Raw genomic sequence first — 40,714 nt, forward strand, 5'->3', positions numbered from 1 at the left:
ACAAGCCCGACCAGCAGGCAAAGCACCGTGGTCAATTGCAGCGTTCCGTCCGGAGCCAGCCAGCGCACCCAGTCGCGGTCAGGCAACCTGACCGCGAAATTCTGCTCGGGTCGCCCGACCAGATGCAGCAGCGGCACCAGAAGCAGGATCGAGATGCCTTCGGTCAGGCTTCCCAGGATCAGGAACAGCAATGCCGTGAAGGTCCTGCGCCCGCCGATCCGGGCCATGGCGGCGCCGAAGCCGGCGACATCGCGGTAAAACGAAAAGCGCAGGATCTGCGATGCGGACATGTCAGTCACCGCGGCCCTTTGTCGGCCGCCAGATCGTTTTCGATCAGGGCGACGGCTTCGCCGATACGGTCGAGCCCGGTGGGCACTTCGAGGCGACAGACGCCGACCTGGCTGGCCAGGGCGGCGCATTGGCGAAGATGTGTCGTGGCAAAATCGCCGACCAGGGCTGGACGGCCGAAACGCGTCACATAGGAAAATTTGATGATTGCCGGCAGGGCGCCGATGCCTGGCAGCGGCGTGATCGCTGCCTTATCGCTGCGCTCGAGGATATAGATCCGGGTCGCCGGCACCGCGTCTGCCGCAAATCCGGCGTGCAGGCGATGCTGCATCTTGTCGATCGCCGCATGCACCTGCGGGCGTATTTCTGCCTGGCGGATGGGAAACGCGGCGGCGGCATCGGCGGCGAGCTTCAACTGCGGAAAACCCGGAACGATCATCGGCCGGTCCGTGAGATCGAGCGCCACGACATCGTCGGTCAGCAATCGATGCCCGGCACGAATCATCGCGCTCGCCGTCGTCGATTTGCCGGCGCCCTTGTCGCCCATGAAGACAGCGCTCTTGCCGCCGACCGCAATGGCGCTGGCGTGCAGGATGAGCAGGCCGCGCTGATGCAAAAGCAGCGCCATGACCGGGCCGAGCAGCGGAAACGCCAGCAGCGCGTCGTCGACATCGGGCGCCGGCTCCACCTCGATGCGGCAGGCATCGGTGATCAGGAAGGCGCCGACCGTCCGCCAGGCCAGATATTGCTGACGCGCCTCGAAGCGGAAAGCAGTTCCGGTCTCGGGCGAGGGTTTTGGCAAGTCGATCGGGCCGACTGCAATCACCACATCGACCGCCGCCGGCGCGCTCGGCTCCAGCTCGGGCAATTCGACCTGCGAGCTGATCGTCAGGCCATAAGCCCTGTAGAAGTGTTGCGCGCGAGCCTTGGGATGGCCGGCATCGCGGATCGAATCGGTGAGTGGCATGTTGGCCGGTGTCATGCATGGCTCCCGCGCTGTTGCACCTGCCTTAGCCACAGCGACAACGCGATCGAACGCCAGACATACTGGACATCGGGCAGGGTGGCTTCGTCCGGTTGCCGCGCGATGCGGCCGTAGGCGGCGGTCACTTCGGGCAAATTGACATAGGGCGCGATCAGCGCCGCATCCGCTACCAGCACCTTGTCGAGGAGATCACGGTGATTGCTGAGCATGCCTTTGACCAGGTTCGAGGTGAAATCGATCTTGTCGCGCCGCCACTGCACCACCGGGGGCAGGATACCTTCCATGGCGCGGCGCAGCACCGAGCGGCCAAAGCCCCGGTTCAGCTTTTCCGCGCCGGGCAGCGCCAGGCAGAACTCGACCAGCGGCTTGTCCCAGAAGGGGTAGCGCGGCTCGACGCCGAAATTGGCGGCGGCCTTGTCGAGAACCTCGAAGGCGTGCGGCACCATGCCGTTCGACAGCAGCCAGCGATGGGTCAAGGTCTCGCTGGCGCTGACCGCGGGCGACATGTAGCCGGCCCGGCGAAAGCGCTCGACGAGGTCCGTGCGCATCGCCAGATCCGGATTGATCAGCCCGCGCCAGCTGGTCGCTGAGCGCCCGGCGGGATGGCGCCGCAGCTTGTTGATTGCGCGGTTCGCGAACCGCTTGATTTTCGCGACGCGCCAGGCAGGCCCGTAGAGGGTCAGGAACTTGTAGTAAAGGCCGAGCATGCCGTCGCCATAAGTGTTGGAAGCGCTGCGCAGCTCGCGCCACAGCTCCATCCATTTGCCGGCATCGGCGAGTTCGTGCAGATGGCCGTGGCCCTGCGAAACCACCTCGTCGCCGCCATGGCCGTCCAGCAGCACCCTCATGCCCTTGGCGCCGGCGGTCCTGTAGATGTCGCGGGTCAGCGACAGGCCGGGCGCAAGAAACGTTTCTTCCTGCTCCTCCAGAATGTGTTCGAATTCGGCGAAGGGCGCATAGTTGCCGACGGAAATCAAAGTGCCGTCGACCTTCTCCTGTCCAAGCACTGCCTCGATGAAAGGCCGCTCGTCCATCGGCGAACCCTTTTCGAACACCAGCGAGAAGGTCGGCAGCCTCGGCTTTCGCTGCGCGGCATTCTGCAGGCCCGCCACGCAGGCGATCGACGAGGAATCGAGCCCTCCGCTCAGCATTGCGCCGACCGCAGGCGTGCCGCGCATACGGTTGCGGACCGATTGCGAAAACAGATGCCGGAATTCCTCGGCCGTATCCGATCGCATCGGCCTTGGCGAGGGTTCGATCTGCCAGTAGCGGCGCAGCACCACCTGGTTGCCGGTCACTGTCAGACTGTGGCGCGCCGGCAGGCGGAAGATATCGGCATAGGCTGTCGACTGCGGATCGTCGGGCAGCCCGGCCAGGAATCCCGAAATCTGGTGTTCGCTGATGCGCATGTCGACGCCGCCGGCATCGAGGATCGGCCCGATCTCCGAGGCAAAGACGAAGCGCCGGTCGCTCGAATGATAGTAGAACGGTTTGACGCCGAAATGGTCGCGCACGCAAAACAGCTGCCGGCGCTCGCCATCCCAGATGGCAAAGGCGAAGTCGCCTTGCAGATGCTCGGGGCAGGCTTCGCCCCAGCGCAGATAGGCGCGCATCAACAGCACGGCGTCGGCAACCGAACTGTCCCTGATGCCAAGCCTGGCCAGCAATTCGTCGCGATTGTCCAGCCGGCAGTCCGCGGTGATCGCGAGCTTGCCGCCGGCCATGGTCAGCGGGCCGGGGCCGGCTTCATCGGTGGTGTTGAGCCAGGCGTGGCCAAGAACGACGCCCTCGTCCATCCACCACGAACTGCCGTCAGGCGCGCGATGTTGCATGCGGGTAAGCATGCGCTGGATGTCGGCCGCGGCGGCCTGCCTGCCTCCCTGCCTAAGCAGAATTCCGGCGACGCCGCTCATCGCTCACTGGCCGTGGTCGACGAGATGGTTAAACCTGCCAAGCGAGCCGCCGAGCACGATATGGTCGCCGCTGACCAGCCAGGCATGCGCCTTCAACTCGGTGCCGGTGTCGCGCTCGATGCCGATGCGGATTTTTGAGGCGTTGCCCTGGCGAGCAAGCAAATACTGGCCGGAAAGCGCTTGGGTCAGACAGCTTGCGCCAGGCACCAGGCGGGCAGCCGCAGCCACGCCCCAGGCGACACGCCTGAGATCGCCGATGTCGGCAGGTTCGCGCGCGTCGAGCCGGGTCACCATGCGGCGCACTTTGTTGTAGGAAAGCAGCGTCAGCCCCAGCCGCACCGCCACGACCACCGCAAGGCAGTGGGCGAGAAAGAGCATCTCCGGCCCGCTCAGTGAGAAAGCTCTAGACAAGTTCCTCATCATGGAGCCTCGCAAGCCCGGCGTCCGCCAAGCCCTTCAACAATCCATCGACATCGGCCTTGCAGCGTTCCGGATCGACATTGTAGCGATCCAGCACGGCGCTGCGGATTTCGGAAATCGGCCGCGGCTCCTGGATCAGCTCCCAGATATAGGCGCCGACGCTGTTCAGGCTGTAATAGATGTTGGACCTCATATCGAGCAGCGCCAGGCCGTTGCCGAATTCGCAGGCCACGGCATCCTTGCTCGCGCTCATCCGATCATGGTCCGTGGGGTTCCAGTCCATCCTAAACCTCGCTCACAACCAACGCTTCGACAATTCCGGACAAAGACGCGAGAGCCGGGGTTTGACCCCCGACTCTCCTTAGTGCGCTCTGTTTGCAGAGTCCGGACTTTGTCACCCCAACGAGAGAATACTCAGGAGAAGGTGAGTTCGCCGACCGGCGTATGTGCCGGAAACGAGGCGTCGAGTGCCGTAGTACCGCTACCGCCTTGCGTGATGGTCTCGATCGAGCCGTGGACCGTCAGGCTAGGGGTTTCGTACTCATGCTTTTCAACATTCTGTTCCAATTTACTCTCCACTTGTGGACTGGAAGCGGCCTGTCGATTGCCGGCAGCGAGCTATTGCTGCACCGCAATAGCTGCATGGCAGCATTTATGAGTCAAGCCTGATTTACCAGCCGTTAATCAATTCTCGGTTGCGACTCCCTTCAATGGTGATCAAAGCGCTTTGCATTTTCACATCCAGGAGAATTCAGCAGAGTGTCCGAGGCCATGAACTAAGTATCTGATTTAGTTACGTTAAATTTTCCTTCGAATGCTCCTCACTTGGGCGCTGGCGCATTCCCACAAAATTGTTGCTGACGTACCCGCCACAAGCCCCGATCAGGCGGCGCCTTGCATCTCGTTGTAGGACTGTGTTGCGAAACGTTCAGGTTGCAGGAAAATTGGCGCCAAAGGAAAAACTGGACGCGGCGCATGAATTTGGCGATGCTTTGCTTCGCACTTGCAATATAACGCGCCTGGCGAATTTTTGCGGAGATGCTGCAGCAGATGGCCTTGCAGGAAGGGACCTTCGAAAGGTTGCGCGCCGCTGGCTGCGCCGACGAAGTGGCCTATGTGCAGGCTTGCCTGCGGCTGTTCTTCGCCTCCAGGGCGAGCCCCAGCGCCGCGCCTGCACCGGCCATCTCCGTTGCCGATGTTTGCGATATCGCCAGGCTGAACAAGGTCGCCACCTTCATGCTGAAGGCGCTGTCGCGCCCACCGGCGGGCGAGACGCCGCCGGGATTGCTCGAGTGGCTCGACACTTATCGCCGGCGCACGATTGCGATGAACTCGTCCGGCATCATGGATTCGATGGCCATCGACAAGGCGCTGCGCGGCAGCGGCATCGATTTCGTCTTCCTGAAGGGCCCCCTCCAGCAGCAACTGCTCTATGGCGACCATTTCATGAAGCCGTCCGGAGATGTCGACATATTGGTGTCGCCGGCCGGCTTCTTTAGAGCTCGCGATGCGCTGCGCTCGATCGGCTACGAGGTCGCCGGCAAGTCCCGCTCCGTCTGGTGGGTGCGCTTTCTGGGCGAGCAGCACATGGTTCGCAGCCAAGGTCGGAAATTGTCCACCGTCGATCTCCATTACCGGCTCCAGCAGCCGGGATCGCCCAGCCCGCGCGATACGGAAGGGTTCCTGCGCCGCAAGCGCGCGCTTGCGATCGCCGGCTCCAGCGTGCCGTTCATCTCGGCCTCCGACACTTTGCTTCTGTCCTGCATCAGTGTCGCAAAGGCGCTGTTCAACCGCGAGCCATGCGCGGGCTATGTCTGCGATATCCGGGCCGCTGCCGGTCGGCTGAGCGAGGCCGAGCAGCAGACTGTGCTCGACTACGCGGCCGAGCAGGGGCTGGCTGACACCCTGCTGCTGGGCCTGCGCGCCGCCGATGTGCTGCTTGGTGGCGCCGGCACGCTGCTGTCGGATCGGGCCACCAGGATCCTGTCACGCATCGGCAATGAAGACCTGTTCCACATGGTCATCGCGCCGTGGCTGTCGTCGCTCAGATGGCCGCAACGGCGCACCGTTTTGTGGGAATTGTGCGGCCGCGAACCTGTCCGCTACCTGACCGAGGCCGGCTGGGCCGCGTCAGCCGACCTCAGCCGGCGGATTTTCGAGCGGGAAAGCCGGTGACGATGAGGGTCGTCATGCAGCAGGCAGATAACGTTCCGTCCCGATCCGCTGGGGATGGATCGGGGGATGGATCTGGGTCCGGCGCCGCGCGCCGGGAGGGCGAGGGACCAATGCGACACTTTATGCAATCGAAAGGCCACCCTATGTCCATGACAGAATCCCGGGTCTGCGTGATCATCGCGGCGCGCAACGCGGCCCGGACCATTCCCGCAGCCATCGCCTCGGCGCTGCGCGAGCCGGAGGTGGCGGAAGTCGTTGTCGTCGACGACGCCTCCACCGACGACACCGCAAAAGTGGCCAGCGCTGCCGACGATGGCAGCGGTCGGCTTTCGGTCATCCGGCTCGACGTCAATCGCGGCCCGTCCTTCGCTCGCAATGCCGCCATTGCCGGGTCGAAATCGCCTTTCATCAGCATTCTCGACGCCGACGATTTCTTCCTTCAGGGACGGTTTCGCCAGCTGTTTGCCAGCGCCGACTGGGATTTCGCCGCCGACAACATCATGCTGATCCGTGACGATACGGCGACCGATGTCTCGAAGATCGTCGCCCCGTCCTTTTCGGCGGACCCGGAATTCCTCGACTTCGAGCGATTCATCGAGGGCAACATCTCCAGACGGCGTGTCCAGCGCGGCGAACTCGGCTTTCTCAAGCCGGTGATATCAAGAGCTTTCCTCGACAGGCATGGGCTGCGTTACGACGAGAACCTGCGTCTCGGCGAAGATTACGAACTCTACGCTCGCGCCTTTGCCCTTGGCGCACGCTTCAAGGTCATCCGTTCCTGCGGCTATGGCGCGATCGTGCGCGCCGATTCGTTGAGCGGGCACCACAAGACACAGGATCTGAAGCGCCTCGCCGATGCGGATCTGGCACTGCTCGAGATCGACAGCCTGCCGGAAGGCTCCAAGGCCCTGCTGCGCAAGCACGAGCGGCATGTGCGTGACAAATACCGGCTGCGCAATTTCCTCGATGTGAAGGCCGAGCGCGGCATGGCGTCTGCCGCCGCCTATGCGCTGGCCAGCCAGTCGAACCTCGTTCCTATCGTTGTCGGCGTGGCCGCCGACAAGCTCGATGCGTTGTTTCGCCACGCCGGTCTGTCCCCGCGGCAGCAGCCGGTGCCGCCCTTGCGCTTCCTCATGGCCGTTACCAACACGGCGGCGCAAAAGTAGGCTCCGCCAAGTCCGGGACGGCGGCCGCAAGGCTGAAAAAATTGCCTTTCTGAAACTCGGAGGTTGCCTACACGCCCCGACGATGGCACTGTATGTTGCGGTGCAGCAATTTTGGAAGGCCAACCGGATGGCTTCAATTTTCGGCTTCAGGTCCAGGGACCCAGCGCGCGACAAGCAGACCGATCTGGCGCGTTTCGACCGTCTGGCAAAGCTGTTGGATCAGATCACGGCCGAGATTGCGGCCGAGAAGACCGGGTTGGAGGCCCGCTACCGGTCGAAGTCCACCAACGCGGCCTTCCTGGTCGAGTCGATGGAGAACGGCTCGGCGTCGGCAAGCAAGCTGTCGGAAGTCGGCGAGCTGACGAAGTCCATCCTGAACTGCGAACAGCGCATCGCCGAGCTGGTGCGCCAGACGAGCCGGATGAAGGAACTGCGTCATTCACTCGACGCGATCGTCGGCGAGGATGGCCAGAGTTCTGATTCGCACCGGGAATATGTCAAACCCGCAGGTCGCTTCGGCTGAACACGGTCACACGAGACACAGAAGAGAAAGTTCGGGGACGGAGGATCGGGATCGGCCCGTTAGCAATGTGGGCCAATCGGTGACTTTGGGTTGGGGCGGAACAGCACAAAGGTGAATTGATATGAACGCAGATCCGAAGACGACGCCCATGGCGGCAATCGATGCCATGACTTCGACGCGGCCAAATCGGCCAATGCGTCTTGTAAACCCAACGCGTCTTCTATCCGTTGGTGCGCTTCTGTTGGCGGCAGCCGCAGCTCTGCTCGGCGCCGCCCACCCCTCCAGCGCCCAGGACGCCTCCCCGGAGATGCAAAGCGCACCGTCCTTCGTCGACGAATTCAAGAGTTTCGATCGTTCGCGCTGGTATGTCTCCGACGGTTGGTCGAACGGCAATCACCAGAACTGCACCTGGTCGAAAAGCCTGGTAAAATTTTCCGACAACATGCTGACGCTCGGCTTCGAAAAGCGCAAACTGAAGGACCGCGAGTTCGCCTGCGCCGAGGTCCAGACCAAGCAGCGCTTCGGCTATGGGACCTATGAAGCACGGATGAAGACCGACACCGGATCCGGTCTCAACGCCGCTTTCTTCACCTATATCGGCCCTGCCGACAAACAGCCCTGGTATGAGATCGACTTCGAGGTGCTGACCAAGGATACATCCAAGGTGCAGGTCAACAGCTACATCGCCGGCAAGCCCAAGAACGAGAAGCTGGCCGAGGTCGAAGGCGGCGCCGACAAGGGCTTCAACGACTATGCCTTTATCTGGGAAAAGGACCGGCTGCGCTGGTACGTCAACGGCAAGCTGGTCCAGGAGGTGACCAATCCCGAGCAATTGCCGACCCACTCGCAGAAGATATTCTTCAGCCTCTGGGGCAGCGACACGCTGAAAAACTGGATGGGCGCCTTTTCCGACCCCGGCCGCCAGGTGACGATGCAGGTGCAGCGCGTCGCCTTCACCGCGCTCGGCCAGCCGTGCCAGTTTCCGGAATCGCTGGCATGCAGTGTAAGCAGCATAAAGTAGATCTGAACCGGCCCGGCTATATAAGGCCAAAGGGCGTGAACAGGAATTAACCCGAATGAATTTGACGGTCTTTGGAATTGGCTATGTCGGTCTCGTGCAGGCCGCGGTGCTGGCGGAGGTCGGGCACCAGGTGGTGTGCGTCGATGTCGATGAAAAGAAGGTCGAGCGGCTCAACCAGGGCCTGGTGCCGATTTTCGAACCGGGACTGGAGGCCCTGGTCAAGGAGAACCACGCCGCCGGCCGCATCAAGTTCACCACCGATGCCGCCGCCGGCGTCAAGCATGGCGAGATCCAGATGATTGCGGTCGGCACGCCACCCGGCGAAGATGGTTCGGCCGACCTCAAATATGTGCTGGCGGTGGCCGAGACCATCGGCCGCGAGATGGACGGTCCCAAGATCGTCGTCGGCAAGTCGACCGTGCCGGTCGGCACCTGCGAAAAGGTGAAGGCCAAAATCGCCGCGACGCTGAAGGCGCGCGGGCGCCAGGACCTGGCTTTCGACGTCGCTTCCAATCCTGAGTTCCTCAAGGAGGGTTCCGCCGTCGCCGACTGCATGAAGCCTGACCGCATCATTGTCGGCACCAACAGCGAGGGTACCGAGGCGGTGATGCGCGAGCTCTACGCGCCGTTCAACCGCAACCACGAGAAGATGATCGTGATGGACGTGCGCAGCGCCGAATTCACGAAGTACGCCGCCAACTGCATGCTGGCGACCAAGATCTCCTTCATGAACGAAATGGCCAATCTGGCCGAGCAGCTCGGCGCCGACATCGAGGAGGTACGCAAGGGCATCGGCTCGGATCCGCGCATCGGCTACCACTTCATCTACCCCGGCCTCGGCTATGGCGGTTCGTGCTTCCCCAAGGATGTCCGCGCGCTGATCAAGACCGCCGAAGGTGTCAAGTTCGACGCCAAGCTGCTGCGCGCCGTGGAGGAGCGCAACAATGCCCAGAAGTCGGTGCTGTTCGACAAGGTGCACCGTTATTTCAAGGGCAGTCTCAAGGGCAAGACCTTCGCGCTCTGGGGCCTCGCCTTCAAGCCCAACACCGACGACATGCGCGAGGCGCCGGCGCGCGTCCTGATGGAGGCGCTGTGGCAGGCCGGCGCCAATGTGCAGGCCTACGATCCCGAGGCGATGCAGGAATGCCAGGCCATCTACGGCCTGCGCGACGATCTGCTTTTGTGCGGCACCAAGGAGGCGGCGTTGCGCGGCGCCGACGCGTTGCTGATCGCCACCGAGTGGAAGAGTTTCCGCGCCCCGTCCTTCGACGCGGTGAAGGATGCCCTGACCACGCCGGTCATCTTCGATGGCCGCAACCTCTATGATCCCAAGGTCATCGCCCGTCACGGCATCGAGTATTTCTCGATCGGCAGGATGGCGGCGTGAAGGCAGGGCGGCACAACGCGGAGCCAGGTTCATGAAAGTTCTGTTTGCAGGCGGCACCGGCTACCCGCCGCAATTCAGCGGGGGCGTCCAGTCGAGCACCCACCACTTGGTCGAGCAATTGCGCGAAAACGGTCACGAGGCATCCGTTCTGGCAGCGCTGTTCGGCGACGGCATGTTCGGCTTCCGGGCGCGCGCCAAGATGAAGCTCCTTCGTCAGCGCGCGGTCATCGACAATTTCCCGGGCTATCCGGTTGTACGGGCGTGGTTCCCCTGGGAAGCGGCCGACTTCGCCGTCAAAAAGTTGAGGCCGGATGTCGCGGTCGTGCAGTGCCACAATTCGGTGCCGATCGGCAGAGAGTTGCAGAGGCTTGGCGTGCCGCTGACTGTCTATCTGAGGAATGTCGAATTCGACGAATTGGCCGGCGATCTGCGTGAGCTCCATTCGGCGGTCTATATCGCCAACTCCGAGTTCACCGCGCGCGCCTACAAGGCAAAATTCGATATCGATTCGACGGTTATTCCGCCGACCATCAATCCCGCGTTCTACAGCACACCGACGACCGGTGAATTTGTCACGCTCATCAATCCATATGAGGAAAAAGGCTTCGATCTTGCGGTGCGCATTGCCGCCGGCTGTCCCGAGATCCCGTTCCTGTTCGTCGAAAGCTGGAAGCTCGACGACGATCATCGAGCCCGGATCGAAGCAACAATCTCTCCCCTCCAGAACGTCAAGCTGGAAAGCCGCACCAGCGACATGAAGACGGTCTACGGCCGCACGAAAATCCTGCTTGCGCCCAGCAAATGGGAAGAAGCCTGGGGCCGGGTGGCCTCGGAAGCGCATTGTAGTGGCATTCCCGTGGTCGGCTCGCGGCGCGGCGGTCTGCCGGAAGCGATCGGCGCCGGCGGCGTGGTACTGGACTACGACGCCCCGCTCGCCGACTGGGTCGCAACGGTCAGGCGGCTGTGGAGCGATGAGGCCGAGTACAAGCGGCTGTCAGCGACAGCACGTCAGTTTTCGGAGCGGCGGCAAATGAACCCCGACAGCCAGTTCGCAACGTTCATGGGCGTTCTCGACCGCGCAAGACGTGTCGGTTTGGAGCGCGCAGCCTAAACGCGTCGTGTTGCAGTTCAGCTGAGACGCTGCACGACCGTGGTCGCGCAAAGTTCCCGTTAGCCAGGTCCAGGCGTCGTGCGCCCGTCCGGATCACTTTTAATTGCTGCAGTGCAATATTTTGTGGCACTGCAGCAATCAACGTGTATTCTGCCTGTCTACATTAGGGCTTGTGCGATATGGACCGCTTGGTCCGAGCAAGCCCCAACTTTATGGGCGGGTCATGCGCGTGGGCTTTATCGTCGGCGAATTCCCTCTGCTTTCGGAAACCTTCGTCGTGGACCAGATGGCTGGGCTGCTGGCGCGGGGCTTTCAGGTCGAAGTGGTCTGCGAAAAGATGCAAGGTGACCACCGAATTGACCGGCAAAGCGAGCCGATGGCGACGCTGCTCGCCAGAACCCGACATTGGTGGCGATGGGCCGCTGTAATCAGCAAATTTGTACAGCGTCTGCCGCCGCGTCTGCGATACAAGGCGTCGACCGTTCTCGACATCGCCTTTGCACGCCGCCTGAACCGCTGCGACGTGATTGTCGCCCACTTCGGACAGAACGGCGAGAGAGCAGCCGCACTGAAGAAATGGAAGGTGCTCAAACCACCGATCATAACCATCTTTCACGGCGCGGACGTGGCGATCCCGGCGCGGCAGGCAGTGCTCGCGACACAATATGCCGGGCTGACCAAGCATGGGACCCTGAACCTGCCCGTCAACGATTACTTCCGCACGATGCTGCTGGAAGCCGGCCTGTCCCAGGCGAGCACGACGGTCCACCATATGGGAATTGACACCCGCGAAATCGGCTATCGCTGGGAATCGTGGGAAGGCACCCAACTGGTCGTGACGACGGTTTGCCGCCTGGTCGAAAAGAAAGGCGTCGAGTTCGCCTTGCGAGCCCTGGCCTCCCTCAAGGCCTCCCAGCCGCAGCTAGACTGGCGTTACGACATTGTTGGCGACGGTCCTCTGCGGATGAATCTGGAGAAGCTGGCCGTAGAGCTGGGCTTGGCTGGTCGCGTAACATTCCTCGGCAGCCTCCCTCACGCAGAGGTGAAAAGACGGCTTCGCATGGCGCATCTCTTTTTGCTGCCAAGTATCACTGCCAGCGACGGGGATATGGAAGGCATTCCGGTCGCGCTCATGGAGGCCATGGCCGCCGGATTGATTGCGGTCAGCACGTATCATTCGGGAATCCCGGAGCTCATCAAGGATGGGGAGACGGGGTTGCTTGCGCCCGAGCGAGATATTTCAGCGCTTGCCGGCAAGCTTGCCTGGGCCGGGGAGCACCCGACCGAATGCGAGCGTATCGCGCTTGCCGCACGCCGCAAGGTCGAGGACGACTTCAACGCAGATGTTCTGAATGAACGTTTTGCGCAGATCGTTACCCAACTGGCCACATCGAGCCCTGCGCATGAACCTGCCGGTCATGTCGGGGTTTCCGAGGGCTTGGCGGATCCTTCATCTGCCGGCTGACACTGCTGCTCTGCGTTTGATCGGCAGACACGCCAAGCCGAGGGAAATCTTGCTACACTGCACCAAAAATGTTGCAGTGCAGCAAGACCTATACTAACGTCCCTGCGGGTGGGCCAACAGCGGTAGAGTTCCATGCTGCATGTCTTGTGCCTCCGGCACCCTGTTTTCGGCCCGGCTTTTGTCAAGGGCACACCGGCTCTCCGCACGAGCGCATCCTGCCGATGAAGATTTGCTTCGTAGTCGACAAGTTCCCCTCATTGTCCGAAACCTTTGTTCTCGACCAGATAGCCGGATGCCTTGAGCGCGGCATGGAAGTCGGCGTCGTCTGCAACGAGACGTCCTTCGGCAGGGACAGCAACATCGATGATCCGCGCTGGCAGGCGCTGCCAGGAAAGGTCGTATGCTGGTGGGGTGGCCTGGGTCGCTATCGCCCGCTGCTCAGGAAGTGGTCCGGCAGGTTCTGGGACAAGCTCTCGACCGCCATCGACATTGCTCATGCGCGAAAACTGCAGGGCGCCGACGTCATCGTTGCCCATTTCGGCAACAACGGCATGCGCGTGGCCCGCGCCATCAAGCGCGGGAGGATTTCCGCTCCCCTGGTGACGATATTTCACGGCCGTGATGTCGGCGAACCGCTGCATGACAATACGCTCGCGCGCTACAAAATTGTGTTCGAAAAGGGCGTTCTTCAACTGCCGGTGAATGCGTTTTTCCGCGATGCCTTGATTGAGGTCGGTGCATCGCCGGAGCAGGTTGTGGTTCACCATATGGGGGTGCGGCCGAGTGACATCGACTATCGGTGGCGTTCATGGGAGCAGGCTACGCTCTCTTTCATCTCGGTCTGCCGCCTGACTGAAAAGAAGGGCATCGAATATGCGCTTCGCGCGCTTGCTGGCCTGCCGCGGCGAGACTGGATCTACTCGGTGATCGGCGGCGGAGAACTTCTCGAGCAGCTGAAGGGGATCGCCGCAGAGCTCGGCATTGCCGGCAGGGTGAATTTTCTTGGGCCCCGGCCGCACAGCGAAGTCAAACAGCGTCTGCGCGATGCGCATGTGTTCCTGCTGCCCAGCGTCGGCGCCCGCGATGGCGATCTGGAAGGCATTCCGGTTTCGCTGATGGAAGCGATGGCCGCCGGCCTGACGGTGGTCAGCACATATCATTCCGGGATCCCTGAACTGATCGATGATCACAAGACGGGTTTTCTCGTGGCTGAGCGGGACGTTGCGGCGCTGACCGGCAAGCTTGCCTGGATCGCCGAGAATCCGAAGCCGTGTGAAGGGATCGCTCTCGCGGCGCGCAAGAAGATCGAGGCGGAGTTCAACTCCGATCTGCTGAACCAACATTTCGTGGAAATCGCCATGCGGCTTGGCGAAACGAGGTCGCTTGCATGAACGCCAATCCGCCCCCCCAGTTCGGTCGTGTCGCCCTGCGCGGCGGGCTGGTAACCATCGGCGCCCAGGGCTTCAAGATGGCGATCCAGTTTCTCTCCGTCATCGTGCTGGCCCGTCTGCTGGTCCCCGAGGATTTCGGTCTGGTGGCTTCCGTCGGGCCGATCGTCGCCTTCGTCGGGCTGCTTCAGAATCTGGGCCTGCAGCAGGCTGTGGTTCAGCGCAAGGACATCAGCAACCAGCAGCTCAACCAGGTGTTCTGGATCAGCGCGCTCGTCGGGCTGGGCAGTGCCGTGGTAGTGGCCGGCCTGGCGCCTGCCATCGCCGCGTTCTATGGCGATCAACGTATGTCCGGCATCACCCTTGGCTCCGCCCTGCCGCTGCTTCTCGGCAGTCTGGCCGCAGTGCCGCTGGCGTTGATGAACCGGCACCTGCAGTTCGGCCAGCTCGCACTGAACGACGTGATAAGCGCCGCCGCCGGACTTCTGGCCGCCGCGATCGCGGCCTATGCGGGGTTGGGCTACTGGTCGCTGGTCATCGGCCCGGCGGTTTCGGCAGCTATCGCCCTGGCTGCCGCCTGGCTGGTGGCGCGTTGGACGCCTTTGCGGCCGGACCTGAAGGTCGATGCCGACATATTGTCGTTCGGCGCCAACCTGACCGGCTTCAACCTCGCCAACTTCTTCTCGCGCAATCTCGACAACATTCTCATCGGAAAATATTCCGGGGCGATCGAACTCGGCTATTACGACCGCGCCTACAAGCTCCTGTTGTTCCCGCTGCAGAACATCAACCAGCCGCTGACACGGGTCATGGTGCCGCTGCTCAGCCGCATCCACGATGACAAGGCCCGCTTTCGCGATATCTATGTGCGCACCAACTGGATGCTGGCGGCCGTTACCATGCCGGGCATCGCGGCGCTGACGCTGACCTCCAATCAGATCGTCGGACTTCTCTTCGGCGCGGGCTGGGCACCGGTCGCACCGATCTTTGCCTGGCTGGGCATCGCCAGCCTGGTCCAGTCCGTTTCAAGCACGACGGGATGGATATTCATCTGTCAGGGCAAAACGAAGACCATGTTCCATTGGGGCATCTATTCGTCGCTGACGACCGTCGCTGCGTTCGTCGTCGGCCTGCACTGGGGCGCCGTCGGCGTTGCCGCGGCCTATGCCATCAGCGGTTACGTGCTGCGCGTTCCCGTGCTGGCGCTACTGGTCCATCGCGTCGGTCCGGTGACCGCCGCCGACTTCCTGCTCATGCAGGGGCTTTTCATCGCCTCGTCCCTGCTTGCCTGGTTCCTGTACCTGTGGTTGCCGGCGTCTCTAACGGGCCAGTCAGACCTGCTCGCGGTCTTTTTGGCGCTTGCCCTCAACTACGGCATCGGTCTCGTTTTCATGCTTGCCGTCCCGCAGTCGCGACGCGCCTTGTTCACCACCCTGTCCAACGCCGCGCGCAATATCCGCTGAGCGGCCGGCGATCAGCGGCGCCAGCAGGTTTGTGGCCGACATTGCCGAAGCATGTTCTTCGAGCACGGCCTGAAGGCTTGTCTTGCGATAGCGGTCGAGATTTCCCGCAAACCGGCCGAGCTTTTCGCGCGCCTCTTCGGGCGTCACGGTGTCGATGTCGAGCAGCACATCGTCGACACCGATTCGCTTGGCCACTTCCTTGGTTTTGAACTCGTAGGCGATCGGCAGCACCGGCGTGCCGACGCAAAGCGACATGATCATCATATGCATGCGCGTCGCGACGACGAAGTCGAAGCCCTTCACCTGCCCCATCAACTGGTCCGGCGTGTGGAACGAAGCGTCCACTGTCACGTGGCTGGCGATCTCAGGATCGAGCTCGGCAACGATGGCCTGTGCGGTCTTGGAATCGTCATGGGCATATTCCGGCACGCCCTGACACGTGGAGACGAAGGTCACCTCCTTGCCAAGGTCCCTGACAAGAATTGTGGCGATCTCGCGGATCGAATCCAGATAGCGGCGCATGCCGCCCTCACCGTCGCTGACGTAGTTCCAGTGGCGGACCGAAATAGCGACGCGGCCCGTCGACGCCGGCGGCTGGCTGGAAGCGAGACGCTTGCCGATCCTGTCGGTATCGGCCAAGGCGAATACGGCATCGGCCACCACGTGGCACTTGCCGAGATCCTTCACCAAGTCCCGGATATGGGTCCGCGACCGTTCGTCGCGCAACAGGATGAGCGGACTGCGGTCAAAGATCGGGCCGAGCTCCTGGCGGTTGTAACTTTTGTCGAACGGACCGAGGGATTGCGTGAAGAAGACCGGATCTTTGCCAAATACGGCATCGAGCCTGAACTGATTGAGGCGTCGTTCGAGATTGTAGTTCTCGACGAGATAGGTTCCCCCTGTGGTGACCACCATGTCCGCGTCGGCGTAGATATCGAGACCGCGCCGGTCGCGATGGCTGAAAAAATTGCCTAGCGCGCTGCTGCCAAACCAGCGCAGGGCCTGGAGAACGAGCCGATTGTAGATCGGCTTGAACCGGTCCCTCAGCCCGCTGCCATTCTTGTATCGGAACAGGGATTCCGACAGCAGCTTATGAAATTCGAGGTCGGGATAATCCGTCTTCGGATAGAGTCGTTCCGCAACCTCGGGCTGGCTGTCGAAGACGGCAAACCGCACGTCGCCTTGCACGATCGTCTTGAGAATGTGGCGGATCGCCAGCAGAATCGCCGCATCCCCGGTATTCAGGCAGACTGTGTTTTCAACGACGATCTTCATGGGATACCTCATTTCGTCAGCAGATTCCGCGGCGGGGCCTGCGGTGCCTAGGACGGGCATGGTGACCGAAAACACCAACGCCAGGACGATCCCGATGCGGCTCGCGTCACAATTCATCGCTGCATCGGGCTGGGTGACCAGTCAGAGCGGCGCTCAAGCCCGACGGAGGGTAACGCATCAATTTTGCAGTGCAACAAAAAACGTGCACTTATGCTACGGCGCACCAAAAATGTTGCGATGCAGCAAAAGCTGGGTTAGCATTCCCGTGGGTGGGCCAACAGCGGTCGAGTTTTCATGCTGCATGTCTTGTACCTTGTGCACGATGTTTCCGACCCGGCGGTGCGCCGGCGGATCATAATGCTCAAGGCAGGCGGCGCGCGGGTCACGTTGGCCGGCTTCCGTCGGACCACAAATGCTGTTCCCGACGTCGAGGGGCTGCAGCCGGTCGACCTCGGCGCGACGCGTGACGGCCGATTCGGCCAGCGTCTGGCGGCGGTCGCCAAGGCGGCGCTGTCGATAGGCTCGAAGCTTGCGGCGATGCCGAAGCCCGACCTCATCATCGCGCGCAATCTGGAAATGCTGGCGCTGGCCAGGCGCGCCAAGGCCGCCTTTCGCGGCGGCGTGCCGATCGTCTACGAATGCCTCGACATCCATCGCCTGGTGCTGCGCAATGACATGCTGGGCAAAGCGCTGCGCACAGCGGAGCGTTATCTCGCCCGCGACGTGAAGCTTCTGGTGACGAGCTCACCGGCCTTCATCGCCAATTATTTCAAGCCGTTCCGGCAGGTCGCCGCACCGGTGGAACTGGTCGAAAACAAATACTTCGAAACCGCGCCGATCGCCTTAGATGACAGGTCAAAGGCCGAAAACCCTGCAGCACCCCCGTGGCGCATCGGCTGGTTCGGCGCGCTGCGCTGCCGCCGCTCGCTGGAGCTGCTGGCCGACTTCACGCGCCGTCAGGGCGGGCGCTTCGAGGTCGTCCTCCGGGGCCGTCCGGCACTCTCGGAATTCCCGGATTTCCACGCTTTTGTCGAGGCCGAACCCTATCTCTCCTTTCGTGGCCCCTACCGCAACCCGGAAGACATGGCCGCGATCTACGGCGAAGTGCATTTTTCCTGGGCGATCGATTTCTTCGAGGAAGGGCAGAATTCGGAATGGCTGCTGCCCAACCGCCTCTATGAGGGCTGCCGCTTCGGCGCCGTACCGATCTCGATGGGCAATACCGAGACCGGGCGCTTTCTCGACCAGCAGGACATTGGCGTCCTGCTTTCCGATGCCACGCCCGAAATCCTGGAAACCGCGCTCGGCCGCATGGACCAGGAGCACTTCGGCAAGGCCAAGGCGCGTGTGCTGGCCCGCAACCCACGAACCTGGAGCTACGACCGCAGCGACTGCCGCGCCTTTGTCGACAGGCTGCGCGGTCTGGCGGCGGTCCCCGGTCCCTTCGTCACCGAAGCGCTGGCTTAGCGATGGCTGATGATGGGAAAAGTGCAGTTCATGGAAAGGCGCCGATGACGCAAACCGAAGCGCTGCCGCCAAGCCTGATCGTCATTCCGTGCCTGAATGAGGCAGCCCATATCGGCGCGTTGCTCGAGCAGCTCAGGCCGGCAGCGCTAAGGCTCGGCGCCCGCATCGTCGTTGCCGATGGCGGCAGCACCGATGGTACTTTGGCCATTGTCGAAGCGGTTGCGGCCAGGGACCCTCAGGTCGTCCTCCTGCACAACCCAAAACGTATCCAGAGCGCGGCGATCAATCTCGCCGTCGCCAGCCTCGGTGACGGCGCCGAATACCTGATCCGCATCGATGCCCACGGCGGCTATCCCGCCGATTATTGCGACCGGCTGGTCGAGGAGGCGCTCGCCACTTCAGCCGATTCGGTCGTCGTCTCGATGCTGACCAGCGGCAGCGGCGCGGTGCAGAAAGCGGTCGCGGCGGCGCAGAATTCCAAGCTCGGCACCGGCGGCTCCAAGCACCGGCACCTCTCGGCCGGCGAATGGGTCGACCACGGCCATCACGCGCTGATCCGGATTTCGGCCTTCACCGCGGTGGGCGGCTATGACGAGACCTTCAGCCACAATGAGGATGCCGAACTCGACTACCGGCTGCGCCAGGCTGGCTACCGCATCTGGATGAGCGGCAAGACCCAGATGGTCTACTATCCGCGCTCTTCGCTGAAAGGCCTGTATTTCCAATATATCGGCTATGGCCGCGGCCGCGCCAAGAATGTGCTCAAGCACCGCATGATCCCGAAAGTTCGGCAGATGATCCCGCTGCTGGTGGCGCCGGTCGTCCTTCTCGCCGCATTTTCCTTTATCCACTGGCTGGCGGCGGTGCCGCTGCTGGTCTGGGCTTCGGTCTGTCTCGGCTACGGCGCTGTGACCGCCATCAGCCAGCGCAATCCCAACAATGTGCTGGCGGGCATTTCGGCGATGGTCATGCATTTCGGCTGGTCGCTCGGGTTTTGGCTGCAACTGCTCGGCTCGCGATCGCAGCGCGGGGCGGCATGATGGTCGCCGACAGCCGCCGAATCGACATCTGCGTCTGCACGTTCCGGCGGCCGGAACTGGCCGACACGCTGCGGTCGCTCGCTGCCATGGATATGCCTGCCGGTTTCGGCATCGGCGTCATCGTCGCCGACAATGACGACGAGCCGACCGCCGAGCCGCTGGTGACCGCGCTGGCGAGCGAATTGAAGCTCGTGGTCCGCTACCGGCACGCCCCGGCGCGCAACATCTCGGTTGCCCGCAACGCCTGTCTTGATGCCAGCACGGCCGATTTTGTCGCCTTCATCGACGACGATGAAACCGCTTCCCGGCAATGGCTGGCCGAACTGATTGCTATCGCGGAGACAAGCGGCGCCGAGGCCGTGCTCGGTCCGGTGCGGGCGCTCTACCGCCCGGATGCGCCGGACTGGATGCGCAAGGGCGATTTTCATTCGACCTTGCCTGTCTGGGTGCAGGGCGAAATCCGCACCGGCTACACCTGCAACGTCCTTTTGAGGATGAGCGCCGACAGCTTGCGCGACCGTCGTTTCAGCCTGGCGCGCGGCCAGAGCGGCGGCGAGGACACCGAATTCTTCGACCGCATGGTCAAGGCCGGCGGTCGCATCGCCTTTGCGCCGGAGGCGTGGGTCGAGGAAGTCGTGCCGCGTTCGCGAGCCGCTTTCGACTGGCTGCGCCGCCGCCGCTTCCGCTTCGGCCAGACGCACGGCCACCTCATCGGCCATGACGCAGGCGTGATAGAGCGTGCGAAGGCTGTCTGCCTTGCCTCGGCCAAGGCCGCCTATTGCTTCGGCATGGCGGCGTTGACCGCGATCAGCCCGGTCCGCCGCAACCGCAGCGTGCTGCGCGGCATCATGCATGTCGGCGTCGTCAGCGGGCTGGTCGGTATCAGCGAAATTCGCCAATACGGCCTCACCTCCGCGCAGCAAGGGGGCAAGCGTGCAGCCTGACGTCTCCTTTGTCATCGCCGCCTACAATGCCGCGGCCACGCTCGACCGGGCGATCGCAAGCGCCATGGCCCAGCGCGGTGTCAGCGTCGAAATCATCGTCGTCGACGACCAGTCGCGCGACAACACGCTCGACGTTGCAAGAGCCTATCCCGAAGATGTCGTCAAAGTGGTTGCGCTGCCGGCAAATCGTGGCCCTGGCGGCGCCAGGAATGCCGGGCTCGAACTGGCTTCCGGCCGCTGGGTTGCGGTGCTCGATTCCGACGATGCCGTCCTGCCCGGGCGGCTTTCCGCCATGATCGCGCGGGCCGAAAGCGCGGGCGCTGTGATCGCCGTCGACAACCTCCAGGTGGTGCGCGAGGACGGCATTGCCGAAGCGACGATGTTTCCCGCCGAATATCTGGAGGGCCTGCGTGAAATCACGCTCGCCGACTACATCGCTGGCAACATCGTTTTCGAGTCCACGTTCAACTTTGGCTATCTCAAGCCGATCTTCCAGCGCCGTTTCCTGATCGAAAACGGGCTTCGCTATGATGAAAGTCTGAGCATCGGCGAGGATTACATCCTGCTCGCCAACGCGCTGGCCAAGGGCGGAAATTGCGTGGTCGAGCCGACGACCGGCTATATCTACCACATCCGCACGGGCTCGATCTCGCGCGTGCTCGAGCTTCACCATATCGAGGCGATGCGCAAGGCCGACGCGGTCTTCGCCGAGACCAATTCCATGGACGCTGCTGCTGCGGCCGCCTTCGCCAAACGCGCCCGCAGCCTGCGCAAGGCGGCATCGTTCCTGTCGCTGGTCCAGCACATCAAGGCGCGTTCGCCGTTGAAAGCGATACGCACCGCGCTAAGTGATCCGGCGGCTGTCAGGCACATGTCGATGCCGATCGCCGTCCGCCTCAAAAGGGTGGCGGCGCAGTTTGCCGTCGGCGCGGGGAGGTAAGGAGGGCGAGTACATGAAGACGTTTGTTCGTGGCCTGCAACAGGCTGAAATCGATCTGCTCAGAAGGAATTTGCGATGAAGAAAATCAGGAAGGCAGTCATCCCTGTGGCGGGGCTTGGAACACGGTTCCTGCCGGCAACCAAGTCGATTCCGAAGGAGATGCTGCCCGTGGTCGACCGGCCGGTCGTCCAATGTGCGGTGGACGAGGCCTTCGAAGCCGGCATCGAGCACATCGTGTTCGTCACCGGCCGCAACAAGGCTGTCATCGAGGACTACTTCGACCTGCACCCCGAACTGATTGGAACGCTCGAACAAACCGGCAAGAAGACCCAGCTGGAGGCGCTCGAAAGCATGCTGCCCGTGGCCGGCGCCACCAGCTTCATCCGCCAGCAGTCGCCACATGGTCTCGGCCATGCGGTGTGGTGCGCACGCGAAGTCATCGGCGACGAGCCCTTCGCCCTGCTGCTCCCCGATATGGTGTCGTTCGGTCGCCGAGGTTGCCTGGCTGAAACAGTCGATCTCTATCAGCAGACCGGCGGCAATGTGATCGCCGTCGAGCGCTGTGATCCCAGCGAGACCAGCAAATACGGCATCGTCGGGCGCGGCGCCGAGACAGGCAGCGGCTTCGAGGTGACGGCCATGGTCGAAAAGCCGGCGCCGGCCAATGCGCCGTCGAACTATTACATCAACGGCCGCTACATCCTGCAGCCCGAGATCTTCTCGCTGCTGGGCAACCAGCAGCGCGGCGCCGGCAACGAAATCCAGCTTACCGATGCCATGGTGCGGCTGGCGAAAAGCCAGTCTTTCTTTGCCCAGCCTTTCAATGGCCGCATGTTCGACTGCGGCTCCAAGGAAGGCTTCATAGAGGCGACCATCGCCTTCGCGCTGGCGCGCGACGACATGAAGGGACCTGTGCTGGAAATGCTGCAGGCGTTCGTGCGGTCGCATGAGCGTCAGGAAGTGGCCGCATAATGCCCATCTTTCGAGGGCATATGCGTTTGGACGATGGCGCGGCTCCTGCCTGCACGCCTGGCCGCTCAGGCCCGGCGCCGGATGGCATGAAGCTTGCGTTGCATATCTTGCCCCCGATCTCCGCAGCTTCGGACGAGGTGGGACCTGACCCGTCTCGCTCCGGCGCCTGTAACCTAGAATTGGATCGAAGATGAATTATGCCAGCTTTCCTCTCGACAAGAGGATGCCATTGCCCAACCCCGATCAGGAAAAGGGTGAAGACTTCATCGACGTCGAGCGCCTGCTTGGCATGGCGGCGCGTCAGGTCAAGGTGGTGGCGGTCTGCGCCATCATCGGCCTGTTCCTGGGGTTGCTCTATCTGCAGACCACGCCCAAGCAATACATGTCGGTCGCCAGCGTGCTGATCGACGAAGGCCTCAACAAGGTCATCGACGACATCTCGGCTGCATCCGTCACCATGCAGACCGACGCCGCCCTGCTCAGCCAGATCGAAATCATCACCTCGGCGCGGCTGGCCTCGGTGGTGGTCGACAAGCTGAAACTCGACCAGAACGCAGAGTTCATGAACCCGCCGCAATCGGCGCTGGTCAAGGGCATCGGCTTCGTGCGCGGCGTGATCGGCTATTTCCGCTCAAGTTCCGCCGAGCAGATTCCCGGCATGGAAAACGTCGATGAGGCGACACGCCAGGCCATGATGCAGACGGCGCGCCACGACTATGCCGTGCTGAAGCTGCAGAGCGAGGTGCTGGCGCAGCGCAACGGCCGCTCCTATGTGCTCGCCATCGGTTACCAGTCGACCAATCCGGCGCTCGCCACCGCCATCACCAAGGCCTATGCCGACGCCTATCTCGCCGACCAGCTCAACGCCAGTTTCGACGCCACCGAACGCGCTGCGGTCTGGCTGCAGGGCCGGCTGACCGAGCTTCGTCAGAACTCACAGGCGGCCGCTATGGCGGTCGAGAAATTCAGGGCCGAGCATGGTCTGGCCGCCAACAGCGACGGCCAGCTGATCAGCGACAAGCAGATTGCCGATCTCACCGCGCAACTGATCGTCGCGCAGGCCGATACGGCGCGCGCCAGCGCCCGCTATCAGCAATACAAGACCATCGTCGAAAGCGGCTCGGACAATGCCTTCAACGATTCCGCCATCTCAAGCGATCAGCCGGCAAGCTCGGTCATTGCAACGCTCAAGACCCGCTATCTCACAGTCGCCAAGCGGCTGCAGGACGTGACGGCCAATTTCGGCGCCGACCATCCGCAGGCGGTGGCGCTGGCCAAGGAGAAGGCCGACCTGTCGACCCAGATTTTCGGCGAGTTGAAGCAGCTGACCGAAAGCTATCGCAATGAATATGAAGTCGCGCTTTCACGCGAGACCTCACTGAGGCAGAAGATCGCCGACGCGGCCGGCAAGAGCTCCATCGACAACCAGAGCCAGGTCAAACTGCGCGAACTCGACCAGCAGGCGCAGGCGCTGACCACGCTCTACCAGACCTTCCTTAGCCGCTACGAGGAGGCCTCGCAGCAGCAATCCTTCCCGGTCGGCAAGGTCCGCATCATCTCGGATGCCTCAACGCCGCTTTCCGCCTCAAGCCCGCGCACCTCCAGGGTGCTGGCGCTGTCGCTGGTGCTTGGCGTGCTGCTTGGCGCCGGCTTTGGTGGCCTGAATGAGTTCAACGAGCGCTTCTTCAGGACCGGCGAGGACATTCGCGATCGCGTCGGCCTCAAATTCCTCGGCTATTTGCCGATGATCGGCGGCAGGCTCGGCAAGGACGCCGACGACGGTGCGGCGGATGCCAAAGGCGCCAACACATTGTCGGCGGCCGAGAAACGGGCGCGCTTGCGGGTCAGCGTCGATGCGCCGGCATCGATGTTCTCCGAAACGCTGCGCAACGCCAAGATCGCCTTCGACGTCGTCATGGAAGGGCAAGGCAGCCGGGTCATAGGCGTGGTCTCGGTCCTGCCCGGCGAGGGCAAGTCTACGGTCGCCGCCAATCTCGCCGGATTGCTGGCCGCCAACGGCTCGAAGACGCTTTTGATCGACGCCGATCTGCGCAATCCTGGCCTCAGCCGCAACCTCGGCATGGAGGCCGAGCAGGGGCTGATGGAGGCCGTGGTCAACGGCCAGACCTGGCAGTCGGTCGGCAAGGTCGACCGCCAGACCAAGCTGGCGATCATCCCGGCCGTGCTGCGTGGGCAGTTCTCGCATACCAGCGAGCTGCTGTCGTCGGCCGGCATGCGGCGCTTCATCGACAACGCCAAGGAGACGTTCGAGTACATCATCGTCGACCTGCCGCCGCTTGGCCCCGTGGTCGACGCCAAGGCGTTTGCGCCGCTGGTCGACGGCTTCGTGCTGGTTGCCGAATGGGGCCGCACGCCGCGCGCCATGGTGCGCTCCCTGCTGGAGCAGGAACCCTACGTCGCAAGCAAGGTCGTCGGCGCCGTGCTCAACAAGGTCGATCTGAAGAAGCTGCCGAAATACGGCTCGCTCGGCGGCTCGGAAAAGTTCTTCGACCGCTATTCGACCTACTATCTGGAGAAATCGGACGTGCGGGCCAAGACCGCGGCCTGAACGGAGCGCGATCCTGAAAAGGAGCGTGATCCGGAAAAGCGGATCCGGTTTTCGGAAAGGATCACGCTCAAACGAAGAAGCACGGCAGGTCAGGAAAAGATCAGCTTGCCGAATTTACCGGCGATCCTGAGCGCTGTCAGCCGGCCGCTTTGAAAGGCGCCGGTGTCGATGCCGAGCCTTCGCCCGTCAAGCCTGGGGGTATCGACCGGCGTGTGCCCATGCACCACAAAGCGGTCGAGCAGATAGGCGGCGTTGAAGAACTCGTCGCGGATGTTGAGCAGGTCCTGCTCATCCTGTGCGACCAGGTCGATACCCGGCCTGATGCCGGCATGGACGAAAACGAATTTATCCGAACAGAGCAGCACCGGCAGGCTGCGCAGAAAGTCGATATGGCTGGCCGGAATGACTTCCTTCACGCGCCGGTCGACCTCGTCGCTCGAGGCATAGAGGCTGGCAAGCCGCGCCGGATCGACCCCATAGGAAAACAGCGTCTCGAGGCCGCCGACCGCCAGCCAGCGGTCCCGCGACAGATAGCCGTCGAGATAGTTCAGCATTGCCACTTCGTGGTTTCCCGCCAGGCAGACGCGCAGGAACTCTGTTGGCGGCAGCGCCAAGAGGTGGTCGAGCACGCGCGACGATTGCGGCCCGCGATCGATATAGTCGCCGAGCATGACGATAATCTTGCGGCCGCGAAATTGCAGCGCGTCGAGTTGGATCTTCTGCTCCAGCGACAGCAATTCCTTGTAGCAGCCATGCACGTCGCCGATCGCGTAGACGACGGTGTCGTCCATATCCATTTCCAGGCGCTCGCGCGGCGCCGGCCGGGGAGGTCTGGACCGCTGAAACAACGCCACTGGGGCCGTCAGACCCCGATGCCGCGGGCTTTGAGCGCCGCGGTGATCTCGTCAAGAATGGCGGGATCGTCGATTGTCGCCGGCATCGTCCATTCTTCCTTGTCGGCAATCTTCTGCATGGTGCCGCGCAGGATCTTGCCGGAGCGCGTCTTCGGCAGGCGCTTGATCGTCACCACCGTCTTGAAGGCGGCGACCGGGCCGATCCGTTCGCGCACCAGCCCCACCACTTCGCGTTCGATGGCAGCGGTATCGCGCGACACACCGGCATTGAGCACGACGAAGCCGAGCGGGACCTGGCCCTTCATAGCGTCAGCGACGCCGATGACGGCGCATTCGGCAACATCGGGATGCGCTGAAAGCACCTCCTCCATGGCTCCGGTCGACAGCCGGTGTCCGGCGACATTGATGATGTCGTCTGTGCGCGCCATGACATAGAGGTAGCCGTCCTCGTCGATCATGCCGGCATCGGCCGTCTTGTAGAAGCCGGGAAATTCCTCGAGATAGGCTTGCCGGAAACGCTCGTCGGCATTCCACAGCGTCGGCAGGCAGCCGGCCGGCAGCGGCAGTTTCACCACCACATTGCCAAGTGTGCCGCGCGGCACTTCATGGCCGGCATCGTCGAGCACGCGAATGTCGTAGCCCGGCATCGGCACGCCGGGCGAGCCGTATTTCACCGGCAGCAGGCCGAGGCCCGCCGGGTTGATGGTCATCGGCGAGCCGGTCTCGGTCTGCCACCAATGATCGACCACCGGCACGTTGAGTTTCTGCTCCGCCCATTTGATGGTTTCCGGGTCTGCGCGTTCGCCGGCCAGGAACAGAGTGCGGAATTTCGACAGATCGTATTTCGGCACGAATTCGCCCTTGGGGTCCTGCCCCTTGATGGCGCGAAAGGCTGTCGGCGCGGTGAACAGCGCGACAACGCCGTGTTCGGCGATCACCCGCCAATAGGTGCCGGCGTCGGGTGTGCCGATCGGCTTGCCCTCGAACAGCACGCTTGTCGCACCATGCAGCAGCGGTCCGTAAACGATGTAGGAATGGCCGACCACCCAGCCGACATCGGAGGCCGCCCAGAATACTTCGCCCGGTCTGACGCCGAACTCGTTTTCCATCGTCCATTTGAGCGCGACCATGTGGCCGCCATTGTCGCGCACGATGCCCTTCGGCTGGCCGGTCGTGCCGGAGGTATAGATGATGTAGAGCGGGTCTGTAGCCAGTACCGGAACGCAATCGACGTTGGCGCCCGCCGCCCGCTCGCGGGCAACGGCGTCGGCAAAATCGATATCGTAATGCTCCCTCAGATCGCAGCGCAGCTGGTCGCGCTGCAGGATCAGGCAGGCGTCCGGCTTGTGGCGGGACATTTCGATCGCCTTGTCGAGCAGCGGCTTGTAGGCCACGACACGTCCAGGCTCCAGGCCGCAGGACGCGGAGATGACCAGCTTCGGCTTAGCGTCGTCGATGCGGGTGGCGAGCTCGTGCGAGGCAAAGCCGCCGAACACCACCGAATGCACCGCGCCGATGCGGGCACAGGCAAGCATCGCGATCGTCGCTTCGGCCACCATCGGCATGTAGATGATGACGCGGTCGCCTTTGCGAATGCCGCGGTTCTTGAGCACCGAAGTCAGCGCTACCACTTCGCGCTTCAATTCGGCATAGGTGAATTTCTTGACCGTGCCGGTGATCGCGCTGTCGTAGATAAGTGCGATCTGGTCGGCGCGGCCGCCTGCGACATGGCGATCGAGAGCGTTGAAGCAGGTGTTGCAGGTGGCGCCGTTGAACCAGCGCCCGTAAACGCCCGCCTTGGCATCGAAGACGCTGGTCCACGGCGAATACCAGTCGATCGCCTCGGCGGCAGCGGCCCAGAATTGTTCCGGGTCGCGTTTCCAGCCGTCATAAACCTCGTGGTAGCGTGACGCCATTCATCCCTCCTCGGGAAAACTCTCTATGTTGCAATAGCCTATGCGGGTTTTCCCGGCCACGTCTTTCCCCAAATGCCATGTCTTTCCCGAAATTTGGGGCTTGGCCGATCTCGCCTTGGCCATAAATTGCAGGCACCATGGCCGGGTTTGAAATCGGGGCAGGGCGCGCAATGACGGTACGATACGGGGTTGGATCTGCCGTTGGAGCAGCGCTGCTGTTGACGATCGTTTCCGCCGCCCAGGCCGGCGATGCCGCCGCGCGGCGCATCATCGGCTTTTCCCCCGACGGCAAATATTTCGCCTTCGAGCAATATGGCGAGGTCGACGCTGCCGTTTCCGGCTGGTCGCAGATCGACATCATCGACACAAGCACAGACGAGTTCGTCGGCGGCAAGCCGATCCTTGTCCTCGATGAATCGGAAGAGGCGACCACGACGGTGGAGCAGGCACGGGCGCAGGCCGCAAAGCAGGCCGCGCCAATCCTGGCCAAATACGGCATCGCCGAGCGCGGCACGCGCACGGCCTCCGACAGGTTCACCTTCCCGGACGACACGGTCGAGTACAACGACATCCCCCGCCTCGAGCAGGCCGCGCAGAAATGGCTGTCGCCGTTCTATGGCGAAACACAGATTTCGACCATCCAGCTCGATGAGATTTTGGCCGACAGCAAGGAGGATTGCTCGGCAAGCTTTGATGACGCCAAGGAAGGCGACCAGCCTCTTCAGGGGCACAAGACACTTCAAGGCGACAAGACACTTCAAGGGGACAAGACGGGCAAGGCGCGCGGCTTCCGCCTGTCGCTGCAGGGGCAGGACGGCAAGCCGTTCAAGGTGCTGCACGAGGACAAGGCCGTGCCGGGCTCGCGCAACTGCCCGACCTCCTACAGCCTGTCGGAATCCTACGAATACGCCCCGCCCGACAAGCCGGCGGTACTGGCCGTGCTGGTGCAGCGCTTCAGCCAGGGCTTCGAAGGACGGGACCGCCGCTTCATCGCCGTAACCGGCCAGGCACGCTAAGCCGCGGCCCCCCTTGTGGCAGGCAGAAAAAGCTCATGCGCCCGGAGAAAGCAGGGCGTTCGTGTCGGATATCAGCTCTTAAAGCGGCAAGGCCGCCAGCATCAGCCCGACGCCACCCGCAATCAATATGGCGGCTGCCAACGCTTTTCGATGACGTTCGAACGCGGTCGGCGCCCGCTCCCAATTGTAACGCATACCCAATGCTCTCCCAAAACCCCGCGACTGCATAGCTTACTTTAGGTAAGAAAAGCAAGACCTTGACCCTGCGAGATAGCCGGCTTGACGGTTTGCGGCGGTGATTACCAGCTGCAATCACCGACGATTTCTGGGGTGCTTCCCTGTTCTCAGGCTCTGAATGATGTGGAAGTTACCACAATCTGAAGTTGGATGTCTCCATTAGGCTTCGGTCGCCTGTGTCGTGAGGATGGTGGCGTTGCCGGATTGCCACAGAACGGTCAGGCCGGCCTGTTCTCCCTCTCGCCCGCGCAATGGACAGACCCGCATCGCCGCGCTATCTGCTCTCCAGGAAAATGGTGGAGGGGCTCCATGGCCCAAATCGGTTCTGAAATGGTTCTGCGGCTGGCGGACGACGCCTCGGTCCAGCATGTCGGCGATGGCGCCGTCGTGCTCTTGGCGCGCAGCGGCCAGCTTTACACCTGCAACGGCACCACCGAAGCCTTTCTCGACAAGGTGGACGGCGCCCGCAGCCTTGACCAGATCGTCGTCCTGTTGTCTGACGAGTTCGAGGTCGACAAGGGCACGCTCGACCAGGACATGGCGGCGCTGGCCGCCGAACTGGTGAGCGAAGGCATTCTCGCCGACCCGGCTCCCTGATGGTGGACGGCGTTCTCCTGCGCGCTTTGTTTCGTGTCCATTTATGGGCAAGCGCGCGGCTGATGCCGACCCTGATCGGCCGCCGCAGCTTCGAATCGGTGCTGAAATGGGCGCCGCTCAGCGCACCCACCCCTTATCGCGGCCTGTCGTCAGCCTACATCGTCGCTGCCGTCAACCGGACCGTCCGGCACCCCTGGCTGATGCGCGACCGCAGATGCCTGCGCGAGGGCCTGCTCGCCCACCGCTTCCTGCGCTTTGCCGGCTTCGATCCGGATCTGCGCTTCGGCGTCGATCCGAAGTCGATGCAGGCGCCGCGTATGTCTGCCCATTGCTGGGTCTGTCTCGATGGCCGCCCGGTGGTCTCGGACAGCCTCCCCGGCATGGTGCAGATCTATCGCCATCACGCCGATGCCGGAAAGGCGCACGCTGCTTGACCGGTCCGGCGACCACCTTCTGCTATGATCTCCAGGGCCAGGTCATCAGCATATCGGCCTCGCGGGCCGATCTCTGGCCGAGCTTCGACCTCTTGCTCGGCACGTTGCGCGTGAGCGGGCCGGTCGAGCCCGATTTCCGCGTCGACATCGTCGAGACGCGGGAGTTACCGGAATCGCCTGCCGGAAAACTCGCTTTCGACGGCGAGGTGCCGGAGGACGGCCATTGCCGGCTGATCGACGGTGGCGGCACCGTTCATCTGGTCTTTCCCGGCCTGCAGACCGTCTCGATCAATGCCGATGGAGGCTGGGCCGAGATACGAGTCCATCCCGATGCCAAGGTCAAATGGACGGTGCTGATGATGGTGCTGGATGCAGCACTTGATGCCGGCGACCAGCACATGCTGCACACCGCCGGCCTGACATTGCCCGGCCGCGAGGCGCTCGTGCTGATCCATGCGCCGAGCGGCACCGGCAAGTCGACGACGTCGCTGGCGCTGGCGTCGCAAGGTTTCGGCCTGTGCTCGGATGACGTCATGATCCTCAAGGTTTTGGCCGGTGGCGGCATCACGGCCTGGGGCTTGCCGCGCAAGGTGAAGGTCCACCGCCACACCGCGGCAATGCTGCCCTTCGTGGCGCCTTGCCTTGGCGACAAATGGGACGCCAATGGCGAGCAGGCCGTCTCGCTGGAACGTCTCGCCGAGATCATCCGCATCGAGGAGACTGTCGGCAGACCGGTTGCGGCACTGTTTCATCTCGCCCGCTCGGCGGACGCGCAAACCCGGCTCGTGCCCATGACCAGGACAGACGCCATGGTGGCGCTTGCCACCGACAATGTCAGGACCGGCATGACCGGCCTTTTGCCGGCGCAGAAGCGCCGCATGGCAACCATCGCAACGCTGGTCAAAGCCGTCCCGACATTTACCCTGGAAGTCGGCGCGAACCCGGCCGAGGCGGCCCCGCTGATCCGCTCGGCGCTGGCGGCGCGGGACTAAAGCACACTTCAGGCAGAATGCGGCTTTGGCCTGGCGAGGCGCTGGATCCAGCGGAAGGCGTCGCGGCGCAGGCGCGAATGCATCTTGTCCCTGGAATTGACGCCGAGCAGCGTATCGCCGGTGATCAGCCATTTGGCCAAAAATATCGAGAGGTCGGGCTTGATGCGGTCGGCCAGTTCGATCGCGCGCGGTGCATCAAACAGCCGCCCCGTCACATTGAGAACCGTCGCCAGTTCGAGCTCGATGCCGCTGATGCGCGCCGCCTCGAAAAGCCGGTCTTCATCCGCGGGCGACCGCAGCGCGCGCACGCCCTGCAGCACATCGACGCAAAGCTGCAGCCGGTGGAACTTGTGCCCGCCGGCGGCGTGGACAATGGCGATGGTCAGCAGCGCGGCCGGCGTGTCGGCCTCGCTGCCGTCGATGATCTGCAATTCGCGAAAGCCCAGCGACAGCCGCCGCCGCATGCCGGAATCATGCACCAGGTTGCCGTGCAGTTCGATCAGCAGGCTGGTATTCTCCTTCTCCAGCCACTTGAACTCCTGCAGATCCTGCGACTGCGCCTCGCCGCTCCAGAGCTCGAAGCCGCATCCGGCAATCACCGTGTTGGCTTCAATGATGCTGGCCGGCTCGACCAGAATGTCGATGTCGGTGAACGGCCGGTCAGCGGCGTGGCGGTAAAGTTTGCGTGCGAAGACCGGACCCTTGACGATGCGGGCCGGAACATTTTTCGCCGCCAATGCCTTCATGATGCGGTCGCCATGATATTGCAGCAGCATCGATTGGCCGGTCGCCAGCGTCGAGCGATCACGCAGTTCCGACAGCTTTTGCCGCAAGGCTGCGTCCGCAGGCAGTTGGGCGTCGCCGATCTCGCTGAGCTTGCGCAGCATGATCGGCAGCACGCCGTGGAACTCGGCATTGGCGAGCAGTGCCAGCAAGCTTTCGGCAGCAACGTCACGGCCAATGGCAACCGTCGCCTCCGGGTCGGCGAAGGTCAGCAGCAGTTTTTCATCGGCAGGCGCAAGAGATGGCAGCATCAAACCCGGATTGCGTTCGCCCACATCAGCAATTCCCGTCCGGAATTGCGTCAAACAACCAACTCAGAGGAGCGTATGTTGCAGAAAAGCATGCATGAAGCCAGCGTGTGGTGGCAGAACCAGCTCATGAATTGACTTTCCACGGTTTCGGTCCATTCTTTTGCACTGGACTGAAAAGGGTGTTTGGAATGGCCAAGAAAAAGTATGAAGCGCCCGTGCTGCGCAAGGCAGGAAAGTTGTCCAGCGTGGTGGCCGGGCCGTCGCTGCCGATACCGCGATAAGACTTCTACGGCTTCGGTTTGGATGAAGCCGGAGCGGTCGGCCGCAAGGCAAGCCGCGCTGCAGGCGGGCAATCTGTCGGCGTGACTGCGGGTAACGGTCCGTCCGGTCCCGCAGGCTAAGGCAAGTTCATAAGCCGCCTGTTCGGGATATGGGCAAGGCCCCTCCGTTACAGTCCCCAGCGCAGCGCGACGGTGTGCACCGGCGCGTCCCACATTGACGTTGCCTCGTCATCCAGCATGGTCAGCGTGATCGAGCAGCCGGCCATGTCGAGCGAGGTCACATAGGACCCGACCAGCGAGCGGGTCACCGTCACGCCCTGTTTTTCGAAGATGTTTCGGGCGCTGTTGTACATCAGATAGAGCTCCATCAGCGGCGTGCCGCCAAAGCCGTTGATGAACAACAGTGCCGGACCTTTCGCCCTGTTGCTGAGATCGCCCAGGATCGCGGCGCAAATCTCTTCGGCGATGACATCTGCGCTTTTCAGCGTATCGCGACGCCGGCCGGGCTCGCCATGAATGCCGACGCCGAATTCCATCTCGCCATCGCCAATGTCGAAGGTCGGCCTGCCGGCCGCCGGCACCGTGCAACTGGTCAGCGCCACGCCCATCGAACGCGTCGCGCTGTTGATGCGATCGCCGAGCGCCTTGAGATCCGCCAGCGCCATGCCTTGCTCGGCGGCGGCGCCGACGATCTTCTCCACCACCAGCGTGCCGGCGACGCCGCGCCGGCCGGTCGTAAAGGACGAATTCTCGACGGCGACGTCATCATTGATCACCACCTGCAGGACGCCGTCGGCCATTTCGCCGGCCATGTCGAAATTCATCACGTCGCCTTCATAGTTCTTGACGATGAACAGGCAGCCGGCGCCGGTATCGACGGCGGCGGCCGCCGCCAGTATCTGGTCCGGCGTTGGCGAGGTGAAGACCTGGCCGGGGCAGGCGGCGTCCAGCATGCCGTGACCGACAAAGCCGGCATGCAGCGGCTCGTGGCCGGAACCGCCGCCCGAGATCAGCGCCACCTTCCCCGGCTTCATCACCTTGCGGCGAATGAATTTGTGCTCCTCGCCCAGCACCAGGATGTCGGCATGAGCTGCAACGAAGCCGTTGAGGCTTTCGGTCAGCACCGTGTCGACGGAATTCATAAACTTCTTCATGTGTCCTCCCGACACAACACGATCAGCCGCCACTCCTGCCGGTGATGCTGGTGATCTTCTGGATGAATTCGTTGATCGCCTTGTCGAGCGCTGCATTCTGCTTGTCGTCGCCGAAATCGGGCACGATCAGCGAGACATGCCGGGTCTTGCGCATGCCTGCCGCAACCGACATCTTGCCGGGATGCGCCAGATGATAGGCAGCCAGAAACTGATCGCGCTCGGCCGGACTGAAATGGCAGACCGAAAAAATAGCCGGCAGATGTTTTGACGGGATCGGGGTCGAATAGGCCGCGCTGGAAATCTGGGTGACGAAGCTGCGGTGCTTGCCAAGCGCGTCGGCAAGGCGTTGTCGCATACCCGACGGTCGCTGGTCGATGACCTGCGACAGGATCGTCTTGTAGGCGCGGATCGCCTCTTCGGAGCCGGCTTCTGGTGTCTTGTCGGCCATCTCAGTCATCCTAGACCGATGCATCCGAGATGGCCGCCTTGGCCATGGCGAGTTGGGCGGGAGCCACCGAGAGATCCCGCAGGCCGGCCTCGAGCAGTGCCGGGATCGATGCCGGATCGCCGCCGGCATCGCCGCACAGGCTGACTGGGATTTTCGCGCGCAGGCCAAAAGCGGCAACCGAGCCGATCAGCCGCAACACGGCGGGATGGCGGACAGAATTAAGATGCGCCACGGCTGCGTTATCGCGGGCAGCCGCCATTACATATTGGGTCAGATCGTTCGAACCGATCGAGAAGAAGGCGACATCGGCGAACGCCTCCGGCGCGATCGCCACCGAAGGCACCTCGACCATGATGCCGAGCGGCGGCATTTTGTACGCTACGCCGCGCGCGGCAAGCCCGGCCTGCTCCTCCACGAACAGAGCGGCGGCGCGTTGGTACTCCTCCGCGACAGCGATCATCGGAAACATCACCTTCAGATTGCCGTGCACCGCCGCGCGCAGCAGCGCCCTGATCTGTACGCGAAACACCTCCGGCCTTGCCAGCGACAGCCTGATGCCGCGCAGGCCGAGGAACGGGTTGCTCTCCTCGACGGTGAAGCCCGGCACCGGCTTGTCGCCGCCGGCATCGACGGTGCGGATGGTCATCGGCTTGTCGCCTGCCCATTCCAGCACCTTGCGATAGGCCTGGTATTGCGTCTCCTCGTCCGGCGGCGCCTTGCCGAACAGGAATTCGGTGCGCATCAGCCCGACGCCATCACAGGTCGAGATGTCGATGCCATCGACCTCGGACGGATCGGCGATGTTGACCTGCACGCGCACCGTCGTGCCGGCACGGGTTACCGCCGGTTTCGCGAGATAGGCTCCGGCCTTGTCTCGATGTGCCACAAACGAGGACGAGGACCGGTGGAACGCTTCGATCTCGGTCGCCGTCGGCGAAACCACGATACCGCCATGCTCCGCATCGAGCAGAGCCAGACCGACGGGATTAGCCGGCGAAGCGCCAAGCCCCACCACCATCGGCACGCCGCGCGAGCGCGCCAGCATGGCGACGTGGCTGGCGGCGCTGCCGGCCCTCAGCGCGATGCCGCCGCCGGTGCTCCAGTCGGTCTCGAGAAAGCGCGTCGGCGCGATGTCCTCGCCATAGAGAATGGCGCCCGCTGGTGGAGCGCTCTCCTGCTCCTCGGTAAGCGCGCGCAGCACGCGGTCGCGGATATCGCTGATATCGGCGGCGCGAGCCCGGAAATAGTCCTGGTCTGACGTTTCGTAGCCGGAGATCTCGGCGTCCAGCGCCTGTCGCCAGGCCATGTCAGCCGGCATGCCGGACGCGATCGCGGCAAAAGCCGGGCCGGTCAGTGCCTCGTCCCCAAGCATGGCGAGCTGGAATTCGAGAATGCCGGCGGCCTCGTCATCGGCGGTTTCGATCAGGGTCGCGAGCCGGTCCGTCGCGCTGGCGATAGCTGCTTCCAATGCGGCCTTCTCGTCCGCGGCGCTCGCCTTGCCCGTGTAGTGCGCGGTGCCGTTGTCGAGGTTGAACAACGGCCCCTCGGCGTAGCCGGCGGAGGCCGAAATGCCTTGCAGCCTAAGCGGTTCGGGCATGGCCCGCACCCTCGTCGAAATCGCGCCGCACCAGTTCGACCAGCGCTCTCACGGCATCGTCTGCGCCCTCGCCTGTGGCCCGGATGTGCAGCATGGTGCCTTTCGGCGCCCTGGCCGCCATCACCTTGACGATGCTCTTGGCGTCGAACCATGGGCCGTTGGCGGCAAGCGCAATCTCCACCTCGGCGGCAAAGCTCTTGGCAAGCTTGGTGAACTTCACCGAAGGGCGCGCGTGCAGACCTACCTCGTGGGTGATCAGGACGGTGGCCTCGGCAAATGCGGACATCAGGTCAAAATTCCCGTTCGCTCACGACGGCGACAATTCATGCGCCGTCGCCACCACTTCCTTCAGCGAGGCCCCGCCGGACGCCTCCGTCGCAGCCATCACCGCGCCTTCGACGATCGGCGCGTTGCAGACGATAATCCTGAGCGCCCGCGGCTCGCCGATCATTTCCACCGCCATCTCCGAGTTGGTCTCGGCGCCGCCGAGATCGACCAGGATGGCGACGCCGGCCTCCGACCACGCCTTGTCGATGGCGCCCATGATCGCCTCGACGCTGGTGCCGAGCCCGCCATGGCCGTTTCCGCCGCACCATGCAAGCGGCACTTCGTCGCCCACCATCTGCCGCACCATGTCGGCCGTGCCTTCGGCGACCAGCGGCGAATGCGAGACGATGACGATGCCGACATTGCTCATGGCTGACCTTCCAGCGTTTCGCCGATCGTTCGCACCAGCAGCGCAACCGAGCGTCCGCCGGCATCCATGTGACCGATGGAACGGTCGCCGAGGAACGAAGCGCGGCCGCGCAGAGCCTTCATCGGAATGGTCGCCTCGGCCGCCGCGTCGGCGATATCGGCGATTTCCGCGCCTGTCTTTCCCTCCAGCAGCGCGTCATGCACCGGCTGCAGCACGTCGAGCATCGTCTTCAGGCCGACCTGCGACTTGCCACGCGCAGCGACAGCTTCGATCGCCTTGCCGAAGGCGGCAGACAGGTTGGCGCGATCGGGCGCTGCCGCGATCTCCTTGCCTAGCGCGAGGAACAATGTGCCGAACAGCGGCCCGGATGCACCGCCAACCGTCATCACCAGCTTGGTGCCGATCGCCTTCAGCGCCTCGGGCAGCGGCTTTGCAGCGAACGCCCCGGCCTCGGCGCGCACAGCCTCGAAGCCGCGCTTCATGTTCAGCCCATGGTCACCGTCGCCGATCGCCTGGTCGAGCGCGGTCAACTCTTCCGAGTGAGCGGCGATCGTGTCCGCGGCGGCGGTGATCAGCCTGGCAAGGTCGAACGCTGCCATGTCCAGATTCCCGGTTTCGGTCCTGCCGGCAGTATCGAAAGAGTTTTCATTCGACAATCGAAGCATGCCATCAGGCCGTTGCATGCAGCGCGGCGGCGGCCGCGAACACTTCGGCCACGGCATGGGAGCCAGGGTCGGCCACGCCCTGCAATTTGGTGCCGACATAGGCGGAGCGTCCGGCTTTCGCCTTCTCCATGGCCGCGGTCGCTTCGGCGCCGTGCCTCGCCGCGGTCGCCGCGGCATCCAGCCCCTTGGCGTCGAGCGCCTTCAGCGCCGGCTCCAGGGCATCGACCATGGTGCGGTCGCCGACCCCGGCGCCGCCGTAGAAGGTCATCCGGTCAAGCCCGGCAAGCAGCGCCTTGGACAGGGTTGCTCCGCCATTCGAAGCCTGAGCCGCCGCCGTGAAGAAGATCGACAGCAGGACGCCTGAGGAGCCGCCCATTGCGACGCCCAGACTATCGCCTATAGCCGCAAGCGTGGCGGCAGGGTCGGCCAGCGGCAGCGCATCGAGCCGTTCCAGCACGCTGCGCGCGCCGGTCGCAACCGTCGAGCCGGTATCGCCATCGCCCGCCTTGGCGTCCAGCCCGTTCAGTGTCTCTTCGAGCTCGATCAGCCGTTCGCAGACCGTGACGATCAAACGCCTGGTACCGGGATCCTGACTGGCCTTTTGGGCTGCGCTGTTTCCAGCCGCTTTCGCCATAGGCACGATAGCCGGCGCGACGACGGTTTTGGCCGGCATCCAGGCATGTGGACCGACAGGCGCCAGCAAGGCTGCCTCGCGCGCCGCATCGAGCTTGATCAGCGACAGCGAAAAGCCGTTCATGTTGAGCGCCGTCATCAGCGGTCCGGGGCCGATCGCAAGTTTGACGGTTTTGGCCAGCGGCGAGGCCAGCACGGCATTGGCGACCAGCGACATCTCAAGCGGCGGCACCGAGCCGAGATTGTTGATGAGCAACGCGTGGCTGGCGTTCGGGTCGAGCCGCGCGGCCAGCCGCTCCGCCATGATCGCCACCAGCTTGTCGGCGCTTTGCACCGCGATGCGCTCGACGCCCGGCTCGCCATGGATGCCGAGGCCGAGTTCGCCGTCATTTTCGCCGAACCGCTCTTCATGTGGCTGGCCGGGGATCGAGCAGGACGACAGCGACATGCCGAGCGAGACGATGTCCTTCGCCGCGGCGCGAGCGGCTGTAGCAACGGCTGCCAAGTCCTGACCGGTCTCCGACAAATGGCCGGCGATCTTGTGCACGAACAAGGTGCCGGCGACGCCGCGCGGCTGGTTGATACCCGGCAGGGCGATGTCGTCGGCAACGATCGCCATCTCGACGCGAAACCCCTCGGCGCGCGCCTTCTCGGCCGCCAGGCCGAAATTGAGCCGGTCGCCGGTGTAGTTCTTGACGATCAGCAGGCAGCCGGCGGGGCCGGTCACCGCGCGGATGGCCGCCAGCACCGCCTCGACGCTGGGCGAGGCAAAGATCTCGCCCGAAACCGCCGCCGTCAGCATGCCCTTGCCGACAAAGCCGGCATGGGACGGTTCGTGTCCGGCGCCGCCACCGGAGACGACGGCAACTTTCGCCTTGTCCCAATCGGCGCGCAGCACGACCTTGATCTCGGGGTAACCGTCGAGGCGCGCGAGATCGCCGGAACCGATAGTCCGCAACAGCCCGTCCAGCGCCTCGGTGACGATCGTTTCCCTGCGGTTGAAAAAGTGCTTCATCGAATTCGTCCTGTATTCGTCAATCAGAAGCCGGTGCCGTGCCCTTGGCGAGACACCGAAAACCTCACATCAGTCTTTGTCCGTCGGCGCCGAAATAAAGTGGCGAGCGGTAGCGGATCACCACTTTGTCGCCCTCGGCCAGATCCGTATCGGGGTCGGTGAGCGTCACCAGTTTCTTCGGGCCGACCGTAACATGCAGATGGTTCTGGTCCCCGAGATGTTCGACCCAGTCGACGACGCCGTCGGCATGGCCGTTTGCGGTCTTCTCGATCGACAGATGCTCGGTGCGCGCGCCGATGGTCTTGGTTCCGGTCGGCGCCCCACCATCAGGCAGCAGTCCCGCTGGCAGCAGATTGATCGCCGGCTGGCCGAGCCGTGCGGCGACATGAAGGTTTGCCGGCTCGGAATAGATGGTGCGCGGCGTGCCGATCTGCACCAGCACGCCATTGTTGAGGATGCCGATGCGGTCCGCCATGGTCATCGCCTCGATCTGGTCGTGCGTGACATAGAGCATGGTGGCGCCGAGCTCGGCTTGGATGCGCTTGAGTTCGAGCCTGAGATCGGCGCGCAATTTGGCGTCGAGCGACGACAGCGGCTCGTCCATCAAATAGATCGACGGCTTGTGCACCAGCGCGCGCCCAATGGCGACGCGCTGCATTTCGCCCCCCGAAAGCTTGGTCGAGCGGTTGTTCAGCTTGTGGTGGATGCGCACCATCTTCGCCACCTCTTCGACGCGGCGGCGAATCTGGTCCTCCGGTACTTTCCGCGCTGGCGAACGCAGCGGGAAGGCGAGGTTGTCGTAGACCGACAGATGCGGGTAGAGCGAATATTGCTGGAACACGAAGGCGGTGTCGCGCTCGGCCGGCGACAGCGTCGTCGCATCGTGGCCGCCAATATGGATCGTGCCGCCATCCGGCCGCTCCAGTCCGGCGATCAATCTCAGCGTCGTCGTCTTGCCGGCGCCGGTCGGGCCGAGCAGCACGACGAATTCGCCATCGGCGATGCTAAGGTCGAGGCCATCGACGGCGACATGGTCGCCGAAGCTTTTGGTCACGCCCTTGATGTGCACGTCAGCCATGCTGCGCTCTCCCTTGAGAGGCGGTATCGTGGATCGCGGTGCGCACCGCCCGACCCGAGCCCTTGTCGAACAGCGACAGCCGCGCGCTGTTCAACGTTAGCCCGACATGATCGCCGGCAGCGAGCCGGATTTCGGCCGGCACCCGCGCCTTGATGATGCCGTCCGCCGTCTCCACCGCCACGATCTGCGTCGTGCCGAGATATTCGGTGCCGTAGATGGTGCCGCGCAGTTTCGACGCATCGTCGAAACGGATGTGCTCGGGACGGATGCCGAGCGCCATGTCGGCGGGCGCAATTTCCTCGCGCACTTCCGGCACCGCCACCTTGGCGCCCTGGACGACGATTTCCTTCGCCCCCTTCGCCAGCCCGCCACCGAAGCCCAGGAAATTCATCGGCGGCGAGCCGATGAAGTCGGCGACGAACATGGTTGCCGGGCGGTCGTAGATTTCGCGCGGGCTGCCGAACTGTTCGATGACGCCATGGTTCATGACGGCGATCTTGTCGGCCATCGACATCGCTTCCATCTGGTCGTGCGTGACATAGACGGTGGTGGCGTGGATGCGGTTGTGCAGCTCGCGCAGCTCATGCACCATCAGATCGCGGAATTCGGTGTCGAGCGTGCCGAGCGGCTCGTCCATCAGGAAGCATTTTGGCCGTCGCACGATGGCGCGACCGAGCGCCACGCGCTGGCGGTCACCGCCGGCAAGGCCCGAGACCGATTTGTTGAGCAGATGGTCGATGCGCAGCAGCTTCGCCGTTTCCTCGACACGGCTTCGAATCTCGGCCGAGGGCATGCCTTGCGCGAGAAGCGGGAAGCCGATGTTCTTGCGCACGTTCATATGCGGATAGAGCGCGAACAGCTGGAAGACGAAGGCGATGTCGCGTTCGCGCGCCCGGCGCATGGTGACGTCCTCGCCGCCGAGCAGGATCTGGCCGCCGGTCGGCAATTCGAGGCCGGCGACCATGCGCAGCGTCGTCGTCTTGCCGCAGCCCGAGGGACCAAGCATGACGAAGAACTCGCCATCCTCGACGATGAAGCTGGAATCCTGCACGGCGACGAAATCGCCGAAGGCCTTCCTCAAATGTTGGACGCGGATTTCGGCCATGATTATTTCGGGAATTTCGAGACGATGATGAACATCACTGTGCCGGCGAGCATGGTGATGAAGGAGTAGGTGTAGAGCGCGAGCGCGAAAGGCTGGAACAGCATCAGGAAGCCGACGGCGATGAGCGCCGTCGCAATGTTTTCCATGAGGCGGCGCCGGGCCCAGCGAGGCCAGGATGACTTTTTGGAGATGGCTGGGCGCGTCATGCGTAGCTGCCTTCCTTCTGCCCGGCAACGGGGCGAGACGGTTGCCAGGTGGTTCCCCCACTCCGTCGCTGCTTCGCAGCGCCACCTCTCCCCCCTCCGGAGGGAGAGGAAGGCAGCCTGCCTGAATGAAGTTCGCGTCCTTCCTCTACCCCGTCGATCGGGGGAGAGGTGTGGGGGGGAGGGGGGCGGGGGGGGGGGGGGCGTGAAACCCACAACAATTTGGGTACGCGCCGCACGGGATGC

General features: G+C 63.3%; 38 protein-coding genes and 1 pseudogene (1 of these 39 running past the window's edge). 19 read left to right on the forward strand and 20 right to left on the reverse strand.

Annotation, left to right across the window (positions count from 1 at the left end):
• The 6 genes from NKI15_RS22050 to NKI15_RS22075 all read right to left on the reverse strand — a co-directional run.
• A protein-coding gene (locus tag NKI15_RS22050) for an ABC transporter ATP-binding protein (protein ID WP_023732551.1) crosses the window boundary here: on the reverse strand, positions 1-290 show its beginning. It extends 1,546 nt beyond the left edge of the window; 290 of the gene's 1,836 nt are visible here — the first part of the coding sequence; its start codon is at positions 288-290; the stop codon falls past the left edge of the window.
• Positions 291-295: 5 nt separating this feature from the next.
• Complete coding sequence (locus NKI15_RS22055) at positions 296-1,270, reverse strand: phosphoenolpyruvate carboxykinase (ATP) (protein ID WP_352514586.1); 975 nt, start codon at positions 1,268-1,270, stop codon at positions 296-298.
• Positions 1,267-3,186: a lasso peptide isopeptide bond-forming cyclase gene (locus tag NKI15_RS22060; protein WP_352886935.1), complete on the reverse strand. Its 1,920-nt coding sequence runs from the start codon at positions 3,184-3,186 to the stop codon at positions 1,267-1,269. Before NKI15_RS22060 ends, NKI15_RS22055 begins: the two co-directional genes overlap by 4 nt.
• Before the next feature lie 3 nt (positions 3,187-3,189).
• A complete protein-coding gene (locus NKI15_RS22065) occupies positions 3,190-3,564 on the reverse strand; it encodes a lasso peptide biosynthesis B2 protein (RefSeq protein ID WP_245261015.1) in 375 nt (124 codons plus the stop codon).
• 25 nt (positions 3,565-3,589) lie between these two features.
• Complete coding sequence (locus NKI15_RS22070; protein WP_245259933.1) at positions 3,590-3,859, reverse strand: PqqD family protein; 270 nt, start codon at positions 3,857-3,859, stop codon at positions 3,590-3,592.
• A gap of 161 nt (positions 3,860-4,020) precedes the next feature.
• The gene (locus tag NKI15_RS22075) at positions 4,021-4,173 is read right to left on the reverse strand and encodes a lasso RiPP family leader peptide-containing protein (RefSeq protein WP_023684233.1); all 153 of its coding nucleotides are present in this window, start codon (positions 4,171-4,173) and stop codon (positions 4,021-4,023) included.
• A gap of 483 nt (positions 4,174-4,656) precedes the next feature.
• Between NKI15_RS22075 and NKI15_RS22080 the strand changes: the two genes are divergently transcribed.
• The 9 genes from NKI15_RS22080 (at position 4,657) to NKI15_RS22120 (ending at position 15,305) form a co-directional block, all read left to right on the forward strand.
• On the forward strand, positions 4,657-5,781 hold the full coding sequence (locus NKI15_RS22080) for a nucleotidyltransferase family protein (protein WP_023711260.1): 1,125 nt from the start codon (positions 4,657-4,659) through the stop codon (positions 5,779-5,781).
• Between the two features lie 143 nt (positions 5,782-5,924).
• Entirely contained in the window at positions 5,925-6,947 is a 1,023-nt protein-coding gene (locus NKI15_RS22085; protein WP_352514584.1) for a glycosyltransferase family 2 protein, read from the forward strand.
• A gap of 214 nt (positions 6,948-7,161) precedes the next feature.
• Entirely contained in the window at positions 7,162-7,470 is a 309-nt protein-coding gene (locus tag NKI15_RS22090; RefSeq protein ID WP_502895711.1) for a hypothetical protein, read from the forward strand.
• A gap of 121 nt (positions 7,471-7,591) precedes the next feature.
• Positions 7,592-8,491, forward strand: coding sequence for an endo-1,3-1,4-beta-glycanase ExoK (exoK, locus tag NKI15_RS22095; RefSeq protein WP_023746622.1), 900 nt, complete (start codon positions 7,592-7,594; stop codon positions 8,489-8,491).
• A gap of 55 nt (positions 8,492-8,546) precedes the next feature.
• The gene (locus NKI15_RS22100) at positions 8,547-9,878 is read left to right on the forward strand and encodes a UDP-glucose dehydrogenase family protein (RefSeq protein WP_023668805.1); all 1,332 of its coding nucleotides are present in this window, start codon (positions 8,547-8,549) and stop codon (positions 9,876-9,878) included.
• Positions 9,879-9,909: 31 nt separating this feature from the next.
• Positions 9,910-10,989, forward strand: a complete 1,080-nt coding sequence (locus NKI15_RS22105; RefSeq protein ID WP_023746623.1) for a glycosyltransferase — start codon at positions 9,910-9,912, stop codon at positions 10,987-10,989.
• 223 nt (positions 10,990-11,212) lie between these two features.
• Complete coding sequence (locus tag NKI15_RS22110) at positions 11,213-12,454, forward strand: glycosyltransferase (RefSeq protein ID WP_023746624.1); 1,242 nt, start codon at positions 11,213-11,215, stop codon at positions 12,452-12,454.
• Positions 12,455-12,675: 221 nt separating this feature from the next.
• The gene (locus tag NKI15_RS22115; protein ID WP_023750437.1) at positions 12,676-13,845 is read left to right on the forward strand and encodes a glycosyltransferase; all 1,170 of its coding nucleotides are present in this window, start codon (positions 12,676-12,678) and stop codon (positions 13,843-13,845) included.
• Positions 13,842-15,305, forward strand: coding sequence for a lipopolysaccharide biosynthesis protein (locus NKI15_RS22120; protein ID WP_023684224.1), 1,464 nt, complete (start codon positions 13,842-13,844; stop codon positions 15,303-15,305). Before NKI15_RS22115 ends, NKI15_RS22120 begins: the two co-directional genes overlap by 4 nt.
• Positions 15,306-15,530: 225 nt before the next feature.
• Here NKI15_RS22120 and NKI15_RS22125 read toward each other — a convergent pair.
• A pseudogene (locus NKI15_RS22125) lies at positions 15,531-16,697 on the reverse strand (polysaccharide pyruvyl transferase family protein); the annotation flags it as partial.
• A gap of 177 nt (positions 16,698-16,874) precedes the next feature.
• Here NKI15_RS22125 and NKI15_RS22130 point away from each other — a divergent pair.
• The 6 genes from NKI15_RS22130 to NKI15_RS22155 all read left to right on the forward strand — a co-directional run bounded on the left by NKI15_RS22130 (position 16,875) and on the right by NKI15_RS22155 (position 24,512).
• Entirely contained in the window at positions 16,875-18,047 is a 1,173-nt protein-coding gene (locus NKI15_RS22130) for a glycosyltransferase family protein (protein WP_023750439.1), read from the forward strand.
• A gap of 44 nt (positions 18,048-18,091) precedes the next feature.
• A complete protein-coding gene (locus NKI15_RS22135) occupies positions 18,092-19,087 on the forward strand; it encodes a glycosyltransferase family 2 protein (protein ID WP_352514583.1) in 996 nt (331 codons plus the stop codon).
• Complete coding sequence (locus NKI15_RS22140; RefSeq protein WP_023736206.1) at positions 19,084-20,031, forward strand: glycosyltransferase family 2 protein; 948 nt, start codon at positions 19,084-19,086, stop codon at positions 20,029-20,031. Before NKI15_RS22135 ends, NKI15_RS22140 begins: the two co-directional genes overlap by 4 nt.
• On the forward strand, positions 20,021-20,971 hold the full coding sequence (locus tag NKI15_RS22145) for a glycosyltransferase family 2 protein (RefSeq protein ID WP_352514582.1): 951 nt from the start codon (positions 20,021-20,023) through the stop codon (positions 20,969-20,971). The genes NKI15_RS22140 and NKI15_RS22145 overlap by 11 nt, the downstream gene beginning before the upstream one ends.
• 75 nt (positions 20,972-21,046) lie before the next feature.
• On the forward strand, positions 21,047-21,943 hold the full coding sequence (locus tag NKI15_RS22150; protein WP_352514581.1) for a UTP--glucose-1-phosphate uridylyltransferase: 897 nt from the start codon (positions 21,047-21,049) through the stop codon (positions 21,941-21,943).
• Positions 21,944-22,133: 190 nt separating this feature from the next.
• Positions 22,134-24,512: a polysaccharide biosynthesis tyrosine autokinase gene (locus NKI15_RS22155; RefSeq protein ID WP_023738101.1), complete on the forward strand. Its 2,379-nt coding sequence runs from the start codon at positions 22,134-22,136 to the stop codon at positions 24,510-24,512.
• A gap of 89 nt (positions 24,513-24,601) precedes the next feature.
• On the opposite strand, the gene NKI15_RS22160 is transcribed toward NKI15_RS22155, so the two are convergent.
• Together NKI15_RS22160 and NKI15_RS22165 are read right to left on the reverse strand one after the other, a co-directional pair.
• Positions 24,602-25,303, reverse strand: a complete 702-nt coding sequence (locus tag NKI15_RS22160; RefSeq protein ID WP_352886940.1) for a metallophosphoesterase family protein — start codon at positions 25,301-25,303, stop codon at positions 24,602-24,604.
• Positions 25,304-25,374: 71 nt separating this feature from the next.
• The gene (locus NKI15_RS22165; protein WP_352514580.1) at positions 25,375-27,282 is read right to left on the reverse strand and encodes a propionyl-CoA synthetase; all 1,908 of its coding nucleotides are present in this window, start codon (positions 27,280-27,282) and stop codon (positions 25,375-25,377) included.
• A gap of 218 nt (positions 27,283-27,500) precedes the next feature.
• Between NKI15_RS22165 and NKI15_RS22170 the strand changes: the two genes are divergently transcribed.
• The 4 genes from NKI15_RS22170 to NKI15_RS22185 all read left to right on the forward strand — a co-directional run bounded on the left by NKI15_RS22170 (position 27,501) and on the right by NKI15_RS22185 (position 30,558).
• Entirely contained in the window at positions 27,501-28,298 is a 798-nt protein-coding gene (locus tag NKI15_RS22170) for a DUF2259 domain-containing protein (RefSeq protein WP_245275047.1), read from the forward strand.
• Positions 28,299-28,844: 546 nt separating this feature from the next.
• A complete protein-coding gene (locus NKI15_RS22175; RefSeq protein WP_023684213.1) occupies positions 28,845-29,132 on the forward strand; it encodes a PqqD family protein in 288 nt (95 codons plus the stop codon).
• Positions 29,132-29,566 (forward strand): lasso peptide biosynthesis B2 protein, encoded by a 435-nt coding sequence (locus NKI15_RS22180; protein WP_023668789.1) that lies wholly within the window; start codon positions 29,132-29,134, stop codon positions 29,564-29,566. The genes NKI15_RS22175 and NKI15_RS22180 overlap by 1 nt, the downstream gene beginning before the upstream one ends.
• A complete protein-coding gene (locus NKI15_RS22185) occupies positions 29,563-30,558 on the forward strand; it encodes a serine kinase (protein ID WP_352514579.1) in 996 nt (331 codons plus the stop codon). The genes NKI15_RS22180 and NKI15_RS22185 overlap by 4 nt, the downstream gene beginning before the upstream one ends.
• A gap of 8 nt (positions 30,559-30,566) precedes the next feature.
• Here NKI15_RS22185 and NKI15_RS22190 read toward each other — a convergent pair whose 3' ends face one another.
• The 11 genes from NKI15_RS22190 to NKI15_RS22240 form a co-directional block, all read right to left on the reverse strand.
• The gene (locus tag NKI15_RS22190; RefSeq protein ID WP_023668787.1) at positions 30,567-31,592 is read right to left on the reverse strand and encodes a nucleotidyltransferase family protein; all 1,026 of its coding nucleotides are present in this window, start codon (positions 31,590-31,592) and stop codon (positions 30,567-30,569) included.
• Between the two features lie 448 nt (positions 31,593-32,040).
• A complete protein-coding gene (gene dhaK / locus NKI15_RS22195; protein WP_352768457.1) occupies positions 32,041-33,027 on the reverse strand; it encodes a dihydroxyacetone kinase subunit DhaK in 987 nt (328 codons plus the stop codon).
• Between the two features lie 22 nt (positions 33,028-33,049).
• Positions 33,050-33,475 (reverse strand): hypothetical protein, encoded by a 426-nt coding sequence (locus NKI15_RS22200; protein WP_023668784.1) that lies wholly within the window; start codon positions 33,473-33,475, stop codon positions 33,050-33,052.
• Between the two features lie 10 nt (positions 33,476-33,485).
• On the reverse strand, positions 33,486-35,072 hold the full coding sequence (ptsP, locus tag NKI15_RS22205) for a phosphoenolpyruvate--protein phosphotransferase (protein WP_352824305.1): 1,587 nt from the start codon (positions 35,070-35,072) through the stop codon (positions 33,486-33,488).
• Complete coding sequence (locus tag NKI15_RS22210) at positions 35,056-35,358, reverse strand: HPr family phosphocarrier protein (RefSeq protein WP_352673628.1); 303 nt, start codon at positions 35,356-35,358, stop codon at positions 35,056-35,058. The genes ptsP and NKI15_RS22210 overlap by 17 nt, the downstream gene beginning before the upstream one ends.
• Before the next feature lie 21 nt (positions 35,359-35,379).
• Positions 35,380-35,769, reverse strand: coding sequence for a dihydroxyacetone kinase phosphoryl donor subunit DhaM (dhaM, locus tag NKI15_RS22215; protein ID WP_023725850.1), 390 nt, complete (start codon positions 35,767-35,769; stop codon positions 35,380-35,382).
• On the reverse strand, positions 35,766-36,368 hold the full coding sequence (gene dhaL / locus NKI15_RS22220; RefSeq protein ID WP_352673630.1) for a dihydroxyacetone kinase subunit DhaL: 603 nt from the start codon (positions 36,366-36,368) through the stop codon (positions 35,766-35,768). The genes dhaM and dhaL overlap by 4 nt, the downstream gene beginning before the upstream one ends.
• A gap of 70 nt (positions 36,369-36,438) precedes the next feature.
• Complete coding sequence (locus NKI15_RS22225; RefSeq protein ID WP_352673632.1) at positions 36,439-38,082, reverse strand: dihydroxyacetone kinase subunit DhaK; 1,644 nt, start codon at positions 38,080-38,082, stop codon at positions 36,439-36,441.
• A 64-nt stretch (positions 38,083-38,146) separates the two neighbouring features.
• Complete coding sequence (locus NKI15_RS22230; protein WP_352886948.1) at positions 38,147-39,160, reverse strand: ABC transporter ATP-binding protein; 1,014 nt, start codon at positions 39,158-39,160, stop codon at positions 38,147-38,149.
• A complete protein-coding gene (locus tag NKI15_RS22235) occupies positions 39,153-40,265 on the reverse strand; it encodes an ABC transporter ATP-binding protein (protein ID WP_023752387.1) in 1,113 nt (370 codons plus the stop codon). Before NKI15_RS22235 ends, NKI15_RS22230 begins: the two co-directional genes overlap by 8 nt.
• A gap of 2 nt (positions 40,266-40,267) precedes the next feature.
• Positions 40,268-40,471, reverse strand: a complete 204-nt coding sequence (locus NKI15_RS22240) for a hypothetical protein (RefSeq protein WP_023752386.1) — start codon at positions 40,469-40,471, stop codon at positions 40,268-40,270.
• Positions 40,472-40,714 lie beyond the last annotated feature (243 nt).

Origin of the sequence: Mesorhizobium sp. M0862, from assembly GCF_040319795.1 — a bacterium.
Classification (GTDB): domain Bacteria; phylum Pseudomonadota; class Alphaproteobacteria; order Rhizobiales; family Rhizobiaceae; genus Mesorhizobium.

Coding starts and splice junctions, on each gene's coding strand:
- NKI15_RS22200 (WP_023668784.1), bottom strand. CDS start 33,475: ATGGCCGACAAGACACCAGAAGCCGGCTCCGAAGAGGCGATCCGCGCC.
- NKI15_RS22150 (WP_352514581.1), top strand. CDS start 21,047: ATGAAGAAAATCAGGAAGGCAGTCATCCCTGTGGCGGGGCTTGGAACA.
- NKI15_RS22080 (WP_023711260.1), top strand. CDS start 4,657: ATGGCCTTGCAGGAAGGGACCTTCGAAAGGTTGCGCGCCGCTGGCTGC.
- NKI15_RS22085 (WP_352514584.1), top strand. CDS start 5,925: ATGTCCATGACAGAATCCCGGGTCTGCGTGATCATCGCGGCGCGCAAC.
- NKI15_RS22160 (WP_352886940.1), bottom strand. CDS start 25,303: ATGGACGACACCGTCGTCTACGCGATCGGCGACGTGCATGGCTGCTAC.
- NKI15_RS22135 (WP_352514583.1), top strand. CDS start 18,092: ATGACGCAAACCGAAGCGCTGCCGCCAAGCCTGATCGTCATTCCGTGC.
- NKI15_RS22120 (WP_023684224.1), top strand. CDS start 13,842: ATGAACGCCAATCCGCCCCCCCAGTTCGGTCGTGTCGCCCTGCGCGGC.
- exoK (WP_023746622.1), top strand. CDS start 7,592: ATGAACGCAGATCCGAAGACGACGCCCATGGCGGCAATCGATGCCATG.
- NKI15_RS22190 (WP_023668787.1), bottom strand. CDS start 31,592: ATGCTGCCATCTCTTGCGCCTGCCGATGAAAAACTGCTGCTGACCTTC.
- NKI15_RS22180 (WP_023668789.1), top strand. CDS start 29,132: ATGGTGGACGGCGTTCTCCTGCGCGCTTTGTTTCGTGTCCATTTATGG.
- NKI15_RS22210 (WP_352673628.1), bottom strand. CDS start 35,358: ATGTCCGCATTTGCCGAGGCCACCGTCCTGATCACCCACGAGGTAGGT.
- NKI15_RS22235 (WP_023752387.1), bottom strand. CDS start 40,265: ATGGCCGAAATCCGCGTCCAACATTTGAGGAAGGCCTTCGGCGATTTC.
- NKI15_RS22105 (WP_023746623.1), top strand. CDS start 9,910: ATGAAAGTTCTGTTTGCAGGCGGCACCGGCTACCCGCCGCAATTCAGC.
- NKI15_RS22115 (WP_023750437.1), top strand. CDS start 12,676: ATGAAGATTTGCTTCGTAGTCGACAAGTTCCCCTCATTGTCCGAAACC.
- NKI15_RS22065 (WP_245261015.1), bottom strand. CDS start 3,564: ATGCTCTTTCTCGCCCACTGCCTTGCGGTGGTCGTGGCGGTGCGGCTG.
- NKI15_RS22055 (WP_352514586.1), bottom strand. CDS start 1,270: ATGACACCGGCCAACATGCCACTCACCGATTCGATCCGCGATGCCGGC.
- NKI15_RS22070 (WP_245259933.1), bottom strand. CDS start 3,859: ATGAGCGCGAGCAAGGATGCCGTGGCCTGCGAATTCGGCAACGGCCTG.
- NKI15_RS22175 (WP_023684213.1), top strand. CDS start 28,845: ATGGCCCAAATCGGTTCTGAAATGGTTCTGCGGCTGGCGGACGACGCC.
- dhaK (WP_352768457.1), bottom strand. CDS start 33,027: ATGAAGAAGTTTATGAATTCCGTCGACACGGTGCTGACCGAAAGCCTC.
- NKI15_RS22060 (WP_352886935.1), bottom strand. CDS start 3,186: ATGAGCGGCGTCGCCGGAATTCTGCTTAGGCAGGGAGGCAGGCAGGCC.
- NKI15_RS22165 (WP_352514580.1), bottom strand. CDS start 27,282: ATGGCGTCACGCTACCACGAGGTTTATGACGGCTGGAAACGCGACCCG.
- NKI15_RS22240 (WP_023752386.1), bottom strand. CDS start 40,471: ATGACGCGCCCAGCCATCTCCAAAAAGTCATCCTGGCCTCGCTGGGCC.
- dhaM (WP_023725850.1), bottom strand. CDS start 35,769: ATGAGCAATGTCGGCATCGTCATCGTCTCGCATTCGCCGCTGGTCGCC.
- NKI15_RS22225 (WP_352673632.1), bottom strand. CDS start 38,082: ATGAAGCACTTTTTCAACCGCAGGGAAACGATCGTCACCGAGGCGCTG.
- dhaL (WP_352673630.1), bottom strand. CDS start 36,368: ATGGCAGCGTTCGACCTTGCCAGGCTGATCACCGCCGCCGCGGACACG.
- ptsP (WP_352824305.1), bottom strand. CDS start 35,072: ATGCCCGAACCGCTTAGGCTGCAAGGCATTTCGGCCTCCGCCGGCTAC.
- NKI15_RS22230 (WP_352886948.1), bottom strand. CDS start 39,160: ATGGCTGACGTGCACATCAAGGGCGTGACCAAAAGCTTCGGCGACCAT.
- NKI15_RS22155 (WP_023738101.1), top strand. CDS start 22,134: ATGAATTATGCCAGCTTTCCTCTCGACAAGAGGATGCCATTGCCCAAC.
- NKI15_RS22110 (WP_023746624.1), top strand. CDS start 11,213: ATGCGCGTGGGCTTTATCGTCGGCGAATTCCCTCTGCTTTCGGAAACC.
- NKI15_RS22140 (WP_023736206.1), top strand. CDS start 19,084: ATGATGGTCGCCGACAGCCGCCGAATCGACATCTGCGTCTGCACGTTC.
- NKI15_RS22130 (WP_023750439.1), top strand. CDS start 16,875: ATGCTGCATGTCTTGTACCTTGTGCACGATGTTTCCGACCCGGCGGTG.
- NKI15_RS22100 (WP_023668805.1), top strand. CDS start 8,547: ATGAATTTGACGGTCTTTGGAATTGGCTATGTCGGTCTCGTGCAGGCC.